This is a genomic window from Archaeoglobus sp. UBA230, from assembly GCA_002507545.1.
Classification (GTDB): domain Archaea; phylum Halobacteriota; class Archaeoglobi; order Archaeoglobales; family Archaeoglobaceae; genus Archaeoglobus.
On record DAVR01000006.1, the window covers coordinates 1 to 46,067 of the forward strand.

A 46,067-nucleotide genomic window follows, 5' to 3' on the forward strand; every position below is an offset into this window, starting at 1 on the left:
TTCTGTTGTTGTAGTGGTCTGTAATCCACGTATAGTCAAAACCACTGTCCTCAGCCAGTTTTACATAGTACTCAAGCTCGTAGTATTTCATATCTGGCACAAACTCAATACCAAATCTCATAACATCACCATCTATGAGCAAAACTGGAAAGCAAATAATCTTTTCGATTTTAATTTTACCATTTCAAAGCTTTTCTGATTACTCCCAGAATGACCTTGAAATTCCCCCTCTTCACCTCTCTCAATATGAATTTTGGTCTGAGATAAAATCTAAGATAGCAGTACTTCAGAAATCTCGAAATCTCCTGTGGAGACATAAAAAAGTTCTTTAGCACAGGTTTTCCGGCTGTAAAATCATCAAAATTCCTGCTCAAAATCCATCCCTTTCTCTCTGCCTCGTCAAATATTTCGGTTCCGGGGTAGGGAGTAAGAACTGAAAATTGCGCATAATCGGGGTCGAGCTCGAGAGCAAACTTCAGTGTCGCCCTCATCTCCTCTTTTCTCTCCATCGGAGCACCGATGATGAAGGAGCAGATCACCCTTATACCATATTTCCTTGCCAGCGTAACAGCTCTTCTGACTTTCTCAGAATCTATCTTTTTTCTGTAAAAATCCAGAATTCTCGGACTTGCAGACTCAACTCCGAAGTATATGGCACTGCAGCCGGCTTCTTTCATTTTTTTCAGCATATCTTCATTAGTCGTGTCAACACGCGAGGAACAGCTCCATTCGACATCTATTCCTCTCCTCCTAATCTCATCGCAGATTGCCTCAACCCTTCGTCTGCTCAGGGTGAAGGTGTCATCACTGAAGGCTATGTGTTTGGCGTTAAAGTCGCTTACAAGCCACTCGATCTCGTCTACAACGTTCTCAGCGCTCCTAACTCTGAATCGGTGCCCCATGAAAAGGGATGAGCTGCAATATCTGCATGCAAAAGGGCACCCACGGGAAGTAATCATAGGAAATTGCTCCAGACGCTCACCAAAAAGAGAGTATCTTTCGAGGGGCATTAGGTCATAAGCGGGAAAGGGGAGAGAATCAAGGTCTCTTATAAATCCTCTTGGCCCATTGTCAACTATCTCGTTCTCACTTCTGTAAACAACACCCTTTACATCCTCCAGCGTCTTTCCTGCTTCAACTTTCTCCGCAACTTCAACGATTGTCTCTTCGCCCTCGCTAACACACACTGCATCCACAAAGTCATTTTTAGCAGCATCAAGCGGTCTGAAGGTGACGTGAACACCACCGAGAACAACGAAAATGTCTGGTAAGACCTCCTTTATTTTTCTGGCGTATTTCAGGGCAGAGTTGAATGTGGGAGTTGTAGAGGTTATGCCCACCATTATCGAGTTTTTCACTCTCTTTATGAGTGTCTCAAAGTTGAGGTTCTCCACCATATCGTCAATAATCCTAACTTTAAACCCCTCCCTTCTCAGCACAGCAGCAAGATAACCCAGACCTAAGGGGGGAGTAGATATGTCAAGTCTTTTCACAACCTCAACATTTGCATTTGGGTTGAGGAGGGTGATCATCCAAAAATGTTGACCATTAATTCTTAAAAAGATTGTTATGCACTTGAAACGATCTTTATTACATCATTGTTCTTCAATTCGTGATCCTCAGCTATCCTCATCTTAGTTCTGGCATCCAGAGCGTAGATAAAGTGCTTTCCAATATCGGTATGGATCATATATGCAAGCTCTCTCGCAGTGGTACCTCTCTTCACGAGCATGGCGTCGGGAAGGACGTTGCCTTTGGTGTCGGTGAACTTGTTCTCGTCCTCCACCGGATAGACAACTATGTAGTCTAAAACATCAAAAACGACCTTATTGATTGCACTCTGTACACCCGTAGACCCAAATTCCTTCAGAAAGTTTCTTATTCTTTCGAGAGCCTTAACCTGCTTTTCGTTCAGCTCTTTCACAATTTCGAAATCACTATCACCGGGCAGATATTTGATATAACCATTCTTCGCTGCAGTTCTCAGTATAAGCTCGTAGGCTGCCGAAGTGGGAACTGTTATCTCCGGCAAACTAATTAGTCTCTCAAGAAGCTCCTTTGGAGCCTTATCTGCCTTATTTGCAGCGATCACCATTCTCATCCTCCTCTTTCTCAGCTCAACCGCAAATTGCTTCAGTCCATCATCATCGAGTTTTGAAACGTCTCCAAAGCCCTTTATTGCTTCTCTGATCATCCATTCCTCAAAGCCAAGCCCGGCAAGCTGCTCAGTTAGAAACTTTACTGCATCTCTCTTTTCAGCTTTCATTCTCCTCATTATTTTCTCCCAGTTTCTCTTGAGAATACCGTAAAGCCACATGTCTATCTCGTGATAGAGAAAATTCACGTCCTCAATAGGATCACGCTCGCCAACACCTATCTCATTTCCCTCCTCGTCTGTCGAACCTGAAGCGTCAACGACGTGTATTACAGCCTCACTCTGCCTCAGATTGTCGAGAAACTCGTTGCCCAGTCCTCTACCCTTGTGAGCATCTGGAACAAGTCCGGCAACGTCAATAAGCTTTACGGGAATGAACCTCCATCCGTCAATACACTCTCTGCACTCCACACCAAGTTCCTGACAGACGCATTTAACTCTCACGTATCCCACACCGATGTTCGGCTTGATCGTTGTAAAGGGGTAGCTGGCAATCTCGGCATCGGCAAGAGTCGCGGCTTTGAAGAACGTTGATTTGCCTGCGTTGGGTTTTCCTGCTATACCAATCTCAATCACTCAAACCCCTCCTCGTATATTCTCCTCTTTCTCTTGTCCCGATCAAGCTTTTGAGCAGTGAGGAGTTGCTCTTTAAAAAATTAGCGTATTCGACGCTAATTTCTCCCTTTCTCTCAAAGAACTCGATAACCTCCAACGCCTCCTCAATAGTTTTACACACCTCAAGGTGGTCGAGAACTGTGGGTAGCTTTTTGCCCTCAAGTTCGTGAAAAAGGTTAGGGAACATCCTTTGAAACTTCTTCTTCTCCCACTCCATCTTTCCCTTCCTCTACTTTCTCCAACTCGGATTTGGATTCCTCTTCAGCTTCGTTGTAGCTTGTTACCTCCTCTAACTCTTGCTCCGTTGTTACTTCCTCCTCTTCGACAACTTCAGCTATTTCTTTTTCCTCTTCTCTACCGGGTATCTCAACCTTCTCTCTTATCCATACTCCCTCTCTGCCGACTATTCCACCCTCAACGCTGCATCCATCTTCCATGTAAACTTTATCAGCCCTTATATGTCCAAAAACCTCGGAAGAGTTCAGGAGATACACTATTTTTCCTTCAATCGCCCCATGCACTCTGCACTTCTCAACTATAACCTCTCTGCCTCTCAAACTGCCAAATATCTCACTCTCACTTACGTAAATATCTCTCGCTTTTATATTTCCCAGAATTCTGCTACCTATGATCTCTGCATTCTTGCTTGTCACAATCCTGTCTATGCTTACCTGAGTGCTGTCCGGGATTATAAGGGGAGAATCAAATTCTTCCACCTCTTCGAGGAGCTTTTCTGCCTCCTCCAGTCTTCCAAGCCTCAAGAGAATTAACAGATAAAGGAATATAAAGAACAGGGCTGGAGTGGGGTCTTGGATGGTTATAAGACCCTTTGCCTCAAACCCATTCTTTATTCTGACATTTCTTCCAATTTCAAGGTCTCCGTAAACTGTTAGCTTTCCCCCAATGGAGGCGAATTCACCGATGTAGGCGTCATGTTTTGATGTCACATTCCCGCTGACGTTGCACCAAGCGTCAAGTCTAACCTCCTCTCCGAGAACGTCGCCGTCTACCGTAACCCTCTCTCCCAGTATGACCTTTTTCGCAATGATGCCGTAACTGAGTTTGGAGTTGGGGCCAATAATAACATCCCCACTTGCGACTATGTTTCTCTCCTCGAATCTCGTGTTTGCAGGAATTACCAGCTTCTCCAGCATTCAACTTTTCTTTAATTTTTAACTTTTAAAGCTTTGCCATTATCTTGTCCTGGAATACGTATGCCAAATCCTCTGCAGAACGGTGATGTGGCTTAAAACGGCAATGATCAAGACCACCTCGTAAACGTATCCTGTGATGAGACCGAGCAGAAGTATGAGCAACCGCTCGCCCCTCTCTGCTATACCAACATCGCATCTCTCTATCACATTCTCAGCTCTTGCTCTCGTGTAGCTGACGAGAAGTGAGCCGCTCATGGCCAACCCAACGATAACCCAATCAACGCCGTATATTCCGAGAGAGAGGAAAAGGATAACGTCTACGTATCTGTCCACCACAGAGTCAAGAAAACCCCCGAAATTTGTTGTAAGGTTGGCAGTCCTCGCCAGCGCTCCATCAAGGAAATCACAGATGCTGCTTAGAAGAACAAAGAGGGCAGCAATAAGAATTTTGCCGCTTATGATGTAATATGCAGACAGAAGTCCAAAAAAAAGGCCAAGAATTGTTAGATGGTTAGGTTGAATACCCATTCTGCCGAGAATATTAGCAAAAGGCTTTGCTAACTCGGTCGTCCAAGGTTTAATCCGGCTCAGCATTTTACTTCCAGAATTTGCCTCTGTAGTGACCAGTTATCGGACAACCCAAGCAAAGGTCTTTTTTCCAGTAAAGACAGTTATTACAGCTAACGTCACCGCAAGGAGCTTTTTTGGATTTTTCAATGTACATTTTAATTGGCATCACGACATCCTTCTCCGATCTAACGATTATTCCGGCCTCAACATTGTAAACCTCTGGTTTCGATCGTATATGCTTATCAACTATGGCCTCGAGGGTCGTCAGGTCTTCACCACCCAGAAACAGAGTTAAGTTTTTGTCGCCTGCAACAACAAATCCGTTCAGAAAAAAAGGACATCTTGACAGCTTTGATATAATATCTGACGGTCTTTTGCACTTTATATCAACTTTTAGTATGTGCAATCCTGATTTTTTCAGGTTTAGACCATAAGCGTGGCTTATGACGCCAAGCTCCTTCAATTTCTTGATCCTACTTCCCACTGACGGCTGAGAAAGGCCAACAATTTTCGCAATCTCGCTCTGAGACATCTCAGGGTCTTTTTCAAGAAGCTCAAGTATCATTCTATCCTTTTCATCAATGTCCAGTACCCTTGGCATTTAGACACCAGTTGAAAGTTGGCTCATTCTTATAAAAAATTAGCGGAATTGGGAGTGTGTTTAACATCCTCTAATCTCAATACTACACTAATATAATTCAACATCAAAACTTATTTAAACCAGCTACAGACAAAACAATGCTAAAAAGATGGGATACGAGAAACTACGACATAGAACTCATCCTGGCAGTCTTTGACTCCATCAGCATAAACATAGAATCAGAATATTCCAAAACCAAAGAATTTACGACATAAAAACGATAATAAAGGCTTTGATTATAAAGGAATTTGAAAAGCTGTCTTTAAGGACTGCGGAGGTCAGGATTAAGCTTGGGGTAAGGATTGACCACACGGTTCTACACTTCCGGGAGAAGAAACTCGCTCCTTACATGGAGGAGATCGTCAATGCAATTTTAAGAGAGCTTCACAAACGAATTCAGAAAGCTTCGCAGATTTAGCTGTTTTCAGTAAAAAGGGGATAGGATAGAAATACACGCGATAACGGTATAGGGACCCTTTATCCTGTAGCCGTTTCGATAACAACTTACGAGAGCAATTGAAAGACTGCCTGAAGGTAAGGGATATTTCTACGCTGACGCAGCCTACGACAGCAGGAGTTGAAATACCGTCGTAGATAGGGGCTATCTTCCTATCGTTAAACCGAGGAAAGAATAAAACAAAGGGAAGAATAAAACAAAGGGCTACGGAGCGAGAGTTTAGGGACAGGATCTTCGATAAGGATAAGTACAGGAGGAGAGGGGTTTGCGAAGGGTTCTTCGGAGCTTTAACTAACTGGTTCGAAGATAAAATCCCTTGCTCTTTGAAAACGGCCGTAACAAAGCTTGTTAGAGTTGCATACTACGCTCTGAGAGTTTTGTTAAGAGTTAGAATAAAGGAAATGGGATATTAAACACACTCCGGAATTGGCATTTAAGGCGTCCCCATATTGGCGCCATAAAATTCATTACCGTATTTGAAGCAGTAAGTGTAGCTGCTATAGCTGCACACTCCAATTTCAGATTGCCTCTTAGCCAGATAGTTGCTGATTCTTTTTCCAGTTTCTAAGTCCAGTTCATAGCTCTTACTCTCTCCCGGCGCTAACTTCTCTGCATCTTCCAGTATTTCTTCTAGAATCGGATATTCCTGAAAGTCCTCCTCGGTAATCTCGAAGTAAGCATCAGGCGGAGAGGTGAGTTTTTTAACCTGGAAACTCATAGAAATATCTAATGTCGCCAAGGTTAGGATGAAGAAGGCTACAGGTGCGAGTATCAAAATTAAAAGTAAAATATGTTTCTTCTTCATGCTCTCACTCATCGCTTATTCCGTTAATATTGTTGTATATCCTATCCCAGCACAAATCGCACCACGTGTTTGTTCCAAGAGTGACCCAGCAGTAGTTCATAATACATGGATCGTGCTCCCAGCAGTATGTGCTATCCTCGGCTTTAAAGTTGTGGGAAATTTCGTGCTGAGCAACGATATCCAGCGGGATTAACCAGCATGTGTAGTGTCCACTTTCTGTCACTCCAACGCTGTAAAATCCATTTATATAGGCATAACCGCAATACTTGTCGTCCACCGACTTTATCCAGCCGATCATTATATCGTTTTGCGGATCCCCATCATTATACCAGCTCCTCCAACCTTCCATATCTTCGGCCAGATCTTCAAGGTAGTCTGAAAGCTTTCCCGAAGTCACATCGCTTGCGTCCCAAAAATCGAGGAAATACCAGTTTAGAGTTGCTCCACTGTTAAATACTTGGAACCTATCGTAGGCATCCAGAGTAGCGTCGAAATAATCCGTATTCGTTGGTCGATCGTCTCCTATGGCTTCGACTATCCACAAATACAAAGCTCCGTTTTTAATTTGAGGGCCAGATGCTGCTTTGGAACTCATTATTTCGAATTGCTGAGGCTTAAAGTCCTGCGATAATCCCCCGTCTAAATAATCTCCAGCGTACTTCTCGGCCAGCTCCTTAGCATATTCTTTTGGGACTGGAATGCCATCCACCATCACAACTCTTGGATTGTGAGGATCAACGCCGTACTTTTCGATGAATGCCTTTCTGGCTTTCTCCCTTATAGCAAGAAACTCTGAGGCATTCAACACGGCTACGCCAATTTTTCTGAAATGTTCAACAGCTTTGGGGTCGATCCAGTCTTCAACAGTTCCGTTTGCAGTTCTGCCCATAACCACGTACGAATCTGGGAGATAACCTTCAAGGTAGTAGGGCAACTGTCCCTTAGCAAACTTGATGTCATTGTCTGAAATGTTGTACTTTTCGTAGAGTGTCTTTAATTCCTTTGCTGTCAGTTTTTTGGGATCTTTTAGCTCCAATTTCGATGGTTCGATTTTTGTCTTTAGTCCTGCAGAAAAGGCTACAGTCACACTTCCTAAAATCACACAAACCAAGATTAGACTAAGCTTTTTCCACATGCTACCACCAATCAATATGAGCTGTTATAGCATATAAATTTTACGCTATATGCTATCAATCATCTTAATTGATAAACACTGGAGCGCATCCTCTAACCTCCTCAACTTTGCTTAAAGTTAATAAGAACTCGTTATGAGGTTAGAGGTAGTTTCCTAAAACCTCAACAACCTCTACTGATTGAAGCTAGTAAAACCCCAGAATTAGTCAGCGAGGAATGATATCGAGGCAGCAGTCGTTAATATACTCCCAAATTTCTCAAGAAATCTCTCATAACCTGCTATAACTTTCTGAATTTCGAGAAAAAGCTCTCCTTTCGGCATGAGGTGAGTCTCTTCTCCTCCTCGTTTACGAGGTTAAGCGTTTCAAGCTCTTTTAAAAGCTTGAAACACGAAGGTAGTCCTATGTATTCTTCCAAGCTTTATCCTCGTGAGGTCTTCTAAAGCTCCAACATCATTACTTTTGTTATTTACTCGTTTAACTTTGGTAATAGATGTGTCCCCATTACCAAAACCTATCTATGAACATGTCTGCATTATCACAAGCTATAAATACCAAAAATCAAGTATTATTATGCTAAGGGTAAAGGATATTGTGAAAGAGCTGAAAGTATTCGAAAGGAACAAAGTACCACTTTAAATCAAATACTCGGTAAGAAGAACTGCAAGAATTCTTTCCGAACCTCATCCAGTATCCAAAACTTCAGTCTGGAACTGGGTAAAGAAGTTTGAGGAGAAATTGCCGACTTCCGCGGAGAAAGAGTATAGAAATCTAATAGCAATAGATGAAACAGTTGTTAAAGCGAACAAAAAGAAGTACTACCTCTACTCTGCCGTAGACGTTGAAAGAAACGAGTTAATTCTGATGAGAGTCTATACCACGAGAAACTACCTTACTACTAAGTCCTTTGTAAAGGAAGTTCTGAATTACTGTGAGAACAAGCCTAAATTCGTTGTTGATAAGGCTTCCCTAGCTGATTGATGCTCTGGAAAGCCTTGGTTTAGAATTCGAGCATCAATCCTTTCGGTGAAAGAAGCTTGATTGAATCGGTGTTTTCTTCACTGAAGCAAAGAATCAAGATATTCTTTTGCTCGATTAGCTGTTCAAATCCTGTTAGAAACTGGAATTTGTTCTGCAAGCTGTTTATGCTCTACTATAATCGGTTGAGGTGGTGTTTATGTTAAGTGGACATGTCCCTGCCATTTTAACAAAAAATTTAATAATTACACTGACTTAGAAGCCAACATGTTCGAGATAAAGAGGTTGGGTCTGCTGTCTATGGCGAAAATAGGGGCTGTGTTTATGGCAATAATCGGTCTGATCAGTATCGTAGGTCTGACGATCAGTAAGGGAGGTTCGTTTAACCCTGTTGTGCTTGTCTTAGTCCCATTAACCTATGCCGTAGTCGGATTCGTTCTCGGAGCAGTGCTTGCCTTTCTCTACAACATTGTCGCTAGATTTATCGGTGGTATGAAAATAGAACTTGAGAAAGCAGATGAAAGTTTTGAGTCTGATGAGTTGGAGTTTGATGAAGAGGAATCAGAATTTACTCAAACCTAAGAGCCTCAATAGGTTCAAGTCTGCTCGCCCTCCAAGCCGGATACAGCCCGCTAACAACTGCAGTTGTCAAACCAACCGAGAAACCGAGAATAAGATAGAACAGGGTGCCAGGCTGGAACACGTATTTTACGTTCTGGAGGATGATGTAATCTATTGCGTAACCACCCGCAAGGCTCAGAACGCTACCAATTGAGCTTCCAATAATTCCGAGTATTACTGCTTCGAGCAGGAAGATTTTTAAAATTGTGACCCTGTATGCTCCTATTGCTCTCATCACACCTATTTCCTTTGTTCTTTCAATAGTGGACATAAGCATAATGTTGAGGATGCTGACACCAGCAACGAGAAGGGAGATGGATGCAATTGCCATCAGAAACGTGTTGATCTGCGCAAAAGCTTCGTTTATTCTTTCGAGGATGATACTCAGTTCAAACACATACACTTTATCTTCCCTGCTATTTAACCTCTCCTCGATTGCCTTCTTAACGTTATCAACATGATCGAGTCTGTCTGCCTTCACTATAACCATCGTGTATCCCTTATCCGAAATCTTACTGAAGTCATCTTGTGAAATTATTACGGCTGTGTTGGGATTTATATCAAATCTTGCACCGGTATCTTCAAGTATCCCGGCAACCCTAAATTCTCTGCCGTTTATTGTTATTTTAGAGTTGACCTTTATATCTCCGGTATCAGCGAGGTTTTTGCCAACCACACAGCTACCTTTAAGCCTTATAACCCCCTTCTCAGCATCAAACAACTCTTCGGCATCCTTCTCGCTCAATCCGTATATTTGCAGGTAAGCTTTCAGCTTTTTCGATTCAACAAGCAGTGTGTCTGATTTTACGGGTATGGCGCTCTTCACATATGGTAGTTTCTCTATTTGGTTTACATCCTTTTCATCAACATATCTGTATCCAGCGTAGTAGTTGGGTCCCACTATCAACTCATTTGCAACATCCTCGAAGTTCTCAAGCACTGTTGCCTTTAAGCTCTCCCCGAATATTCCTATGGCTGATACAGCCATAACCCCTATCAGAATTCCTATGACAGCAAGCAGACTCCTAACTTTTGCCCTTTGAAGATTTCTTCTTGCAAGTTCAAGATACATTCTATCCTCCCTCTATCCCCTCGATTTTTCCGTCCCTCAACCGGATAATAAAATTCCCATACTTGGCGAGGGTTGGGTCGTGAGTGACGAGAATTACTGTCACTCCCCTCTCTTCGTTTTGCTCTTTTATAATGTCCATCACCTGTTCCCCAGACTTCGTGTCGAGATTGCCCGTGGGTTCATCACAGAGCAGTATTTTGGGGTCGTTTGCCAGTGCCCTTGCAATTGCTACCCTCTGCTGCTGTCCGCCGCTTAGCTCATTCGGCTTTCTGTCCATTTCTCTCTCCAAACCAACGATGCCCAGCAACTTCTTTGCTCTTCTCTCCCTCTCATATTTGCTTATCCCCTTGAATATCATGGGAAGCTCTACATTCTCCAAAGCAGAAAGTGTTGGGATTAGGTTGTAGGTCTGGAATATAAAGCCTATGGTGTCTCTTCTGAGCTCAGTAAGCTCTTTATCACTTAGATTTATGGTTTCAATGCCGTTTATCAACACTTTCCCGCTCGTGGGCTTGTCAAGGCAGCCGATCAAGTTTAGAAGGGTGGACTTTCCACTCCCGGACGGGCCCATAATAACCGCAAAATCTCCCTCCTCTATCTCCAAGTTAACGTTTTCGAGAGCCTTCACTTCGTAAAATTCAGTTTTGTAGATTTTTGAGACATCAACCAGCTCAACAACCCTCATTTCCTTATCTGCCTGTAAATTATAAGTCCAATTATCACAAAGACGACTGCTGCAACCACGATGGATATTACAATCGGCAGATTTGAACTCTCGACTTCGGTAGGAACCCCTCCCCCGAGATTGACTTGCTTATGTATTTCAAACTTCTCGCCCAGATCGTTGGACCATGATACTGTAACCAAAACACTTTTGTTGCACTTTACAGGCAAGTCAAAACTCTGAAAATCAGACGGATCAATGTTTCCGATGAAGTAGTCTGCTTTGTATCCATCACATGTGGCAAGCGCATAGGCGTTGTATACTTCACTTCTCCCGTTGTTGCTCACATCTCCCGACACAGTCACCTGCATACCTTCTCTCGCTACGTTGACGTTTGTGAGGCTAACTGCGAAGCTGTCAAGGACCTTTATCGAAAAACTCTTTTCTATGCTGTATTTATTTCCGAATTCGTCAGAATATTCAATTGTGAAAAACACCTCACCCTCCCCACCCCTCGCCGGACTGAACTTGAAGTTGACCCTCTTGCTCTCCCCGCTTGGTATTGATGGAACCTCAACCGGATCGCTGAAAGTTCCAAGGTCGCTTTGGGCGGTAATTCTGACCCCTATAATCTCGTCTCCTCTTAAATTTGCTACCTCTACTGGAACTAGTATGGAATCACCGATGTAAAGCGTTTTGTAGGGGACAGTTACATTAACGACAACACCCTTGGACTCAAGCATCCTCACGTTAACGGTTCTGATAACCTCATGGTAGTTGTTTCCATTGTAAAAGGATATTCTGAATTCAAGTGTCGAAGATGATGGGAAGAACTTGAAAACTCCCTCAGCACCATTGCTGCCTACTTCACCCAGATAAACGGACTGAGGGGTAGCGTTGAACAGCGCCTCAACCCTGACGTCTTTAAGTTCAGTCGGAGAGGAAACATAGAACTGCAGGTCGTTCACCTCTCCCTTATAAACTGGCGAGGTTACGGTGAGAGAGGGGAAGTTGTCGTCAACAACAATCTGGATGTTCTGCCTAATTGTGCCATTCTCAGTGGAAATTGAAGCCTCAACGTTGAACCTTCCAGCTTTAATAGCCTTTATTGAGAAAGGAAGGGTTGCACTCCCCCCTGCTGGTATTATGCCTATACTGTATATTTCCCTTGGAGCGATTTCAACACCATAACCTGTTAGAATGACGGAGTTCACTTTAATAGAGGTGCCCGAGGTTGAGGGATTTGAAATTACGAGAATACAGTCTGCATAATCACCTGGCAAAAGAATTTCAGGAGAGAGTTGATAGCTTATCGAGACGCCCTGAGCAGCTACGTGATGGATTGCAGCAACAAATAGTACCAGTAAGATTAAACCGAATTTTCGCATAAGATGTAACTGTCGGTCTGGTATATATTCTTTCTCGCAATGCTAAGAATGATTAATTTAGAATTTTTAGCCATCTTATTGTCTTTCTCAAGTTCAAGTAGGTCTCCCCAAGACGCAGAGCTTAATAGTCCTCCAAATAATTTTAAGAGTTAAGCGTGTATACCTGTCTTCAATGATCAGCTTATCAGCACCTTCTCCACGCCATCAACTTTCAGCATCTCTTCCACAACCCGTCCCGGAATTTTTGTTTCCGTTACAACAGTAAGTTTTGACTCCACGCTCAGCTCAGGGTCTTCTGCGAGGATATACCTTATTGAGATTCCGGCATTTGCCAGAGCAGAGGTAACCCCTGCCACAATCCCGACTTTGTGACTCTCAGCGTAAACCTCAACCACCCCAAAACCGAGGATTCTTGCAACCTCGGCGATGTTTGCTACAGGTTTGAGGGCAGAAAAAACTCTTCTCAACTCCTCATCACTTTCGATGTTCTGGATAGCCGCGAGAACGACCTTTCTGTCAACTCCTATTGCTTCGGCAATTTTTGTTGGGACGAGTTCAATCTGATCACAGTATGCCTTTCCGTTCCTCACAGAAATCCCGAGCCTGAGGAATTCCCTCGCTACTGCAATTTGAGAGGGATACTTCTCGAACTTCTCTGCAACTTTTTTCCACATAGTTATATTTTCATGCTTCCAACTATTAAACTTTATATCCTCTTCGGGAAACATTAGTTGGTGCTTGAGGTAGTAGAATTGTCAAAGAGCTACGGAGATTTTGTTGCTTTAGAAGGTCTGAGTTTTACGGTTGAGAGGGGGGAAGTTTTGGGACTGATTGGAGAGAACGGAGCAGGAAAGTCAACAACTCTCAGAATAATCGCGGGTCTGATAGAGCCCGATAGTGGAGAGGTTAGATATTTCGGCAATCCCTTTGAGGATAGTATCAAGAAAAGGATTGGATATCTGCCGGAGATAGATGCTCTATATGACAACATGGCTGTCTCTGAATATCTAAAGTTCTTTGCAGATATCTACGGAGTTGAAGACGCGAAGGCAAAAATCAAGGAGTTGCTTGACAAGCTAAATCTTCCGGATAAGTTTGTGGGTGAACTTTCCAAGGGGATGAGAAGGAAACTGTCAATCGCGAGAACTCTCCTCCACGATCCAGATATTCTGATCTACGACGAACCTACAGGTGGTCTCGATCCCAGCACGTCCCTAAGGATCGCAGAACTGCTTAGAGAACTGGCAGCGAGAGGTAAAATCGTCGTTTTCTCAGCCCACAATATGTATTACGTTGAGAAGATCGCTGACAAAGTTGTGGTGATGAAGGCTGGAAAAGCCCTTTACTACGGTAGCCTTGAAAGGCTGATAGGAGAGAACACGACTTATAGAATTGAATACACTTTAAATGGAAGGAAAGAGAGCATGAGCGTATCAGAGATAGACGAAGTCATGGAAATTGTGGATAAAATAAAGAGTAGTGGGGGTAGAATTCTTGAAATCGAGAAGGAAGTCCCGAGACTCGAAAACATTTACTTTTCTCTTATCTCCCGATAATTTCAAATTTGAAAGAAAAATTTATTAATGATTTTTTAGTTACATTCATGTGGGGGGTGATAGCCAAGGTAAGGGGGCATGTGGTTTAGTACTGGGTCGTCGGTTCGATTTCGCCGACGACATTTCTTCTTACCATTTCTTTTGCCTCGTCCAAACTGTAATTTCCGAGCAGCCACATGAGTTTTATGAGTGCCACTTCTGGGAGCATATCTTCCCCCTCTATAACTCCGGCATTCAACAAATCTCTGCCTGTGTCGTAAACTCTGTCGCATATCCTTCCCCACAGGCACTGAGAGGTCATCACAACGATAGAGTCCTCGCAAACCCTCTTCAGAGTTTCGATCCAGTCAGTTGAGACGTGTCCCAACCCTGTTCCCTCAATTACGAATCCTCTATAGCCCTTTGAGTGATAGTATTCCATTATCTCGCTATCCAGTCCGGGGAAAAACTTTATGAGGGCTACTCTCTCTTCGAGCCTGTCCATAAGCTTTGGCTTCCTTTCATCTCTCCTGAACCTCCACGAGAGCCATTCAACATTCAGCGAGGGGTAATCAATTCTTGCAATTGGCTTTGCATTCACTGACTGAAAAGCATCTCTTCTTGATGTGTGGTTCTTTCTGACTTTCACACCTCTGTGGACATAGCAGAAATCATCGCTCGTTGATCCGTGCATCGTAACAACAACCTCTCCCAAATCCTCTATAGCAGCCTTAGCAGCGCACAGCAAATTCATTGCAGCATCGCTGCTTGGTCTATCGGAACTCCTCTGTGCACCGACGAAAACGACTGGTTTGGGTGTTGAGAGCATGAAGGATAGGGCAGCGGAGGAGTAATGCATTGTATCAGTTCCATGAGTAATTATAACACCATCATATTTTTTCAAGGCTCCATAGACGTGTCTTGCAAGCTCGACCCAGTTTTTCGGCTTCATGTTCTCGCTAAGGATGTTGTATAGAAGCTCAGCGTCCACATTGCATATTTCGGTCAGCTCTGGAACCTCTGATGCAATTTCCTCAGCTGTAAACTGACTTGTAACAGCCCCGGTGCGGTAATCAACTTTGCTCGCAATTGTGCCGCCAGTTGAGATTATCTTGACCTCAGGCAACCCTTCTTTCTTCTCAAGCTTCACTAACTCTGCTCCAAACTTTTCTTCCTCGAGAACCTCCACGAGTTCGTATTCTCTAAAACCGATATTGTATCCACTATCGAGCTTAAGAACAAGATTTCCAGTAAATGAAGGCATGACGATTCCCTCAAAAATCCTGCCTTTAGCCTTAATTCTGACCCTTTTTCCATCCAGATTTTCAGGCATGAAAATCCACCCCCAGCTTTTTAGCCTCATCATATAGCATTCTGAGATTTAGCGCTATTTTGCCCCGCAAATTCCTGACTTTTGCTTTTTTGTTTTTCAGCTCTTCCTTTCTTCCCTCCATCATTCTGTGAATTTCGTCAGATGCAGTTCCACCGATGTTCCTCCTTTTCTCAATGACCTTCTCAACATCCAGAGCTTCAGCAACATCCTCATCGCTAATTTTAATGCTGTATCCGAATTCTTTGGCGACAATTTTGATATCCTCTGCTGTGGGTTTTTCAATCTCCTTCGCTGCCAATCTTCCAACAATGCGGTGAGATGCCCTGAAGGGAATTCCAAATTTAATAACAAGCATATCTGCAAGTTCGGTTGCTGTTGCAAATCCCTTTGAAGCCTTTTCTTTCATAACCTCTTCTTTGAATTCAATCTTGTCAATCATCGCCGCCAAGACCTCACTTGCAAGTTCAGCCCTCTTTAGGGAGTCGTAGAGAATCGGGTTCATTTCCTGAAAATCCCTGTTGTAGCTGAAGGGCATAGCTTTGTAGATGCTCATTGCTGCAGTCAAGCTACCCACAAGCCTTCCTGCATTTGCCCTGAGAAGCTCCGCGATGTCTGGATTCTTTTTCTGAGGCATTATTGATGATGTAGAGGAGAATTCATCAGGAAGCTCGATAAAGTCAAACTCTGAGGAGAATAACACAATTTCTTCGGCAATTCTGCTTATCGAGAGCATTAAGGATGTGCTGACGTAAATCGCATCAATTAAAAAATCTCTTGAAGAAACGGCATCTTCGCTGTTTTCAACAACACCGTCAAAGCCGAGAAGTCTGGCTGTGTAGAGTCTATCAAGAGAGAAGCCGGTGGAGGCGAAGGCAGCAGACCCAAGAGGACATCTGTTAGCCCTTTTGAAGGCTTCAATAGCCCTATCGAAATCCCTTGAAAGCATATCGTGATAAGCTACAAGGTGATGAGACAGTTTTGTGGGTTGAGCGTATTGCAGATGTGTGAAGCCGGGCATGATTGCTTCACTCTTCTCAGCCTTCTTAATCAGAACATCCATAACTGCCAGAATATTTTCTGCAAGGTTCAGAAGGTGATCTCTGGCAAAAAGTCTCAGACATGTCGCCACCTCATCATTTCTGCTTCTTCCGGTGTGCATCTTAGCCCCTTTATCGGTGATTTTCGTAACTTCTGCCTCTATTGCCTCGTGAATGTCTTCATACTTCCACTCTGGTTTGTATCCGTTCTCCCTGATCTTTTTTAGTGCCTTCAATATTTCTGCAGCCTCCTCATGAGAAAGATAGCCTGATTTGTGGAGAGAGAGGACATGAGCGACATCAACAAGAATATCGTAATAAAAAATGTTTCTGTCGTGCTCTATGGAGGATGAGAGCTTTAGAGCTTTTGTGTCCATACTCTTTTCCATCCTGCTGTCCCTGAGCATGGTCACAGTTTTCTCAATGTTTTATTAATTTTCGTTCCAACATCTATTTAAATTCACATTCCGAGTTTAACCGATGAGATATAGAATTGTAAGGATAGAACTTAAGGACGAGGATGAAGTTTTGCTTTACCTCAAAAAAGTTGGCAAGTCTCCGGGGTTCATGGCAAGGGCAGACTTCAGCGATCCGGCAAAAATTATCGAGTTTGGTATGCAGATGGGGATGGATTTGGCAAAGAGAATCGAAGAGATCATGCAGTTCGATGCCTTCATAACCGTCACCTACGAGTATTACAGTGTGAACGAGCTGAAGGTTGGAGATGTGGTTGACGTCGAGGTAAGGCCGGTTGAGAGGTGAAACACCGGTTTTTGTGGGTTTTTACCTTTCAGTTTTGCTCTTAGCTCTTTATTCCTCTCTACAATTTCAAATTTCGATTACCAAAAGCTTTACACTGTTGGCAATTCTTACTGCTATAGCTGCCCTCACATTTTTTGCAATGAGAAAGGCTGAAAACGTTCCTTTCGGTGCAAGAACAAAAGTTGCTGCCTTTCTTTACCTTTTCGGGTTTTTCTGGCTCATTCTATCTGGCACAGTTCTAATTCTTGTGGCGATATTTTTTGATGCCACAAGACCTGAAATGAGAAGATTGTTGATAATGACGGGTTTATCAGGAATTGTTATGCTAACAGTTTCCGGGTCAATTCTTCTAACAGCATGGAAGATTTGGAATCTTCCCGCTAACCTTCGAAAGTGATATATATCAACTGAAGCTTAATGCGAGTTAGGCTCCGGTGGTGTAGCCCGGCCAATCATTCCGGCCTTTCGAGGTCTTCCGAAGAAAGCCGGCGACCCGGGTTCAAATCCCGGCCGGAGCATTTTAGTTTTAAAGATATACAAGCCGACAAACAAGACTGTAAGTTGTGACTAACTGCAAGAGTAACTAAACTTCAAAGATCAATCGAAAATGAGCATTTGAGTAGTATAATTTTAAAATACTTGCTCATTTAGATGATTAATCATGAAGACAATACCGCAACTATTAAATGAGCTGGCAGACATCGAACGACCATCCATATTTTACAATGACGAGGGATTCTCCTACAAGGATTTTGTGAAAAAAGTGGATGAGGTTGCGTACGGCTTGAAAAAATTGGGGTTAGGGAAAGGAGATAGGGTCGCCATTATAGCACTAAATCAGCCAGAGTGGTTGTATACCTTTTTTGGGTCAACCAAGATTGGAATAGAGGTTGTGGCTCTCAATGTAAGGTACAGAGAGGCAGAATTAAATTATATGCTCACCAATTCGAGAGCAAAGGCTGTAGTTTGTTTGCCTGAATTTGCGGGCTTTGATTACCAGAGTTTTTTCGCCAAAGCCGACTTTCCAAATCTTGAGTATGAGATTTATATCGGGGATTCTGAAAGAGGCATTCCATTTAGCGAGCTTGAAGGGGAGACAAGCGATGGAATAGAAAAAATGAGTCAGGAAGTGACAGAAAACGATACTGCAGTGATTATATACACGTCAGGAACAACCGGAAGGCCGAAGGGAGCTAAATTGACCCACAAAAGTTTGTTATCATCTGCAGTAGCAGAGAGAGACCACATTAACGCTACAGAGTCAGATGTCGGCTCCATCCACCTCCCGCTTAACCACGTAGGTGGAGTAACCTGCACACTTCTAACCGTTTTAACTGCCAAAGGTTCTGTCGTTCTGGTTCCGTATTTCGATCCTAATAAAGTGCTTAGCATTATCGAAAATCACAAGGTCACAATTTTCGGCGGGGTGCCTACGATGTACCACATGCTTTTTAACACCAATTTCGACGAATACGATGTTTCGTCAGTGAGGGTAGCTATTATCGGCGGTTCTGCACCGCTCAAAGATTTGGTGGTGAGGATACGGGAAAAGTTCAAGAACGCAAAAATCATGCACTTATACGGCTTAACCGAGTCTTCAGGTGCATGTTTACTTTCCCCTCTTGTCGGTGATGTCGAAAGTTTATTTGACCCACGTGGAATGCCAGTCCTCGGACTTCCGATTGATGGCTACCAAGTTAAGATTGTGGATGACAGAGGAAATGAGCTGCCAGAAGGAGAGGTTGGAGAAATTGCCGTAAAAGGTGACTGTGTTTGTGATGGATATGTAGGTCTTGAAAAGGAAACTTCTGAAGCTTTTAGAGATGGATGGCTATTTACAGGAGATTTAGGATACAAAAAAGGCAATCTGGTGTACTTTATGGGCAGGAAAAAGGAGATGTTTGTGCAAGCCGGTTACAATGTCTATCCGGCTGAAGTGGAGACTATTCTAATCTCACACCCTAAGGTGGCAATGGTGGCAGTTATAGGTGTCAAAGATGAGTTCTATGGTGAGAAGGGAGTGGCATATGTAATTCCGGAGGGGGACGTCACAGAGGAGGAGCTAAGGGACTACTGTTCGAAATACATTGCTGACTACAAGATACCCAAGGAGTTCATTTTCACAAACACCCTGCCTCTAACACCAATCGGCAAAATACAGAAATCAGAGCTAATCAAAATGTATGAAAAAAGATAGCAATTATTTTCTTGCAAGTTCAAGGGCTCGTCTGTTCAGTAATTCTGTGTACCTCTCCCACTCATCAATATCTTCCTTTTCTGCTTTCCAAATGACGAATCTGCAAACATCATCTCCTGCCGGAATCGTCTTTTCAAACTTTACCTGAAATGTCAGCTCTCTTCCAGTCTCTTTTTCGTATTTTTCTCTCAGTGCCTCAAGCATTCCTTGGACGAAGTATCTCTGTACTCTGCAATCAAAAGCCGAGTATACGTCTTGATGAGGGCACCAAATGATGTCAAATCCCATCACTTCATCACCTTCGACCCATGGCTTCTCTACGGATGCATAGGCGATCGTGTTTACGAGCGTCGCGAAGAAGCTCACTGCTTCCATCTCATTCAGACCTTCAAACTTGGTCTTCGAGATCATTTGTTCGACAACCTCCCTTCCAACTCTCTTCAGTGCTTCATAAACAACCCTCTGACCCTCCTCTCCAAATTCTCTCTCGCAGGACTTGAGAATCTCAATAACCGCCCTGGCTTGCATCGTACTCCACACCCACAACACAGTGGGGTCGTAGTCAGTCTTGAGCAATTTTCTCACTTTTTTAAGCCCCTCTTTGTATGGGAACTCGAAGATGAACTCCTTCTCAATCATCTCTTCTCGATTCCAGTGGGCCAAAAACCTCACCTCGTCCGATATATGTTAAGGATATCTATCTTTCTAAGAGTTTCAAGTTCCTCTTTGGTAACCTCTTCGCCTACTTTTGCTCTTGAGACATCCACGTCAAATCCGGTCATCTTTACGATTTCCTCTTCTTTCACTCCCGGATAAATCGTTTCCACATACGCTTCCTTAGTTTTATCGTCGAATTTCATTATACACAGATTTGTAACAATCATCATTGGGCCGCCGGGAAGACCCAGCTCTTCTCTGTCAACGAGTTCGTCGGAGAACGGCTTTTTTACCTTCCATCCCGGTGTTGTGATGTAATCCACAAATTCAACGAGCTTTTTAGGATGGTGGGCAACAATTATGATCGTGTTCGTGAAGCATCCAATGTCAACCGCACCTCCACTTCCAGCGATCCTCTTGTGCTTTCCCAGATAGTTTCCAATTACTGTCGAATTTACGTTCCCATACTTGTCAACCTGTGCCCCGCCAATGAAACCAATTTCGTAATCCCCCCTCCCTGTTCCGGCGAGGGAGTGAAGGTTGCTGAGTTGTGCAGAACATCGGTAGCTTATTCTGGGACCGAAGAGGGAAACGGGTATTTCCGGAATTAAAACGTCAAAAGAACCGCTCTCGATGTTTATTTTAATGTTGGGTGCGTAGAGTTCCTTCGCGAGTTTTGTTACCAGAACTGGTAACCCTATGCCTGCGATGAGGTTTTTACCATCGTGCTTTGACAACTCACGAGCCGCAAATATCACGGCAGCCTCAAGTTGCGAGTACTCCATTTTCACCACCCCTTCAACCACGTTCTGGGTCTGAATCCTAAGCCCTTGACTGCTCTGAGTTTCATTAGCCTCTCAATACCCAATTTTTTGACGTATTCATGGTGATTTTCTATGCTATAAACCCACTCCTCAGCCCACCTCTGAAAGCCATCCTCGGTCTGTGCCTCCTTAACGTAGTTCATTATGAACTCCATATCCAGATCGTAGTAATGGGAGACAACAGTTGGGTGAGCTCCCCACGGCAACTCTACAATTTTATCCACATGGATGTTGGGTATTAAATTTCTGTTCGGGTCCTCTCTGAGATACTCTTCGGGAACTATCTCCTCAGCTATTACGATTACTTTATCAGCAGCCAAAGCTGCAAACTGATCAACTCCTTCAACACCAAATATTCTGCATGTCCCTTCTGTCCCAACTTGCTGAACATGCAAAATTGCCACATCTGGTTTTATTGCTGGCAGTAACACCCTTTCCTCACCATTTTCCGTAAAAGGGTCTTTCATAAGTATGTATTTTTTCTTTGGGATTTTTTCTTTGTTTCTTGCAAGTTCCCTAATCTTTTCGATTTTGGAATACTTGGGATTAAGTATGTCTGAACCTTTTGTGTAATTTGAGGCAACAAAATTCAGACCAAAGGCGGCAGCCATGAAAATCAGCAGAGAATCGTTGTGTCCGAGGTCTTCGATAATCAAATTTCCCTTGTTGCACTCTCTTTCAATGCACGGAGCTTTACCAAACGCCCCAAGGTAGTTGTAACATCCAATAAATCCCCGTATGCAACCAGCACCAACAGCCGGATCGTGAAGTGAAAGTATTGCAAGTGTAATCAGGTTCTTCTTCTGTTGTCTCATAATCTCGTAAATTGCAGCCATTGGAAACCTTGAGTCAAGCACACCGCCAAATGCGACTATATCCCCGTTTTTAACTTCTCTGATTGCTTCTTCGAGTGTCACGACTTTCTCACTCATTCAACCACCTCCTCACCAAATCCGGGCTCAAAACATCCATCAGCCTTTCACCCTCATTCGTAAACTCTGGCTTTCTTTTATCCCTAAAAGCTGCAGGCCCCTCAAAGAAGTCTCTGTTGAGCAGCAGATTCCAGAAGAGGAGATTTTCAATTCTCACACCCTCTTCGATCGGCCGCCCAATACCTCTGATCAGTGCCTCCTTGTCCGTCCTTACAGAACCCTGAGGGAAGGAACAGATTTTCTTTGCAATTTCCTTTGCTCTCTCTAAGACTCTATTAGCAGGAACTACCTCATTCACAAGTCCAATCCTGTAGGCCTCTCCGGCATCAATCTCTTTTCCCGTCAGAATTAATTCCATCGCTCTGCCAAGCCCAACTACTCTCCACAACCTCTGAGTTCCACCATCACCCAGTCCCACGTTCCATCTTCTGTTAAGCACTCCAAACCTCGCATCTTCCGAGCATATTCTTATATCCGCTGCCAGAGCGATTTCGAGACCACCAGCATAGCACAGACCGTTTATGGCTGCAATTATTGGCTTAAAAATCTCCATACCTCTCGTCAACCCTCCAAAACCCGGACCGTAGAATGCGTTTTTCCGAGGGAAGCTCACCTTCTGCTCCAGTATATACTTATGCCAGGCTTTTAGGTCGGCTCCTGTGCAGAAAGCTCTGCCAGTGCCGGTGATTATTGCAGCCCATAAATCGTCGTCTTCTCTGAATTTAATCCAAGCATCAGCAAGCTCGGCATTCGTCTCGGGGTCAATGCAGTTGAGAACCTCAGGACGATTAATGCGTATTATATACACTCTGTCATCTGCCTCCACTTCTATGTTTTTATATGTCATGAACTTCATTTGATCATGAACAAATATTAATTATTTATGACACATTTTGAACAGATCATGAACAAAGCTACTTTGTGAGTCTCAGGACAAACCCCTGAGACCTTAGCTCAAGTGATACACTCACATCAAAATTTTTTTCGAAAAAATACTTGAGTTGTTTACCCCATATCTCATCTATTTTGGAACTCGCCATTTTCGAAAAGAAAAACAGGGAAATACTCCCATCTTCGTGTTCTATAGTTTCCAGTTTCCTTATCCTATCACAAACGAGCCATATTTTTTCAATGGCTTCAATAGCCTCCTTCAGAGTTAGTTTATCTAAGGGTTTTGAAGCGACCCACTCAACCGCAATCTCGTTTGCATTGTTTTTAATTGCCGAGTCTGGACCGTTTTCAAAAATTGCCCGAAGTTGCTCTTTACTTATAATACAAACATCCATGACCTCAAATACTTCTATTCTCAATTTATCAATTTCATTCAACTTCTTAAGTTCGGCAGAATTCTGAAAATACCGTTCAATTGCCTTCTCAATTACTTCGTTCAGTCTTTCTCCTCTTTTTTGTGAGAGATCAACTATTTTTTGGTAAAGCTCGTGTTTGATTGTCGTGTGGATGTGTCTTTTGGCAGACATCGTAAAATACTAAAGTTTAAAAAATTAAAAAAGCTTTTGAGTTTAGTTCACCTGTCCTGAAAAGAATAAAAGTAAAACAATTAGCTTTTTCTTCGAGGGGTAGAACCATTGCCGAAGTTGTGAAGGATCACTACTGCAATCGCTTGACCTTATTGACGAAGGTAGAAGTGTATTCAGTGTGTATCCAATCACAGCTTTCGAATTTCAGCCACCCTTAGCAACGCGGAGAAGTAAATTCCTGACACCACTTCTTTGACTCTGAATGCGTCAAGCTCGTCGTTTATACCTCCACCGATTTCTATCTCTGCCATACCCTCCTCCAACACGCTATATTTCACCTCAGGCACAATCTCAACAAACTCGTCAACACCCATGGGTTTTGAAATCCTGTAAAGCAGCCATTTTCCAAAGCCATCGAGAGGATTGGATTTGGCCTCTCTCTCAGGTTTAACGATCAACTTCGCCAGCTTGTAGCCGCCTCTCATAGCTGTCCCGCCCAGCCTCTCCATCTCCAGCATCGGATGTTTCCTCGTTATGTTTATAACCGCCAGCTTTTTCGGAAACCCTGCAACGTAGCCCCTTACAAGGGACACGTCGTTATCAACATACATGAAAGGGCAGTAGGCGTAGTTCTTACCTTTAAACTCCACCTTAACGAAGAAGGCAAGCTCTTTGTACTGAACCAGTCCGGGAGCCTCGTAGTTCAGTTCTGGGAAATGAGGACTTGACGACACTATCTCGGCGAAGTAAATGTAAGCGTCTCCACTCGGTATAAATTCATCTGGCATTACCGATTCGAGCAAATTTCTGTCGCAGATTACATGGGCTGCGATCGCATCCATTGCGTAGCTCCAAGGCCCTTCAGCCACAAGAGCGGATTTACCCGATTTTGAATACGGGCCTGTCCAAGCCATAGGGCTATTTATTTGTGAAAGTATTTTAAATTTGAGGAGGAGTTAGGTCATGGAAGACTGCCTTGAAGTGGTATACACGAGGAGGAGTGTTAGAACTTATTCTGACAGGGAAATTGGAGAAGAGGAGATAAAAAAGATTTTAAAAGCTGCAATGCAAGCACCATCTGCTGGTAATGAACAGCCGTGGCACTTTATAGTCGTGAAGGACAGAGAGAAGCTTAAGAAGATGAGTGAAGCTTTTACCTTTGGCCAGATGCTACCAAACGCCGGTGCAGCAATTGTTGTTTGTGCCGATCCGAAACTATCGAAGTATCCTTACGAAATGTGGGTTCAGGATTGTAGTGCTGCAACCGAGAACATTCTGATAGCGGCAAGGTGTCTCGGAATAGGCTCTGTGTGGCTTGGTGTTTATCCGAGAGAAGAGAGAATGGCACAGCTGAGGAAAATCCTGCAAATTCCCGATGAAATAGTTGTCTTTAGCGTCGTATCACTGGGCTACCCGAAATCCGAGAGGGAATTTTACGAGGCTGCAGACAGATTCAGGGAGGAGAGGATTCATATTGAAAAGTGGTGAGGTGCTTTTCAACCATAATTTTTTCAAAGTTCAGAAAGATATCCTTTGGCTCTGGAATTCTCCTGTATATCACGCCTTTGCCCACGGGCTCTTCTCCAGCTGAAATTAGCTCTCTGATTTTTTTGTCTCTCTCGTAAATCACTTTGAGATATCCATCCAGCTTTCCGATTATATTCTCTTCACTAAAAACAACATCGCCGTGTGAAGGGATAGCAATAGAAATATCTCGCTCCTGAACGACCTTCATTATTTTCTCAATAGACCTCACAAAATCACCAACATGACAGTCTCTGCACCCATACCATGGACCAAAGGAGGTTAGATCAACATCGGCGAGAAAAATTGCCTTCTCATCTATTATAAAGCAGCAGTGCCCGGCTGAATGTCCAGGTGTGTGCAGAACCTCAATTGTGACACCATCAATCTCGAACTCTTCTCCATCTTCAAAGGTCCTGTTCACTCTCCCGAACTCGAAGTTTATGAAGAGATTAACCAAATCTCCAATTCCATACCTCTCCCTGAATTCTTCGTAGCTCTCAATGGCTTCTGCATCGAGCACATGAGCTGCAACTCTTTTTCCGATTTTATTCAGAGCTATGTGATCTTCGTGCCAGTGGGAGTTTATCACCCACTCGACCTTCAAATCCTTTAGCACGTCTCCCGCTCCGGTGTCTATAATAAGGGATTTCCCAATGAGGACACTGTTGCTGTAAGGGTATCTCCCCTTCTTTGGCCCTTCAATAACATGTATCCTGTTGTTGATCTTCATCGCTCTCTGATTCAAGCCATAATCTTATTAATCCTTTCTGAGCATGCAGGCAAGATGATTGCAATAGTAAACTACGGCGTGGGCAACCTGAAGAGCATAGCAAAGGCAATTGAGTATGTCGGTGGAGAAGTCGTTGTTACAGAAGACCCCAAAACCATCATGGAAGCATCAGCGGTTATATTTCCGGGAGTTGGAGCATTTAAAACTGCAATCGAAAGACTCAACACTCTTAGAGACATAATTGATAACCTGACAGTTCCGATTTTGGGAATTTGCCTTGGGATGCAGTTGTTTGCTACTGAGAGCACTGAAGGTGGTTTGTTTAAAGGGCTGAACTACATTCCGGGTAGAGTTGTGAAGTTCCCTGACTGGGTTGGAAAAGTCCCACATATGGGTTGGAACACTCTTAAAATCGAGAAAGAGAGCGAGATACTCGATGGTATCAAGGATGGCGCTTATGTTTACTTTGTCCACTCTTACTACATGGAAACGGATGATGAGTTTGTTTTGACGAAAACAGACTATGGGATTGACTTTGTTTCAGGAGTTGAGAGAGGTAACTATATCGGATTTCAGTTTCATCCAGAGAAAAGTGGCAAAACCGGATTAAAAATTCTCGAAAACTTTCTTAGAATTTCGAAACGATGATCACCAACCAGAAGATTTATTTTTACCTGATGACTACGAAATTACCAGATGGATGCAGAGGTTGATCTCGACACCAATTCGAAAATTGCAGATAGTATAGTTAAAAACCTCATAAACTCCTATACAATTGATGAAATCATGGATCTTGTCAGGAAGAATAAGGATAAGGCGATTTATGTCTGTGTGAAGCGCGGGAAACCGGAGACGGTAAAGATATTCGTTGATTCTAACGGAAAACACTGCTACCGATGTGACGACACGCTCCTGATCCCAATTCCCAAGAAATTTGTAATTCTGGAGCCGGACAAGATGTATTTTGAGATGACACTGAGAGCGAATGTTTTGCTTGCACTGAACGGTGCTGAAGAAAGGGAGTTGCACCACTAAATTTTTTAAATTGTTGCCAGTTCTTCAAGCATGCGATACAGTGTCGGAGTACTCGGAGCTACCGGAATGGTTGGACAGAAGTTCATTCAGCTTCTCGACGGACATCCTTGGTTTAAATTAACCAGCTTGGCAGCATCAGAGAGAAGGATTGGAAAGAAGTATGGAGAAGAGGTTGACTGGGTTGTCTCACGTGACATCCCTGAGATCGCCAGAGATGTTGAGATGGTTCCCATGGACCCTAAGTATGTTGACGCGGACATTGTTTTCTCAGCCCTCCCCTCAGGCATTGCAAGGGAGGTCGAGCCAAAGTTTGCTGAAGCTGGGTTTGTGGTTGCAAGCAATGCATCTGCCTACAGGATGGCTGAAGACGTCCCTCTGGTAATACCGGAAGTAAATCCCGACCATCTCGGTTTAATTGAGGTGCAGAAGAGGAAGAGGGGCTGGGATGGCTTCATTGTAACGAATCCGAACTGCACCGCGATTGTTCTCGTCCTTTCACTCAAACCACTCATGGACTTGGGTCTGCAGAATGTTAGAGTTGCGTCAATGCAAGCCCTGAGCGGTGCAGGTTACCCGGGTGTCCCATCGCTTGCCATCACAGACAACGTAATTCCCTTCATCAAGGGCGAGGAAGAGAAGGTAGAGGAGGAGCCACTGAAGCTTTTGGGTAGATTTGACGGTGAAAGAGTAAAATTTGCCAATATCAAAGTCTCCGCATCCTGTCATAGAGTTCCAGTTATTGATGGTCATACAGAGGCTGTTTGGGTCGAATTTAACAGAAGCGTGGATATTGATGAAGTTAAGAGAGCATTTGAATCTTTTGAACCACTTGATCTGCCTACATCTCCAGAGAAGGTGATAATCGTTCGAGAAGAGCCCGATAGACCACAGCCGAGGCTTGATAGAGATGCAGGAGGGGGCATGAGTATCACGGTCGGCAGGATAAGGAAGGATGGAGACAACAGCGTGAAATATATTGTAATGGGTCACAACACCGTCAGAGGAGCGGCAGGGGCAAGCATACTGAATGCAGAATTAATGATCAAGGAAAAAATAATTTAACAAAACTGAAATATACTTGAAATCTCTTTTATTTTTGGGGTGCCTGTTTGCAACCTGAGAGAGAGCTAACGTTAACCTTGGCATTCAGGATTGTGCTTATACCTATGGTTCTAAGCCTAATTTTCGACTTAATTGCTGGTGTATTCCTTGGAATGAGCTTTGAAAAACTTATGCTGAGTTATCCTATGATTTTAATTGTTATTCCCGGCTTAATGGGGTTGAGGGGAAACGTATTCGGGTCTCTCGGTTCGAGAATCTCCACTTCTCTCTATCTGGGTTCATCTCAGCCTTCCATGAAGGATGAACACATCTCAAAAAATATTTTCTTCAGTGTTTGGGCTGCAACAATCCCTGCTCTGATATTGCTGGTTATCGCCGGGGTAAAATTTTTTGATTTGGGCAGCTTTTTGACCACCACCCAGATTATTGTTGATTCGAGTGTCATGATTTCAGCTATTCTCGGATTTATGACGGCATTGATTGTAATATATAGCTTTAGGAAGGGTATTGACCCTGATAACATCGTAGGGCCTGCGATTACAACATTTGCAGACCTCGTGTCAATTCCTTCAATTGTTCTCTTTATCTTCCTGTTTGAAAGCATAAAGGGCTTCTGGGCAATCACGATTCTACTCGTTTCTTTCCTCGTCATCTCGGTGTATTTGTCTGTTAGAGGTGGATATGATAGGAAAGCCTACAAGGAGACTGTAGTGATCATCTCCCTCCTCGCCCTCATTCAGAGCGTTACTGGAAATATTTTGCAGGAATTCAGCGGTGTAATTCATCAGGCAATGTTGTTGAGCTTCGCATATCCTGCGATAATCGGAAGCATTGGTAATTATGGCAGCATAATGGTTGCAAGAACTTCAACAAAACTACATCTCGGAGAAGTGGAGTATATTGGTTCGAAAAAGAGTTTGGTGGACATATTTTACATTTTGCCCACAACCCTCGTAATAGCTCCAATCATTTATCTCTTTTCTCTGCTGGCTTCCACACATCTTGCCAACGCCAGTCTACCCCTCGTATCAACTTTTGTTTACTTCTTAATTGCATATCTTTCTCTTGCAGCATTAGTCCTCGTATTTTCAACCGTTCTTTCGGTATGGTTGTATAAAAAGGGTGTTGATCCTGATAACGGTGGGATCCCTCTGACTACGACAATAACAGATATTTTGGGGACTGTGGTTGTAGTAGTTCTGGCATATCTAATTGTATAATAACTTTTCAAGCTCTCTGGGGGTCATTGATGATTCTACAACCTCTATTTGTCTATAAATTATTATATTTAATCTTCATGTATTTTATAACCAGTAAACTTTAAAAACTTATTTTTAGGGGTATGCCTGATTTGAGCTATAATTACTATGAGGATAATAAAGAGGGGTGTTAAGATGGACGAAGAATGTCAAAAATTACTCGAAGAGAAAGATGCGGTCATCAAGAAGCTTCAGGAGGAAATCAACGAACTCGAGAGAAAATTGAGGTCTTATGAAATAAGGGATGTTTACAGGGGTATTATTCCCGAAGAGATTCTTGAGGAGTTCATGAAATTGAGTCCGGAGCAGATGGTGATTGAGATCGGAAAGTATCTTAGAAAGAAGTCTGGTGATATGCAGATAGCAGTCAAAGATAGGAACGAGAAAATAGCCAAGATGAAAAAGGAGATTTCAGAGATTACTGAAACGGTCAAAGAAGCAGAAACATCTGCAGAAAGAACAATTGAAGTGATTTCTGGAGTGGTAACCGCAAAAGTAGGGATTGACCTGAACTTTGCCCAGAAATACGATTATGATGGCAGCGATATCGCATTTCTCAGTGAAGATTTGATGAAGATAGTTGGCGCAAAGGAAGGGGATTACGTCTCTGTTAAAAAGGACGGAAGTGTGAACCTGAAGGTAAAATCCTACTCAAAAGAGGGCTTTATTGTTGTCCCAACTTGGGTAAGGGAGAAAATTGGAGCGAAGGTTAATGATATAGTGGAGGTGAGTAAAATATGAGAGTTACGCTGAAAATTCTGTTGATAGTTATACTGGCCAGCTTAGTTCCGCTGGGAATTCTCGCTCAGCTTACGTATATCGGTATAACGCAGTTTGGGGAGGAGGCGAGGAGTGGTGTTGTTAATGTCAGTCAGGAGTATCTAACAAAGGCTGGCGAAGAGGCAGTCAGGATGAAAGCTCAGGACCTTGCACTGCAAGTGCAGACCTATGTTCAGCTTAAGATGAAAGAAGCCGAGAAAGAAAACAGGACACTCACAACAAGAGACCTTATCAATGATCCGGAATTTCTGAAAATAGCGCTGCAGCAGTGGGGTGCAAAGGAATACACATGGGTTGGAGTTGGAGGAGTTGTTGAAGGTGAGCACAGAGCCGTTCTTCTTGCCCATCCAGTTGTGCCAAAGCAATACTGGGGTCTCGACGTTGCGTATCACCTTAAGTGGAACAAAACACTCCCAGAACTTTACAATCTCCTGATAAAGATTACGGAAAATCCTGAATCACCCCAGCCAGTATGTGGCTACTATCACTGGAAGGAGCCAGGAACAGACGAATTGGTCTTGAAGTATCTCTGCCACTATCCGACTACAGTAAAGATTTACGACCCTGTCTTGAAAAGTAAGCAGTGGATTGTGGTCGGAACTTCCGCATACCTCGACGGATACTTCCAGTATTTAACTCAGAATCCTGCAAATCCATCTGAGAATATAGCGAGTGAGATTGACAAGAACATTGAGGCTGCAAGTCAACAAGTCTACTACAATCTCGGTATAGCAGCCTCTGTGGCTGTAGTCTTCGTTGCCATTCTTGCTATATTCACAACCTCAAGAATAGCCGGACCAATAACTGAAATTAGTAAAGTTGCGGACAGGATTAGTGAAGGTGATCTTGACGCTGAAGTGCCCTTCCGAGAGAGAGATGATGAGGTTGGAATACTCGCAAACAGTATTGAGAGGCTGAGAAGAAGTCTTAAAGTGGCCATGGAGAGCCTTGAGGAGGCACTCAAATGATAACTTACAAAAAATTGCTCGACGAGCTGAAGAGGGAAGTAGGCCCTATTGCCAAAATTTTTTTGAATAAGGCGATGGAGTCTCTTGGCTATGACGACATAGATGACAGTAATTACAGGGAAGTCCTTGAAATTCTCAAGATGAATAAAGAGCTGAGAGAGTACGTCGAAATCGTCGAAAAAAGACTTGAGACTGAAGATTAAATATACTCGCTAATAATTCTTTCCATCTCTGCGAGCATATCATCTATTTTTTTACGCGACACAAACACAACCAGGGACTTTGCCTTGCTCGTTATTTCAGGAAATCTGTCAACGAGCTCTTCCGTTGATGAACAGGATTCGATAACCTCGTTAACCTTCTTTGAAAGCTTCCCAAGGTAAAGCTCTGCAGTCTCTTCAAGTGCTTGTTTCAGCGACTCAAAACTACCTACGGGAGTTTCTGCTGTTGACTCTATTATCTCATAGCCTCCCTCAAGTGCGTTTATTATAAGCTGGTCAATCTCCTCTTGGGTGGGCACCCTAATACCATACTTTTTCAGAATAGCCTCTCTCTCATCGGGTGTGGTTATTACTTCCTCCGTTAAACCTCCACTGACCCTGCTCTCTTCTTCAGGAAGCTCCTCGACGACAGCTTTTTTATTCCATTCCATTGCCTTTGCAACGTTCTCTTCTGTCAAGGCATAAACGTCAACGACACAGCTTTCCAAGGTCAGGAGTTCTCTAAGGGCATCACTTCCTACGACTTCCTTCTTGCTTATAACCCTCTGAATTCCCGCTGCCACAACCTTGCCGTTGTTAAACAGCACCTTTCCTTTAGAAAGCTCGGTTATCTTGTATGATACTTCAACATATCCAGAAAATCTTGAATCTGATAGTTCTCTTATGACATCCCTGAAAGACCCCCTCTTTCCGAGTTCTATTGCATCACCTTTTGGAATCAGCATCTCTTACACCATCGCGGATATTTTTTCCACCGCTTTTCTGAGTTCAATCTTCAAAAGTCCATAGTTTGTTTTGTGATCGGCAACAACCCCAAAGATGAGCTCACCAGCTCTTGAAGCAATAATTCTGTCCTTTTTACCATCAATCATAACAAGCTCAACATCATCAGCCGATAATTTGTTAAGAACTTCTGATGCCTTGTTATACACATCCGCAATGAGGGCAGCGTAAACCTCATCCTCGTCAGACGACATTGATTCAGATTCGATCAGTGCACCCTCGTTGTCTATAATATAAACTCCTTTGACACCATTAACTCCCAGCATGTCTGCTATGACGTTCTCGAACATAATATCACCAGCACTAAAAGTGTATAAAAAATTACTATTTAAGAGTTATGTTTGTCTTGGAGTGAAAGTCCTCAGAATTATATTGTGGACGACCCCTCCCTCTCTGAACGCAACGAGATATGCCAGAAGGAGGACTACGGCAATTCCCAAAATAGACCCTATGGAGCCAATCAGATTTGACGTGTAGATTGCTGCAGCGGATGCAAGTCCTGCAAGTATCAGTGATACAAGAACTCCAACGACGTAAACTCCAGTTCCCCTCAGAGCAAGTGAAGATGCCCTCCTGTCGTCAATGCCGACAACTAAGTTCCCTTCTCTGAGCCATCTGTAACTTCCCACAAGCATTGGCAGAATTGTCGGTATTGCCATTGCGTAGAGGGTCAGAGCAACGTTACTCGTTGCAAAACTTATGCCCATCGTTTTACCCGGCTCCCACAGAGAGCCGGTAACTGTTGGATCCCATGTGAACCTCTGCCACCCCGTCCCATCCCAGCCGTATATCAGGACGAAGAAGAAGGCAAAATAGCCTGCAAACCACTGCAAATGTGCTGCATATTCTCTTTCACTCAGGATAAGTTTAGCGGCAACCCAGTAACCAAGAACTGCCAGTAAAATATCTCCAGCCATGAAGAGAGTTACGTAGGCAGTGGGAATTTCATCCAAACTCGACCATACATGCATGGTCTCCCAGTGTGGGAAGCTCCACAAAAGCCATATGGCTTCTGGTACGAAGATTGCAGACAGATAGAACAGTAGTGATGCGAAGTAGATGTTTCCAAAGGGTGAGTCGAGTTTTTTCAATTGTTTCCCTGCTGCAGTTGCAAACATCGCTCCAATCGCATACACCCAGAGAAGATCAACCTGTAGCATGTTACACCTTGACATCAATTTGTATTTATAATTTGCTATAAATTCCTAATAATTGTAATGGTTATAATTTATCATCTTACTACTCAGATGTTTTCCTTTACTTTTAAACTAAACGTTTTAATTAAAAAAGACGGATTTCAGTTTAATTTTTCTCATTTATCCTCGAGAATTTTTTCTCAGCTCATAATGTTAGTTTGTTAGTTGTAAATAGGAGTTATGAGAACGGAGATCAAATTGAAAGTTGGAGGAATAGCATTAGAAAAAAAATTTTAGTGTTGAAAGCCGTCGAGAGTTGATGGAAATATGTAATGGCATCAAATTGATAGAGGGGCTGAACAGAGGAAAGTTCCCCTACTGCAATGTACTTAAAGTTGGCAATGTGTTGATAGATTCTGGGGCAGGGATAGAAATTTTGGAAAATGTGAGGGAGAAGGTAGATGTGCTGCTACTCTCCCACACCCATCCCGACCACGCGAGCGGAGCATGGCTCTTCCAGAAAAAGAAAGTTTTTGGTCCTGATAAGCTTAAAACTGATCTTGAAAGCTTGGCAAAGAGGTTTGTGGGTGAGCATCTTTCTGAAATCTGGACAAATTTTGTAAAGGTATTTGGCATGAAATCTTTTGAGTATGAGGGGTATGAGGCAGGGACTGTTTATGAAAATCCTGAAATTGAAGCGATTCCAGTTCTTGGCCATTCTGCCGATCATCACGTCTTTCTCGTAGAGCAAAAGGTGCTTTTCGGCTCTGATGTTGATCTAACTTCCTTCGGCCCGTGGTATGGAAATCCAGAATCTGACCCGTATGTTTTCAAAAAGGAAATCGAAAAACTGCTCGATCTGGATTTTGAGATTTTTGTGTCAGCCCATTCAAAACCCGTTTTTAGCAGGGAAGAGGCAGTTGAGGGCATAGTAAAATTCATGGAAAAATTCGATGAGAGGGAGGGACGTATACTTGAACTGCTTGGGGAGCCAAGAACGATTGACGAACTCGTTGAAATTTCTCCAATTTACGGTAAAAAGCCCTATTTTGGGGAAATACTCGATTTCTTTGAGAAAAACATGATTCTCAAACATCTTGAGAAGCTTGTTAGGGATGGAAGGGTAAGGAGGGAGGGAGAATATTACGTCAGAGCTTAATAATGTCTGCGCCAAGAGATTTTAGCGTGTCAAAGAATCCGGGGAACGAGACCGATACCACTTCTGCCTTTAAACATCTAACCTCTCCAAGAAGGCCGAGTAGTGAGAAGGCGAGGGCCATTCTGTGATCTCCGAATGAGTTCACGATCCCCCTAAACTCACCTTCTCTACCTTTCACTGTAATTCCATCAGCCTTTGCTTCAGCCTCAACATTCAGGGCTTTTAGATTCTTGACTATGCCGTCAATCCTGTCTATTTCCTTTATCCTGAGATGCTCAGCGTTGTAAATTCTCGTCTCTCCCCTCGCTGTCGCAGCCAGCACAGAAATGGTGGGCACGAGATCAGGAATATCGGCAGCATCAACCTCTATTCCCTCAAGCTCAGATTTTCTGGCTATAACAGTACCCTTCTCTCTGTCCCATTTGATATCTCCTCCCATTTCCCTGCAAACGTCTATTATTCTTTTATCTCCCTGTTCTGAATCAAACACATTTTTGAGTCTGACCTTTCCGGCAAGCAAACCCGCCGCAATGAGGTAGCTTGCAGACGAGAAGTCTGCGGGAATTGTGTATTCTCTCAGCTTGAATTTCTGATCGCCCGAAATGTGATATTCACTTTCTTCTCTCTCAATCTTGATACCACTCGACCTTAGAACATCGAGGGTTATGTTGATGTAGGGTTGGGATTTTACCCTTATAACTCTCAGAGTTGAGTCCCATCTTGCCATTGGGAGAGAGAAGAGCAGAGAAGAAACAAACTGCGAACTTGCAGCTTCCATCTCAACTTCCCCACCCTTCAACACACCTCTCACACTGATCGGTGCTCTGAACTCCCCATCTCCATAAACTTCTGCTCCGAGTTTTTTGAGGGCAAGGGCAAGCTCTCTGTTAGGTCTCTTTCTCAGTGAACTATCGCCATCGAGCACACTGAATACAGGAGAGGTGGACAGAGAAAGAATTCCAGCAAAAATCCTGAGTGTTGTTCCAGAGTTCTCAAAATTGAAGTATCCAGAGGATGTTATCCTGTCAACACCCCTCACAAACCATGTCGAATTTTTTCGCACGAATTCAGCCCCAATTTTTCTACAGCCACTGAGCGTTGCGAGGGTATCGGCGGAGATCAACGGATTGGATATTCTACTGGAGGGGGAAAGTGAGGCTGCAATAAGGGCTCGGTGGGTATAACTCTTCGAAGGTGGCACCTCAGCCTCTCCCTCAACTTCGCTCTTTCTAACTATCACATCCATACCCTACTCAGCCTCTCAAGCATCTTCTTCCTGTCGTAATCACCCAGTTCGGCCTGTTTTACAGCATCTCTCATGAACTCGATAACTTCGTCGTAGATGTCTTTTTTCACCGGAAACGGGACACCATCTTTTCCACCGACGGCAAAGCAGTATTTAGCCGGATCAATCTTGTCGTATTCTGTGTTGTAGATTACATCAGCAATCAAAGCGAGAGCTCTGATCGTTTCTCTACCAAATCCCTTTATCATAAGAATGTCCTCAAACCTTTCAGGCTGGAGATTGTAGGCCTTCTCAACAACCTTCCAGTCAATCCTTCTTGGCACACCTATGCCACCTCTCCACTTCACGATTGAGATAAGCTTTCTGTAATCTTTTTTGAACCTCCCATCTCTCACGATGTCCACACAGACCTTCCTTGCTTCTCTGCTCAAGTCTGAGACCAAGTTCACGACCTCCTTTTCCCTTCTTTCGGTTATAATCCCTTCATGTACATTTTCGAGTTCAGGAGTTGTTGAATAGACATCCCAGTGATACCTCCTCGCCATCCTATCCTTCTCATTCATGCCCTGCTGGACTACCGTAAAGTATTTTGGTGTGAAAAACACTGCGTGGTGGTAAATGCTGTAGCCATCAATCAGTGCGGCATTGTCTGCTTTTGCGGCAAACCTGCTAAACTGAACTATCTTCTCACCCTTCGCTCCAATTTCCTCTGAATACTTTTTAATCTCTTCGGGGGTTCTCAGAGCGTTGCTCCCCTTCCCACCAGCAACCCTGATGGAGAACTCGTCGCTGTTCAATACCGATTTCAGCACACCCGTGAGAACCGTGGTAACTCCGCTTGAATTCCAGTCGAATCCGAGGACATTTGACATGGACTGGAAGAATATCGGGTTTGAGATTCTTTCCAAAAACTCCTTCTCTCCGTATTCCAGAACGATGAGCTTAACAAGTGGGGATGCTAACTTCTTCATTCTGGTGAGTAACCAGTAAGGAGCCTTTCCGTGGTGGAGCGGAAGATAGATTTCTCCAGTCATATATCCACGACCACAAAAGCCTTAAGACCCTCAGGAGTCTTCTCAACTCTGAACTTGTGCATTGTTATTGCCTTCGGCTCTACCTTCACGTTTTCTGGTGTAAACTTTCCTCCTTTCAGCTTTCCAGCGGCTTTTTTAACGTCATTTCCCCTAACCTCGACCTCAACATCTTTTGCAGCGAAAAACTGGGTGTCGAATAGATAAAGAAGCTCGTTAAGCCATCTGTAAAGTAAAATCTCTTCGTCTTCTCCCTCAACCTCGATTTTAACCTCTTTGTAACCATCAATTTTGCTCAAATCAACAAAAGAATCATAAAAAGCAAGACCAGCATTCTTAAGGAGTTCTGCCAGGCTGCTACCGTAAACTTCAAAGGCTATATCAGCGGTGTGGTCTATGAATCTGTATTTCATGTAAGTATCTCTCAGACTCTGTTATTTCTGTGTTTCGCAGTGAAGCAAACGAAGTCATTTTCCGAGTGCTTAAGTCTGGTTTTTCTTACATCAGTGATATCAAATCCGGTGTTCCTCAGCATCTCAGCAACCTCATTCTCGGTGTAGAACCTCGCCACCCTGTAGAAGGGGCTATCCTTGCCCGCATATTCCTCCCCTAATCCTGAGTTTCTTGGGATTACACATGCAACAAAAAATCCGTCATCTCTCAGCACCCTTTTCACCTCAGAAAGAGCCTTGACAGGCTCGTTGAGGAAACAGAGTGTGAAGATCAAATAAACTGATTTGAAAACATGATCTCTGAAGGGCAAATGCCCTGCATCAGCCCAGATACATTCTACACCTCTCCCCTTTGCAATCCTCAGCATCGCCAAGGAGATGTCAACTCCAACATCAATTCCTATAACTGCAAATCTCCCAGTTCCAACTCCAATTTCGAGTGATGGGCTTTCTGGCTTTGGAATTACAGAAAGTTCCTTCTCGTAAAGTTCCCTATTCTTCTCATACCATCTGTCGTATCTTTCAGCGTTACTTTCGAAAATGCTCATATCTCCTCATCTTGCAAGCTCCAATAGTTTCTCTCCCACTCGCTACAGCCACGGCAAGCTCTGCGCACCCTCTATAACCGCACTTTCTGCAATTCCTCTTAGGTAAAAGCAGGTATATCATCTCAGCTGCTGCGATCTTTACGCCAAATCCGGTAACAGACCTCGCAAACTTGATGAACTTTACGAGCATCAGCTTTTCATCAAAATTCTGTTTTAAATACCTAACTTTCCAATATTAAGCTAAAGAAAAATACGGAGAAAAAATTTTAGATGTCAAAATATTTCATGAACTCCCATGGCGTTATATACAAACAATACTGGTTCCACTCGTCAATTTTGAGCTCCATGAAGGCATCAAAGATGTGTGAGCCAAGAACTTCCTGCATGAGTTCATCACTTGCCAGATGATCTATCGCGTCCCTCAAGGTAGTTGGAAGCTCTCCAACTCCAAGTTCCCTCTTCTGAGCTGGTGTCAGCTCGTATACATCCTCAAGCAGCGGATCACCGGGATCAATTTTCTTCTTTATACCATCAAGTCCCGCAGCAAGCTGGGCGGTGATTGCAAGATAGGGGTTGCAGCTTGGGTCAACTCCTCTATACTCAACTCTAATTGCGGAGGGCTTTTTAACATACATTGGCACCCTAACGAGGGCTGATCTGTTTCTTGGGCTCCAGCAGATGTAAATAGGGGCTTCAAATCCCGGAACGAGGCGCTTGTAGCTGTTAACGGTTGGAGCACAGAGAGCTGTTAATGCTTTTGCATGCTCAAGCAAGCCTCCGATGTAATAGCGAGCTTTCTGGCTCAGCATGTATTCATCATCTGGATCGGCGAACAGAGCTTCGCCACTAAAAGGCTCACCCTTCCACAGGCTCTGATGTGTGTGCATCCCGCTCGCGTTATCCAAATAGAGGGGTTTGGGCATGAAGGTGGCATACAAGCCGTGCATAGTAGCAATGTTCTTAGCAGCGAACTTGTAAAGGTAGAAGGCATCGCCAACGTCAACAAGCGTCTTTGGTTTGAAGTCCAGCTCAACCTGTCCGGCAGTAGCAACTTCATGGTGGTGGTATTCGACTTCAACTCCAAGCTGCTCAAGGTAGTAAACGAGTTCATTTCTGTATTCTACGGTTGTATCCTCAGGCGGTGCCCTGAAATAGCCTTCCTTTGGTCTGATCATGTAGCCACTCTCGAGTTCGGTGCTGAGCGGCATTATTCTTGGCGGTCCCCAGCTATCTCCAGCACCCCCATTTGGGGAAACCCACATATCCCAGTTCAGTCTTGTAAAATCAACACCCTCGAAAAGGAAAAACTCAATTTCAGGACCAAAAACGGCACTCATCCCGTCTTCCTTGAGCTTATTTTCCACTTTCTTTGCTACGTAACCTCTGGGGTCACAATCGGCCTGTTCCGATCCCCACGCCTCGTAGACATCACCAAAAATTATTGCTGACTTCTGGATGGGGTCGTCAATCCATGGAACGATCTTTGCTGTTGATGCATCTGGCATCCAGACCATGTCACTCCTTTCTATGGTTCTGAACCCTCTGACAGATGAACCGTCAAAACCGATGCCAGTTTCAAACGCGCCCCCTTCGACAAACTCTCTTGCCGGAATTGAGAACATCTGAAGGTAACCACGTACATCTGTAAAGGCACAGAGCACCTGTCTTACCCCATTTTCCTTCAATAATGCCTTTGCCTTTTCGACATCTTCCATTCAATCACCTCTTCACTGGATTTTACGACCGATATATATCTTTTTGCATTATCACTATTTTGGTTAAGAATCTTCAAATAAACACATATAATCTGAGGAATCTTCAGTAATTGTAGTAGACAGTGGTAATACGTTCTTATACAAGCACATACAAATAACACAAACCTTCATGTATCTTAAAGGTAAGATTTAAATACACTTGGGGTCGAAAGGCAGACCCGGAGGCGGAAAAAATGGCGAAGATAAGGGTTATTACAAAACCGGAAGTGTGTATGGGCTGTCATTTGTGTGAGGTATGGTGTACTGTCGCCCATTCAAGGTCAAAGGATATTATCAAGGCTTTTATGTATGAGCAACCAAGAGCCCAGCCGAGGATACTGGTTGAGGAAGATTTGCCAGAAACCTTTGCTTTGCAGTGCAGGCATTGCGAAGAGCCGAAGTGCGTGGCAGCTTGCATTGCTGGAGCGATGTACAAGGATGAAGATGGAGTAGTGCTTCACGATGAGAGCAAATGTGTTGCCTGCTACAGCTGTATTATGGCGTGTCCATATGGGGCGATTAGAATAAACCTTGAGACGAAGAAACCGCTTAAATGTGATCTGTGCAAGGGACTTGATTATCCCTACTGTGTGATGAAGTGTCCCAACAACGCCCTTGAAGTGGTGGTGGAGGCGGAGGAATTCGTATGAGGTACGATTTTGTGGTTATCGGAAACTCTGCAGGAGGAATAGGATGCGTTGAGGCAATAAGGGAGAAGGACAGGGAATCGAGCGTGCTTGTAATTTCGGCAGAGAAGTATCACGCCTATTCCAGAGCTCTGATTCCCTACTACTTGGATGGCAAGATAGACTTTGAGAGGATGTACTACCGCCCTCCAGACTTCTACGAAAAGATGAATGTTGACACAAAGCTTGGAGTGAAGGCCGTTGGAATTGATGTTGAGGCAAAAAAGGTATTGCTCGAGAGTGGTGAGAGTGTTGAATACGACAAGCTGCTGATTGCAACCGGGGGAAAGCCCTTCATCCCTCCGATGGAAGGATTAGCGGAGCAGAGCAACGTCTTTACTTTCCTGAAGATGGATGATGTTCTCGCAGTTGAAAAGGCGATAAAGGATGCGAAAAGGGTTGTGGTGCTTGGAGGAGGCATCATCGGTCTTATGGCATCAGAAGTTCTTGCGAAGAAGGGGCTTGAAGTGAAGGTAGTAGAACTCGCGGATAGGGTTCTTGCTCCAGTTGTTGATGAGATAACTTCAAGAAGGGTGGAGAAGAAATTTGAGGAGCATGGAGTTGAGATCATCCTTAACAACACGATTGCTAAGGTTGTCGGTGATGAGAGGGTTGAGAAGGTGGTTCTGAGAGATGGCAGGGAGCTTGAAACTGATATGCTGATTGTAGCTGTTGGTGTCGTGCCAAATGTCGAAATCGTAAAGGACACGCCGATAAAGGTTAACAGGGGGATTGTTGTTAACAGAAAAATGGAAACGTCTGTAAAGGACGTCTACGCCTGCGGTGACTGTGCTGAGATTTACGATTTCATTTTTGGAGCAAACAGAGTTCTGCCGCTGTGGCCAACAGCCTATACTGGTGGTAGAATAGCTGGATTCAACATGCTTGGAGAGGAAAGGGAATACACACTTGCGACTTCAATGAATGCGATGCACTTTTTTGATTATTACATAATAAACGCCGGTCTAAATGTTCCGAATGACAGCGAGGAGTTTGAGGTCATCTACAAGCAAGAGGGCGATAGCTACAGAAAGTTTGCATTGAAGGATGGCAGGATTGCGGGTTTCATTATCGCAGGGAAGATGGAAAGAGCTGGAATATTCCTAAGGCTTATGGAGGAAGAGATTGACGTTTCACCCTTCAAAGATAAACTGCTCAAAGACGATTTTGGCTATATTGACATTCCTGAACCTATCAGGTGGGAGTTGCTGGAGGAGAAAGTAAAGCTTGGTGTGGTGAGAGAAATATGAGGAGAAGCAGGAGAGTAGTCCTTCCAGATAAGGATCATCAGGCATGCGGTCTTTTTGGGGTTATAGACCGTAGCGGAAGAAGATTCAGCGGAGAGATGGCCATAGAGGCGATGACCAGCATGAAGGTTAGAGGTAACGGGCTGGGTGGAGGTTTTGCCGCATACGGAATTTACCCTGAGTACGAGGACTACTACGCCCTTCACGTGATGTTTCAGAACTGGGATATGGAAGCAAAGCACAGAGTTGACGAGTTTATAGATGCCAACTTTGATGTAGTTTATGCTGAGGAAATTCCCGTAAATCCAGACGCCAACGTCTACAATCCACCGCTATTCTGGCGTTACTTTGTCTCACCGAACAAGAAGGGGGAGGATAAGAAGCTGAGCGATGATGATTATGTGGTCAAGAAGGTCATGGAAATAAATACAGGAATAGAAAATGCTTATGTCGTCTCATCTGGAAAGAACATGGGAGTTTTCAAAGGAGTCGGCTTTCCAGAGGACATAGCTGAGTACTTCATGCTTGCTGAAGAATATAAGGGCTACATGTGGACTGCTCACTCTCGATTCCCTACAAACACACCCGGATGGTGGGGAGGGGCGCACCCCTTCTGCATTCTTGACTGGACTGTGGTGCACAATGGCGAGATTTCATCATACGGCACGAACAAGCGTTACCTTGAAATGTTCGGTTACTACTGCACTCTCCTAACCGATACAGAAGTCATGGCCTACGCAGTTGATCTGCTGATGAGAAAGCAGGGATTACCGATTGAAATTGTCTCCAAGATATTTGCCCCACCGATGTGGGACATCGTAGATATAATGGATGAAAAGAAGAAGAGGTTCTACACCACCTTGAGAATGAACTACGGTCCGTTGCTGATAAACGGGCCTTGGACGATAATTGTTGCAAGGCATGGCGAGATGTTCGGCATTACAGACAGGATCAGACTAAGACCAATAACATCGGGAGAAAAGGGGGATATGCTTTTTGTTTCTTCCGAAGAGTCAGCAATTAGAGCAGTCTGTCCTGAATTGGACAGGGTTTACACCCCCATGGGCGGAGAGCCAGTTATTGGTAGATTGAGGAGCAGGGAGAAGGAGATTGCAAAGCAACTTTCAGAGGTGGAATGAATGCTGGAGGGAGAGTTCCACACATACATGCTTCCCGAGTTCATAATCGAAAGAAGGCAGGATCGCTGCATACGCTGCAGAGTCTGTGAGAGACAGTGCGGGTTCAACGTTCACTGGTATGACGAAGAGATGGACATGATGAGGGAAGATGAGATGAAGTGCGTTGGATGCCAGAGATGTGCAGTCATGTGTCCAACCAACGCGTTAATCGTCAAGCCACATCCGGGGAGTTATAAGCCAAACGCAAACTGGACGAGGGAGAGGCTTCAGGATTTGAAGAAACAGTCTGAGACTGGTGGAGTTTTGCTTACCGGAAGTGGAAACGACAAGCCATACAGGATTTACTGGGATCACATCGTGCTTAACGCTTCTCAGGTTACCAACCCCTCTATTGACCCACTGAGAGAGCCAATGGAGCTGAGAACATTCCTTGGTAGGAAGCAGGACAGACTTGAGTTCAAGTTTGGTGAGGATTTTGAAGATGTTGAGATCACAACGGAGCTATATCCGAACGTGCAAATCGAAACGCCCATCGTTTTCTCGGCCATGTCCTATGGAGCCATAAGCTATCAGGCCTTTAAGAGCCTTGCGATGGCAGCAAGTGAGTTTGGGACGCTTTTCAACACTGGAGAAGGTGGACTGCCTAAGGAACTGAGAAAGTATGGCAAGAATGCGATAGTGCAATGTGCCAGCGGTAGATTTGGTGTTGACCCTGAATACCTTAACGTGGCTGCGGTTGTTGAGATCAAGATAGGACAGGGTGCAAAGCCGGGAATTGGAGGTCATCTGCCCGGAGAAAAAGTTACGATGCCTATCTCCGTAACAAGGATGATTCCCGAAGGAACCGATGCGCTATCACCTGCGCCTCAACATGATATCTACTCAATTGAAGACCTCAGCATGCTAATTTATGCTCTTAAGGAAGCTACAAACTATGAGAAGCCTGTCAGCGTTAAAATAGCCGCTGTTCACAATGCTGCAGCGATTGCGAGTGGTATGGTAAGGGCAGGGGCAGACATAATTGCTCTTGATGGGCTGAGAGGAGGAACGGGAGCAGCACCCAAGATGATCAGGGATAACGTCGGCATCCCCATCGAGCTGGCACTTGCATCTGTTGACCAAAGGTTGAGGGATGAGGGGATAAGGAACAAAGCTTCGATACTTGTTGCAGGTGGCTTCAGGTGCAGTGCCGATGTTGTTAAGGCGATAGCCCTTGGAGCAGATGCAGTTTACATTGGAACTCCAGCGCTGGTGGCGATGGGCTGCACGCTCTGCCAGAAATGCCACACAGGAATATGCAACTGGGGCATATGCACTCAAGACCCATATCTCTCGAGGAGGCTAAATCCTGAGATAGCATCAAAGAAGCTCGTAAATCTGCTCAGGGCGTGGAGTCATGAAATTAAGGAGATGCTCGGAGGAATGGGTATAAACGCCATAGAGAGCCTGAGGGGGAACAGGGATCATTTGAGGGGTGTTGGACTTGAAGACTGGGAGCTTGAGGTTCTTGGAATTAAGGGGGCGGGAGAATGAAGTACTCGATTGGTGGTTTCTGTGATCTTTTCCTTGACTTCTGTAAGGAAGTCGAGGAGCTTAGGGACAGGCTGAAGCTTGATGGGAAGCTTGCAATAATAGATGCAAAAGGTTTGACGCACAAAGAGCTCAACGACCTGATGAGGTATGCCGTATTCGAACTTGGAGCGAGGAAATTTAAATTGCTGAACATTACAGGGCAAAGGTATATCGGGACAAGGCTCTGGGCTCCGAACATGGAAAAGCTTGAGATTGAGGTTCACGGTTTTCCCGGCAACGATCTTGGAGCTTTCCTCGGAGGCCACAAAATAGTTGTTTATGGGAACGCTCAGGATGGTGTAGGTAATACGATGGACGATGGGGAGATCATAGTATATGGCAGGGCAGGCGATGTTGTGGCGATGTCCATGAGGGGTGGAAGGATACTGATAAGGGACGATGTCGGTTACAGAACTGCTATACATATGAAGGAATACAAGGATAAGGTTCCTGTGCTGGTTATCGGCGGGACGGCGCAGGATTTCTTTGGAGAGTATATGGCAGGCGGAAGAGTTGTGTTGCTGGGCTTAAACCTTGGTGATAAGCCTCACAGGGCGAGATACATCGGTACAGGAATGCATGGAGGGATAATGTACATACGTGGTAAGGTGGAACAGTGGCAGCTTGGAAAAGAGGTGGGCATTGTTGACATGGATGACGAGGACTGGAAATTCCTCGAAAAACATGTTGGGGATTTCTGCAAGGAATTTGGATTTGATAAAGATGAGATACTCAGCGGCAAGTTTCTTAAGCTGAAACCCGTTACGAAGAGACCTTACGGGAAGATTTACGCCTATTGATTTTTTATTTTGCTTATTCGGAAAGATTATGGAATCAAAACGTAAGATTTTCAGAACCAAACAGGATTAGGGACTAATCACCCATATCTCAGCAAATGATATAAAACCACTCATCCAATCCTAAGGGTGTTAGAACAACTTGCAGTAGAGATTGCAGAGAACGCCAGAAGTAAGGAGGATGTTTTGAGGATTAAGAGGTTATTTGCCAAAAGACATGGACTCTCTACGATACCATCAGATGCAGAGATTCTGAAGGTTGTGAGGGGGACTAAGTACTACACAAAGCTCAGAGAAGTTCTTAGAGTTAAACCCGTTAGAACCATCAGCGGTGTTGCTGTTGTCGCCGTTATGACCTCTCCTGCGCCATGTCCACATGGAAAATGCTTACCCTGTCCCGGAGGAGTGGAGAGGAACACCCCTCAGAGCTATGTTGGACTTGAACCAGCAGCGATGAGAGGGAGACAGCATGATTATGATGCCTTCAGACAGGTTACGGCAAGATTGAGGGAGCTTGAGAGTATTGGTCATGATGTGAGTAAGGTTGAAATTATAGTCATGGGTGGAACCTTTCCTGCGAGAGATGCAGAATATAAAGAGAAGTTTATGCTCGACATCTTCAATGCCCTCAACGCCTTCAACAGTCGTGCAAGGACTGAGAGCAATCTTGAAATGGCAAAGAGGAAAAATGAAAGGGCAAAGGTTAGATGCGTGGGAATAACCTTCGAAACGCGCCCCGATTATGCAAGAGAGCAGCACATTCGTGAGATGCTGAGATTCGGAGGGACGAAGGTTGAGCTCGGGGTGCAGAGTATATACGACAACGTTCTGGAGAAGATAAGGAGGGGTCATGGGGTTGAAGATACAGTTGAGGCAACGAAACTTCTGAAAGATTCTGCTTTTAAGGTGGGTTATCACATAATGCCCGGACTTCCTGGGTCTGATTTCAGTAGAGACCTCAGGATGTTCAGAGAGCTATTTGAGAAGGAAGATTTCAAACCTGACTATCTTAAAATTTACCCAACGCTGGTTGTTGAAGGTACTGAGCTTTTCGAGATGTGGAAGCGTGGAGAGTATCAGCCTTATACCACCGAAGAGGTTGTGGAACTTGTAGCGAGAGCAAAGCGGTACTTCCCTGAATGGGTAAGAGTGCAGAGAATCCAGCGCGATATTCCTGTTAGAGCTGCCATTGGTTTGGACAAGGGAAACGTCAGGCAGCTCGTCCGCAGAAGGCTTAAAGAGCTTGGTTATGGATGCAGATGCATAAGGTGCAGGGAGGTGGGACATAGAGGTGTGAAGCCTGAGGAATATTCAAAGGCTGAGCTTGTGGTGAGGGAATACGGGGCTTCTGGAGGTAGTGAATACTTCATATCCTATGAGATTCCTGATTACGATGCTTTGGTTGGATTTGTAAGGCTCAGATTTCCGAAAGAGCCTTTTATAGATATTTTAAAGGATGCTGCTCTGATTAGAGAGCTTCATGTTTATGGCAGGGCAGTTCCAGTGGGTAAGAGCAGCAACGCCTTTCAGCATAGGGGTTTTGGGGAGAGTTTGCTTAGGGAAGCTGAGGAGATTGCGAAGGAAGAATACGACAAAATTGCGGTTATAAGTGGCGTAGGTGTGAGGGAGTACTACAGAAGGCTTGGGTACAGACTTAAGGGAGGGTATATGGTTAAGAGGTTGTGAGAAACAATCTATACTTTGCTTTTTAGAGAATATAGCCCCGGCCGGATTGATGACGCATAACATCCATAGCCCTCCAAACTTCGACATTCATCCTCCGATCAAAATACCAAAGCATCAGCAACCCAACTAAGGCTTTAATCATGTGGTTCTCGTTGCCAAACCTCAGCGAAAAAATCTCGAACATGATAGTCTTTCACTATAAAGTCCCCCTGCAGGATTACATAACTGCAAAGCTGGTCTAT

Annotated in this window: 52 protein-coding genes, 1 tRNA gene and 1 pseudogene; 23 read left to right on the forward strand and 31 right to left on the reverse strand. The window is 44.1% G+C overall.

Features of this window, described 5'->3' with window-relative positions; genetic code table 11:
* The 7 genes and pseudogenes from BP688_RS13510 to BP688_RS01915 form a co-directional block, all read right to left on the reverse strand.
* A pseudogene (locus BP688_RS13510) lies at positions 1-121 on the reverse strand (5,10-methylenetetrahydromethanopterin reductase); the annotation flags it as partial.
* 55 nt (positions 122-176) lie between these two features.
* Entirely contained in the window at positions 177-1,532 is a 1,356-nt protein-coding gene (locus BP688_RS01890) for a B12-binding domain-containing radical SAM protein (protein ID WP_290623688.1), read from the reverse strand.
* A 35-nt stretch (positions 1,533-1,567) separates the two neighbouring features.
* Positions 1,568-2,731 carry a redox-regulated ATPase YchF gene (locus tag BP688_RS01895; protein WP_290597772.1) on the reverse strand — a complete coding sequence of 388 codons (1,164 nt, stop codon included), beginning with the start codon at positions 2,729-2,731 and terminating at the stop codon, positions 1,568-1,570.
* Entirely contained in the window at positions 2,724-2,987 is a 264-nt protein-coding gene (locus BP688_RS01900; protein WP_290597773.1) for a DUF2095 family protein, read from the reverse strand. The genes BP688_RS01895 and BP688_RS01900 overlap by 8 nt, the downstream gene beginning before the upstream one ends.
* A complete protein-coding gene (locus tag BP688_RS01905) occupies positions 2,947-3,924 on the reverse strand; it encodes an acyltransferase (RefSeq protein WP_290597774.1) in 978 nt (325 codons plus the stop codon). The genes BP688_RS01900 and BP688_RS01905 overlap by 41 nt, the downstream gene beginning before the upstream one ends.
* Positions 3,925-3,963: 39 nt before the next feature.
* On the reverse strand, positions 3,964-4,518 hold the full coding sequence (pgsA, locus tag BP688_RS01910) for an archaetidylinositol phosphate synthase (RefSeq protein ID WP_290597775.1): 555 nt from the start codon (positions 4,516-4,518) through the stop codon (positions 3,964-3,966).
* A 1-nt stretch (position 4,519) separates the two neighbouring features.
* The gene (locus tag BP688_RS01915) at positions 4,520-5,095 is read right to left on the reverse strand and encodes an Lrp/AsnC family transcriptional regulator (RefSeq protein ID WP_290597776.1); all 576 of its coding nucleotides are present in this window, start codon (positions 5,093-5,095) and stop codon (positions 4,520-4,522) included.
* 271 nt (positions 5,096-5,366) lie between these two features.
* On the opposite strand from BP688_RS01915, the gene BP688_RS01920 reads away from it, so the two are divergent.
* Positions 5,367-5,552, forward strand: coding sequence for a hypothetical protein (locus BP688_RS01920; RefSeq protein ID WP_290597777.1), 186 nt, complete (start codon positions 5,367-5,369; stop codon positions 5,550-5,552).
* Positions 5,553-6,024: 472 nt separating this feature from the next.
* Here BP688_RS01920 and BP688_RS01925 read toward each other — a convergent pair whose 3' ends face one another.
* Entirely contained in the window at positions 6,025-6,396 is a 372-nt protein-coding gene (locus BP688_RS01925; RefSeq protein ID WP_290597778.1) for a hypothetical protein, read from the reverse strand.
* A gap of 4 nt (positions 6,397-6,400) precedes the next feature.
* Positions 6,401-7,531, reverse strand: a complete 1,131-nt coding sequence (locus tag BP688_RS01930) for a zinc metalloprotease (protein ID WP_290597779.1) — start codon at positions 7,529-7,531, stop codon at positions 6,401-6,403.
* A gap of 736 nt (positions 7,532-8,267) precedes the next feature.
* Between BP688_RS01930 and BP688_RS01935 the strand changes: the two genes are divergently transcribed.
* Together BP688_RS01935 and BP688_RS01940 are read left to right on the forward strand one after the other, a co-directional pair.
* Positions 8,268-8,510 (forward strand): DDE-type integrase/transposase/recombinase, encoded by a 243-nt coding sequence (locus BP688_RS01935; RefSeq protein ID WP_290597780.1) that lies wholly within the window; start codon positions 8,268-8,270, stop codon positions 8,508-8,510.
* A 264-nt stretch (positions 8,511-8,774) separates the two neighbouring features.
* A complete protein-coding gene (locus BP688_RS01940) occupies positions 8,775-9,089 on the forward strand; it encodes a DUF3566 domain-containing protein (protein WP_290597781.1) in 315 nt (104 codons plus the stop codon).
* Here the strand turns inward: BP688_RS01940 and BP688_RS01945 are convergent.
* From BP688_RS01945 to BP688_RS01960, 4 genes are all read right to left on the reverse strand, one after another.
* Positions 9,076-10,200 carry an ABC transporter permease gene (locus BP688_RS01945; protein ID WP_290597782.1) on the reverse strand — a complete coding sequence of 375 codons (1,125 nt, stop codon included), beginning with the start codon at positions 10,198-10,200 and terminating at the stop codon, positions 9,076-9,078. The two genes, BP688_RS01940 and BP688_RS01945, sit on opposite strands and share 14 nt — an antisense overlap.
* 1 nt (position 10,201) lies before the next feature.
* Positions 10,202-10,885, reverse strand: a complete 684-nt coding sequence (locus BP688_RS01950; protein WP_290597783.1) for an ABC transporter ATP-binding protein — start codon at positions 10,883-10,885, stop codon at positions 10,202-10,204.
* A complete protein-coding gene (locus BP688_RS01955) occupies positions 10,882-12,252 on the reverse strand; it encodes a COG1361 family protein (protein ID WP_290597784.1) in 1,371 nt (456 codons plus the stop codon). The genes BP688_RS01950 and BP688_RS01955 overlap by 4 nt, the downstream gene beginning before the upstream one ends.
* Before the next feature lie 176 nt (positions 12,253-12,428).
* Positions 12,429-12,926 (reverse strand): ACT domain-containing protein, encoded by a 498-nt coding sequence (locus tag BP688_RS01960; protein ID WP_290597785.1) that lies wholly within the window; start codon positions 12,924-12,926, stop codon positions 12,429-12,431.
* A 60-nt stretch (positions 12,927-12,986) separates the two neighbouring features.
* Between BP688_RS01960 and BP688_RS01965 the strand changes: the two genes are divergently transcribed.
* Complete coding sequence (locus BP688_RS01965; RefSeq protein ID WP_290597786.1) at positions 12,987-13,808, forward strand: ABC transporter ATP-binding protein; 822 nt, start codon at positions 12,987-12,989, stop codon at positions 13,806-13,808.
* A gap of 85 nt (positions 13,809-13,893) precedes the next feature.
* Here BP688_RS01965 and gatD read toward each other — a convergent pair whose 3' ends face one another.
* Positions 13,894-15,120 carry a Glu-tRNA(Gln) amidotransferase subunit GatD gene (gene gatD / locus BP688_RS01970; protein ID WP_290597787.1) on the reverse strand — a complete coding sequence of 409 codons (1,227 nt, stop codon included), beginning with the start codon at positions 15,118-15,120 and terminating at the stop codon, positions 13,894-13,896.
* Positions 15,113-16,564, reverse strand: a complete 1,452-nt coding sequence (gene argH, locus BP688_RS01975; protein WP_290597788.1) for an argininosuccinate lyase — start codon at positions 16,562-16,564, stop codon at positions 15,113-15,115. Before argH ends, gatD begins: the two co-directional genes overlap by 8 nt.
* A gap of 73 nt (positions 16,565-16,637) precedes the next feature.
* On the opposite strand from argH, the gene BP688_RS01980 reads away from it, so the two are divergent.
* From BP688_RS01980 to BP688_RS01995, 4 genes are all read left to right on the forward strand, one after another.
* Complete coding sequence (locus BP688_RS01980) at positions 16,638-16,919, forward strand: hypothetical protein (protein WP_290597789.1); 282 nt, start codon at positions 16,638-16,640, stop codon at positions 16,917-16,919.
* Between the two features lie 97 nt (positions 16,920-17,016).
* Positions 17,017-17,316 (forward strand): hypothetical protein, encoded by a 300-nt coding sequence (locus BP688_RS01985; RefSeq protein ID WP_290597790.1) that lies wholly within the window; start codon positions 17,017-17,019, stop codon positions 17,314-17,316.
* A 31-nt stretch (positions 17,317-17,347) separates the two neighbouring features.
* A tRNA-Glu gene (locus tag BP688_RS01990) sits at positions 17,348-17,437 on the forward strand.
* A 143-nt stretch (positions 17,438-17,580) separates the two neighbouring features.
* Positions 17,581-19,116: a class I adenylate-forming enzyme family protein gene (locus BP688_RS01995; RefSeq protein ID WP_290597791.1), complete on the forward strand. Its 1,536-nt coding sequence runs from the start codon at positions 17,581-17,583 to the stop codon at positions 19,114-19,116.
* Positions 19,117-19,119: 3 nt separating this feature from the next.
* Here the strand turns inward: BP688_RS01995 and BP688_RS02000 are convergent, their stop codons facing one another.
* The 6 genes from BP688_RS02000 to BP688_RS02025 form a co-directional block, all read right to left on the reverse strand.
* Positions 19,120-19,788, reverse strand: coding sequence for an L-2-amino-thiazoline-4-carboxylic acid hydrolase (locus BP688_RS02000; RefSeq protein WP_290624488.1), 669 nt, complete (start codon positions 19,786-19,788; stop codon positions 19,120-19,122).
* A complete protein-coding gene (locus BP688_RS02005) occupies positions 19,785-20,558 on the reverse strand; it encodes a CoA-transferase subunit beta (RefSeq protein ID WP_290597793.1) in 774 nt (257 codons plus the stop codon). The genes BP688_RS02000 and BP688_RS02005 overlap by 4 nt, the downstream gene beginning before the upstream one ends.
* 2 nt (positions 20,559-20,560) lie before the next feature.
* Positions 20,561-21,529, reverse strand: a complete 969-nt coding sequence (locus BP688_RS02010) for a CoA transferase subunit A (RefSeq protein WP_290597794.1) — start codon at positions 21,527-21,529, stop codon at positions 20,561-20,563.
* Positions 21,522-22,376 carry an enoyl-CoA hydratase/isomerase family protein gene (locus BP688_RS02015; RefSeq protein ID WP_290597795.1) on the reverse strand — a complete coding sequence of 285 codons (855 nt, stop codon included), beginning with the start codon at positions 22,374-22,376 and terminating at the stop codon, positions 21,522-21,524. Before BP688_RS02015 ends, BP688_RS02010 begins: the two co-directional genes overlap by 8 nt.
* A 67-nt stretch (positions 22,377-22,443) precedes the next feature.
* Positions 22,444-23,007 carry a hypothetical protein gene (locus BP688_RS02020; protein ID WP_290597796.1) on the reverse strand — a complete coding sequence of 188 codons (564 nt, stop codon included), beginning with the start codon at positions 23,005-23,007 and terminating at the stop codon, positions 22,444-22,446.
* Between the two features lie 188 nt (positions 23,008-23,195).
* On the reverse strand, positions 23,196-23,921 hold the full coding sequence (locus BP688_RS02025; protein WP_290597797.1) for an acetoacetate decarboxylase family protein: 726 nt from the start codon (positions 23,919-23,921) through the stop codon (positions 23,196-23,198).
* Between the two features lie 49 nt (positions 23,922-23,970).
* On the opposite strand from BP688_RS02025, the gene BP688_RS02030 reads away from it, so the two are divergent.
* Positions 23,971-24,495 carry a nitroreductase family protein gene (locus BP688_RS02030; protein WP_290597798.1) on the forward strand — a complete coding sequence of 175 codons (525 nt, stop codon included), beginning with the start codon at positions 23,971-23,973 and terminating at the stop codon, positions 24,493-24,495.
* Here BP688_RS02030 and BP688_RS02035 read toward each other — a convergent pair.
* On the reverse strand, positions 24,461-25,264 hold the full coding sequence (locus BP688_RS02035; RefSeq protein ID WP_290597799.1) for an MBL fold metallo-hydrolase: 804 nt from the start codon (positions 25,262-25,264) through the stop codon (positions 24,461-24,463). The two genes, BP688_RS02030 and BP688_RS02035, sit on opposite strands and share 35 nt — an antisense overlap.
* 54 nt (positions 25,265-25,318) lie before the next feature.
* Between BP688_RS02035 and hisH the strand changes: the two genes are divergently transcribed.
* The 7 genes from hisH (at position 25,319) to BP688_RS02070 (ending at position 30,571) form a co-directional block, all read left to right on the forward strand.
* On the forward strand, positions 25,319-25,912 hold the full coding sequence (gene hisH / locus BP688_RS02040) for an imidazole glycerol phosphate synthase subunit HisH (protein WP_290597800.1): 594 nt from the start codon (positions 25,319-25,321) through the stop codon (positions 25,910-25,912).
* Between the two features lie 48 nt (positions 25,913-25,960).
* Positions 25,961-26,299 (forward strand): hypothetical protein, encoded by a 339-nt coding sequence (locus BP688_RS02045; protein ID WP_290597801.1) that lies wholly within the window; start codon positions 25,961-25,963, stop codon positions 26,297-26,299.
* A gap of 30 nt (positions 26,300-26,329) precedes the next feature.
* Positions 26,330-27,361, forward strand: coding sequence for an aspartate-semialdehyde dehydrogenase (gene asd / locus BP688_RS02050; RefSeq protein ID WP_290597802.1), 1,032 nt, complete (start codon positions 26,330-26,332; stop codon positions 27,359-27,361).
* Positions 27,362-27,408: 47 nt separating this feature from the next.
* Entirely contained in the window at positions 27,409-28,581 is a 1,173-nt protein-coding gene (locus BP688_RS02055; protein ID WP_290597803.1) for a magnesium transporter, read from the forward strand.
* A 174-nt stretch (positions 28,582-28,755) separates the two neighbouring features.
* On the forward strand, positions 28,756-29,361 hold the full coding sequence (locus tag BP688_RS02060; RefSeq protein WP_290597804.1) for a hypothetical protein: 606 nt from the start codon (positions 28,756-28,758) through the stop codon (positions 29,359-29,361).
* Positions 29,358-30,368 carry a HAMP domain-containing protein gene (locus BP688_RS02065; protein WP_290597805.1) on the forward strand — a complete coding sequence of 337 codons (1,011 nt, stop codon included), beginning with the start codon at positions 29,358-29,360 and terminating at the stop codon, positions 30,366-30,368. The genes BP688_RS02060 and BP688_RS02065 overlap by 4 nt, the downstream gene beginning before the upstream one ends.
* On the forward strand, positions 30,365-30,571 hold the full coding sequence (locus BP688_RS02070; RefSeq protein ID WP_290597806.1) for a hypothetical protein: 207 nt from the start codon (positions 30,365-30,367) through the stop codon (positions 30,569-30,571). The genes BP688_RS02065 and BP688_RS02070 overlap by 4 nt, the downstream gene beginning before the upstream one ends.
* On the opposite strand, the gene BP688_RS02075 is transcribed toward BP688_RS02070, so the two are convergent.
* From BP688_RS02075 to BP688_RS02085, 3 genes are read right to left on the reverse strand one after another with little or no spacing between them, the layout of a single operon-like run.
* Positions 30,568-31,314 (reverse strand): DUF2226 domain-containing protein, encoded by a 747-nt coding sequence (locus tag BP688_RS02075; protein WP_290597807.1) that lies wholly within the window; start codon positions 31,312-31,314, stop codon positions 30,568-30,570. The two genes, BP688_RS02070 and BP688_RS02075, sit on opposite strands and share 4 nt — an antisense overlap.
* A 3-nt stretch (positions 31,315-31,317) precedes the next feature.
* The gene (locus BP688_RS02080; protein ID WP_290597808.1) at positions 31,318-31,662 is read right to left on the reverse strand and encodes a roadblock/LC7 domain-containing protein; all 345 of its coding nucleotides are present in this window, start codon (positions 31,660-31,662) and stop codon (positions 31,318-31,320) included.
* A gap of 45 nt (positions 31,663-31,707) precedes the next feature.
* Positions 31,708-32,532, reverse strand: a complete 825-nt coding sequence (locus tag BP688_RS02085) for a hypothetical protein (RefSeq protein ID WP_290623686.1) — start codon at positions 32,530-32,532, stop codon at positions 31,708-31,710.
* Positions 32,533-32,827: 295 nt separating this feature from the next.
* Here BP688_RS02085 and BP688_RS02090 point away from each other — a divergent pair, with 295 nt between their 5' ends.
* On the forward strand, positions 32,828-33,667 hold the full coding sequence (locus BP688_RS02090; RefSeq protein ID WP_290597809.1) for an MBL fold metallo-hydrolase: 840 nt from the start codon (positions 32,828-32,830) through the stop codon (positions 33,665-33,667).
* Here the strand turns inward: BP688_RS02090 and aroA are convergent.
* The 6 genes from aroA to glnA form a co-directional block, all read right to left on the reverse strand.
* The gene (gene aroA / locus BP688_RS02095; RefSeq protein ID WP_290597810.1) at positions 33,657-34,913 is read right to left on the reverse strand and encodes a 3-phosphoshikimate 1-carboxyvinyltransferase; all 1,257 of its coding nucleotides are present in this window, start codon (positions 34,911-34,913) and stop codon (positions 33,657-33,659) included. The two genes, BP688_RS02090 and aroA, sit on opposite strands and share 11 nt — an antisense overlap.
* Complete coding sequence (locus BP688_RS02100; RefSeq protein ID WP_290597811.1) at positions 34,904-35,947, reverse strand: DUF763 domain-containing protein; 1,044 nt, start codon at positions 35,945-35,947, stop codon at positions 34,904-34,906. Before BP688_RS02100 ends, aroA begins: the two co-directional genes overlap by 10 nt.
* Positions 35,944-36,357 (reverse strand): archease, encoded by a 414-nt coding sequence (locus BP688_RS02105; RefSeq protein ID WP_290597812.1) that lies wholly within the window; start codon positions 36,355-36,357, stop codon positions 35,944-35,946. Before BP688_RS02105 ends, BP688_RS02100 begins: the two co-directional genes overlap by 4 nt.
* 11 nt (positions 36,358-36,368) lie before the next feature.
* On the reverse strand, positions 36,369-36,944 hold the full coding sequence (locus tag BP688_RS02110) for a class I SAM-dependent methyltransferase (protein WP_290597813.1): 576 nt from the start codon (positions 36,942-36,944) through the stop codon (positions 36,369-36,371).
* Positions 36,925-37,134: a (Fe-S)-binding protein gene (locus BP688_RS02115; protein WP_290597814.1), complete on the reverse strand. Its 210-nt coding sequence runs from the start codon at positions 37,132-37,134 to the stop codon at positions 36,925-36,927. Before BP688_RS02115 ends, BP688_RS02110 begins: the two co-directional genes overlap by 20 nt.
* A gap of 76 nt (positions 37,135-37,210) precedes the next feature.
* Positions 37,211-38,659: a type I glutamate--ammonia ligase gene (gene glnA, locus BP688_RS02120; protein WP_290597815.1), complete on the reverse strand. Its 1,449-nt coding sequence runs from the start codon at positions 38,657-38,659 to the stop codon at positions 37,211-37,213.
* Between the two features lie 233 nt (positions 38,660-38,892).
* Between glnA and BP688_RS02125 the strand changes: the two genes are divergently transcribed.
* The 6 genes from BP688_RS02125 to BP688_RS02150 all read left to right on the forward strand — a co-directional run bounded on the left by BP688_RS02125 (position 38,893) and on the right by BP688_RS02150 (position 45,825).
* A complete protein-coding gene (locus tag BP688_RS02125) occupies positions 38,893-39,348 on the forward strand; it encodes a 4Fe-4S dicluster domain-containing protein (protein WP_290597816.1) in 456 nt (151 codons plus the stop codon).
* Complete coding sequence (locus BP688_RS02130) at positions 39,345-40,634, forward strand: NAD(P)/FAD-dependent oxidoreductase (protein WP_290597817.1); 1,290 nt, start codon at positions 39,345-39,347, stop codon at positions 40,632-40,634. Before BP688_RS02125 ends, BP688_RS02130 begins: the two co-directional genes overlap by 4 nt.
* Positions 40,631-41,770: a class II glutamine amidotransferase gene (locus BP688_RS02135; protein WP_290597818.1), complete on the forward strand. Its 1,140-nt coding sequence runs from the start codon at positions 40,631-40,633 to the stop codon at positions 41,768-41,770. The genes BP688_RS02130 and BP688_RS02135 overlap by 4 nt, the downstream gene beginning before the upstream one ends.
* Positions 41,771-43,303, forward strand: a complete 1,533-nt coding sequence (locus tag BP688_RS02140; RefSeq protein ID WP_290597819.1) for a glutamate synthase-related protein — start codon at positions 41,771-41,773, stop codon at positions 43,301-43,303. It abuts the gene before it with no gap.
* Complete coding sequence (locus BP688_RS02145) at positions 43,300-44,142, forward strand: GltB/FmdC/FwdC-like GXGXG domain-containing protein (RefSeq protein ID WP_290597820.1); 843 nt, start codon at positions 43,300-43,302, stop codon at positions 44,140-44,142. Before BP688_RS02140 ends, BP688_RS02145 begins: the two co-directional genes overlap by 4 nt.
* Positions 44,143-44,268: 126 nt before the next feature.
* Positions 44,269-45,825 carry a tRNA uridine(34) 5-carboxymethylaminomethyl modification radical SAM/GNAT enzyme Elp3 gene (locus BP688_RS02150; protein ID WP_290597821.1) on the forward strand — a complete coding sequence of 519 codons (1,557 nt, stop codon included), beginning with the start codon at positions 44,269-44,271 and terminating at the stop codon, positions 45,823-45,825.
* Positions 45,826-46,067 lie beyond the last annotated feature (242 nt).

What these genes read in the sequence shown, in the direction of transcription:
- BP688_RS02115 (WP_290597814.1), bottom strand. Translation starts at nt 37,134, where the DNA reads ATGCTCGTAAAGTTCATCAAGTTTGCGAGGTCTGTTACCGGATTTGGC.
- BP688_RS01905 (WP_290597774.1), bottom strand. Translation starts at nt 3,924, where the DNA reads ATGCTGGAGAAGCTGGTAATTCCTGCAAACACGAGATTCGAGGAGAGA.
- glnA (WP_290597815.1), bottom strand. Translation starts at nt 38,659, where the DNA reads ATGGAAGATGTCGAAAAGGCAAAGGCATTATTGAAGGAAAATGGGGTA.
- BP688_RS01995 (WP_290597791.1), top strand. Translation starts at nt 17,581, where the DNA reads ATGAAGACAATACCGCAACTATTAAATGAGCTGGCAGACATCGAACGA.
- BP688_RS02020 (WP_290597796.1), bottom strand. Translation starts at nt 23,007, where the DNA reads ATGTCTGCCAAAAGACACATCCACACGACAATCAAACACGAGCTTTAC.
- BP688_RS02085 (WP_290623686.1), bottom strand. Translation starts at nt 32,532, where the DNA reads ATGCTACAGGTTGATCTTCTCTGGGTGTATGCGATTGGAGCGATGTTT.
- BP688_RS01930 (WP_290597779.1), bottom strand. Translation starts at nt 7,531, where the DNA reads ATGTGGAAAAAGCTTAGTCTAATCTTGGTTTGTGTGATTTTAGGAAGT.
- BP688_RS02015 (WP_290597795.1), bottom strand. Translation starts at nt 22,376, where the DNA reads ATGACATATAAAAACATAGAAGTGGAGGCAGATGACAGAGTGTATATA.
- BP688_RS02125 (WP_290597816.1), top strand. Translation starts at nt 38,893, where the DNA reads ATGGCGAAGATAAGGGTTATTACAAAACCGGAAGTGTGTATGGGCTGT.
- BP688_RS02065 (WP_290597805.1), top strand. Translation starts at nt 29,358, where the DNA reads ATGAGAGTTACGCTGAAAATTCTGTTGATAGTTATACTGGCCAGCTTA.
- BP688_RS02090 (WP_290597809.1), top strand. Translation starts at nt 32,828, where the DNA reads ATGGAAATATGTAATGGCATCAAATTGATAGAGGGGCTGAACAGAGGA.
- BP688_RS02030 (WP_290597798.1), top strand. Translation starts at nt 23,971, where the DNA reads ATGGAAGACTGCCTTGAAGTGGTATACACGAGGAGGAGTGTTAGAACT.
- BP688_RS02045 (WP_290597801.1), top strand. Translation starts at nt 25,961, where the DNA reads ATGGATGCAGAGGTTGATCTCGACACCAATTCGAAAATTGCAGATAGT.
- pgsA (WP_290597775.1), bottom strand. Translation starts at nt 4,518, where the DNA reads ATGCTGAGCCGGATTAAACCTTGGACGACCGAGTTAGCAAAGCCTTTT.
- BP688_RS01955 (WP_290597784.1), bottom strand. Translation starts at nt 12,252, where the DNA reads ATGCGAAAATTCGGTTTAATCTTACTGGTACTATTTGTTGCTGCAATC.
- BP688_RS02070 (WP_290597806.1), top strand. Translation starts at nt 30,365, where the DNA reads ATGATAACTTACAAAAAATTGCTCGACGAGCTGAAGAGGGAAGTAGGC.
- BP688_RS01900 (WP_290597773.1), bottom strand. Translation starts at nt 2,987, where the DNA reads ATGGAGTGGGAGAAGAAGAAGTTTCAAAGGATGTTCCCTAACCTTTTT.
- BP688_RS01950 (WP_290597783.1), bottom strand. Translation starts at nt 10,885, where the DNA reads ATGAGGGTTGTTGAGCTGGTTGATGTCTCAAAAATCTACAAAACTGAA.
- BP688_RS01980 (WP_290597789.1), top strand. Translation starts at nt 16,638, where the DNA reads ATGAGATATAGAATTGTAAGGATAGAACTTAAGGACGAGGATGAAGTT.
- BP688_RS02080 (WP_290597808.1), bottom strand. Translation starts at nt 31,662, where the DNA reads ATGTTCGAGAACGTCATAGCAGACATGCTGGGAGTTAATGGTGTCAAA.
- BP688_RS02005 (WP_290597793.1), bottom strand. Translation starts at nt 20,558, where the DNA reads ATGGAGTACTCGCAACTTGAGGCTGCCGTGATATTTGCGGCTCGTGAG.
- BP688_RS02010 (WP_290597794.1), bottom strand. Translation starts at nt 21,529, where the DNA reads ATGAGTGAGAAAGTCGTGACACTCGAAGAAGCAATCAGAGAAGTTAAA.
- aroA (WP_290597810.1), bottom strand. Translation starts at nt 34,913, where the DNA reads ATGGATGTGATAGTTAGAAAGAGCGAAGTTGAGGGAGAGGCTGAGGTG.
- gatD (WP_290597787.1), bottom strand. Translation starts at nt 15,120, where the DNA reads ATGCCTGAAAATCTGGATGGAAAAAGGGTCAGAATTAAGGCTAAAGGC.
- BP688_RS01915 (WP_290597776.1), bottom strand. Translation starts at nt 5,095, where the DNA reads ATGCCAAGGGTACTGGACATTGATGAAAAGGATAGAATGATACTTGAG.
- hisH (WP_290597800.1), top strand. Translation starts at nt 25,319, where the DNA reads ATGATTGCAATAGTAAACTACGGCGTGGGCAACCTGAAGAGCATAGCA.
- BP688_RS02100 (WP_290597811.1), bottom strand. Translation starts at nt 35,947, where the DNA reads ATGACTGGAGAAATCTATCTTCCGCTCCACCACGGAAAGGCTCCTTAC.
- BP688_RS02110 (WP_290597813.1), bottom strand. Translation starts at nt 36,944, where the DNA reads ATGAGCATTTTCGAAAGTAACGCTGAAAGATACGACAGATGGTATGAG.
- BP688_RS02140 (WP_290597819.1), top strand. Translation starts at nt 41,771, where the DNA reads ATGCTGGAGGGAGAGTTCCACACATACATGCTTCCCGAGTTCATAATC.
- BP688_RS02035 (WP_290597799.1), bottom strand. Translation starts at nt 25,264, where the DNA reads ATGAAGATCAACAACAGGATACATGTTATTGAAGGGCCAAAGAAGGGG.
- BP688_RS01890 (WP_290623688.1), bottom strand. Translation starts at nt 1,532, where the DNA reads ATGATCACCCTCCTCAACCCAAATGCAAATGTTGAGGTTGTGAAAAGA.
- asd (WP_290597802.1), top strand. Translation starts at nt 26,330, where the DNA reads ATGCGATACAGTGTCGGAGTACTCGGAGCTACCGGAATGGTTGGACAG.
- argH (WP_290597788.1), bottom strand. Translation starts at nt 16,564, where the DNA reads ATGCTCAGGGACAGCAGGATGGAAAAGAGTATGGACACAAAAGCTCTA.
- BP688_RS02060 (WP_290597804.1), top strand. Translation starts at nt 28,756, where the DNA reads ATGGACGAAGAATGTCAAAAATTACTCGAAGAGAAAGATGCGGTCATC.
- BP688_RS01925 (WP_290597778.1), bottom strand. Translation starts at nt 6,396, where the DNA reads ATGAAGAAGAAACATATTTTACTTTTAATTTTGATACTCGCACCTGTA.
- BP688_RS01945 (WP_290597782.1), bottom strand. Translation starts at nt 10,200, where the DNA reads ATGTATCTTGAACTTGCAAGAAGAAATCTTCAAAGGGCAAAAGTTAGG.
- BP688_RS02135 (WP_290597818.1), top strand. Translation starts at nt 40,631, where the DNA reads ATGAGGAGAAGCAGGAGAGTAGTCCTTCCAGATAAGGATCATCAGGCA.
- BP688_RS01960 (WP_290597785.1), bottom strand. Translation starts at nt 12,926, where the DNA reads ATGTGGAAAAAAGTTGCAGAGAAGTTCGAGAAGTATCCCTCTCAAATT.
- BP688_RS02075 (WP_290597807.1), bottom strand. Translation starts at nt 31,314, where the DNA reads ATGCTGATTCCAAAAGGTGATGCAATAGAACTCGGAAAGAGGGGGTCT.
- BP688_RS02025 (WP_290597797.1), bottom strand. Translation starts at nt 23,921, where the DNA reads ATGGCTTGGACAGGCCCGTATTCAAAATCGGGTAAATCCGCTCTTGTG.
- BP688_RS02130 (WP_290597817.1), top strand. Translation starts at nt 39,345, where the DNA reads ATGAGGTACGATTTTGTGGTTATCGGAAACTCTGCAGGAGGAATAGGA.
- BP688_RS02145 (WP_290597820.1), top strand. Translation starts at nt 43,300, where the DNA reads ATGAAGTACTCGATTGGTGGTTTCTGTGATCTTTTCCTTGACTTCTGT.
- BP688_RS01940 (WP_290597781.1), top strand. Translation starts at nt 8,775, where the DNA reads ATGTTCGAGATAAAGAGGTTGGGTCTGCTGTCTATGGCGAAAATAGGG.
- BP688_RS02105 (WP_290597812.1), bottom strand. Translation starts at nt 36,357, where the DNA reads ATGAAATACAGATTCATAGACCACACCGCTGATATAGCCTTTGAAGTT.